We start from the raw sequence: 54,891 nt of genomic DNA, 5'->3' as shown, positions 1-54,891 counted from the left end.
GGCATGACCGTCGGCATGAGTGGCTTTACTCGCGCCGGCGAAGCCAAGGCCGTCCCCCAGGCGTTGGCCGAGCGTGCCAAGGTCACGCCACTGAAGATCAGCCTGATGACTGGCGCAAGCCTGGGTAATGACCTCGACAAGCAGCTGACCGAAGCCGGCGTGCTGTCACGACGCATGCCATTCCAGGTCGACAGCACACTGCGCAAGGCGATCAATGCCGGTGAAGTCATGTTCATCGACCAGCACCTGTCGGAAACCGTGGAGCAATTGCGCAACCAGCAACTGAAACTGCCGGACATTGCCGTGATTGAAGCCGTAGCGATCACCGAGCAAGGGCATATCGTGCCAACCACCTCGGTGGGCAACTCGGCCAGCTTCGCGATCTTCGCCAAGCATGTGATTGTCGAGATCAACATGGCGCACAACCCGAACCTCGAAGGTCTGCACGACATCTATATTCCGACCTATCGCCCGACCCGTACCCCGATTCCTTTGGTCAAAGTCGACGATCGCATTGGCAGCACCGCCATCCCGATCCCGGCGGAAAAAATCGTCGCCATCGTGGTCACCAACCAGGCTGACTCACCTTCCACTGTGCTGGCACCGGACGCCGAGACCCAGGCCATTGCCGACCACCTGATCGATTTCTTCAAACAGGAAGTGGCCGCCGGACGCATGACCAACAAGCTCGGCCCGTTGCAAGCCGGTATCGGTACCATCGCCAACTCGGTGATGTGTGGCCTGATCGACTCGCCGTTCGAAGACCTGACGATGTATTCCGAGGTGCTGCAGGACTCGACCTTCGACCTGATCGACGCAGGCAAGCTGAGCTTTGCCTCGGGCAGTTCGATCACCTTGTCGAGCCGGCGCAATGCCGACGTGTTCGGCAATCTGGAGCGCTACAAAGACAAACTGGTCCTGCGCCCGCAGGAAATCTCCAACCACCCTGAAGTCGTGCGCCGCCTGGGCATCATCGGTATCAACACGGCACTGGAGTTCGACATCTATGGCAACGTCAACTCCACTCACGTCTGCGGCACGCGGATGATGAACGGTATCGGTGGCTCGGGCGACTTCGCGCGCAACGCGCACCTGTCCGTGTTCGTGACCAAGTCGATCGCCAAGGGGGGGGCTATCTCCAGCGTGGTACCGATGGTCAGCCACGTTGACCACACCGAGCATGACGTCGACATCCTCGTGACCGAAGTGGGCCTGGCAGACTTGCGAGGCCTCGCACCTCGGGAGCGTGCCCGGATCATCATCGACAAGTGCGTGCACCCGGATTATCGCCAGGCGCTGAATGATTACTTTACCGCCGCATGCGCCATCGGCGGGCATACCCCGCACATCCTGCGTGACGCCCTGAGCTGGCACATCAACCTGGAAGAAACCGGGCATATGCTGAAGAAGTAATGGCTACAAATAGCAGCTGGCGCAAACACAGTTTCGCCAGCTTGCACTTGCCGCTTCGCAATATGAAAAAAACTGTACTGCTGTACTGGTCATTTTCCAGGGAAAACTCCCACCCCATCGAACGAAACCACTACTTTTGCACCTTAACAGTGCAGACAAGTACAGTTGCCTCAATTTTGACCAGTACACCCCTTATAAACAGTTAACTGAGCTCTCACAATACAGATGAACTGTATCTACAGACACTAGGCAAACGAGAGGATCATGGGCACCAGTTAAACCACTACCTAATCCCGCCACAAGCGGAAGGATGTCAACCATGGAACGTACACTCAGTTCCGAACTGTTCTTCGAAGACACTGCTGCAAAAACCCAGGCTTCCATGCCTCTGCGCGTTATCGCCAACCTGATGCTGTGGCAGCGCCGCATTACCAGCCGCCATCAACTGGCTCGCCTGGATTCGCGTCTGCTGGCTGATGCCGGGATTAGCGAAGCACAACGCTACGAAGAGCTGAGCAAGCCGTTCTGGCGCTAAGTTAGCGTCGCTGGCTCTGACCTCAAGGTCCACCGCCAGCAACCCGAATTGAAAAAACAAAACCCGCCGTGGGAAACCACGACGGGTTTTGTCGTTTTGGCCTGTCAAATCCGGTTTTACAGTAGGGATACCTGAATACCAGTACAGTTTGCAAAAACATACAACTGAATAGGTACAATATCATCGCAGTGTGTCTGTGATGGATGTTCGGCCGGTGTCAGCATGGAACCTCTACTGATCAGGACAGGGACCGCGCCATGAATTCTTTACAGGATGTTTCCACCGCCTCGGTTCAATCGAGGCCTTGCCTGAACCGGGCCAGAGATCTGTTAACACGACTCTTCGCCAGCCTCGAAAGAGCGAGAACTCGACGTTTACTGGCTCAACTCGATGATCGTCAGCTAGCAGATCTTGGTATCAGCCACGCCGAGCGTAGCAATGAACTGGATAAACCGTTCTGGCGCTGACTTCCCGCTTGCATGACGGGCTGTTCGAACCGACACACTCAGGCCTAATATCAGACCAGAACGTGGCGAGCGCCAAGCGCCTGGCGTCTGACTTTGCAGACACTGCGCCACTTTTCAATTGGTTTACCCAAAGGAGTTACCCCATGTTTCGTCTTCGCCTGCTCAGTGCTGCGGCCCTGTTTGCCGTGGCTGCCAACGCCAGCGCAACCAGCTTCATCGTCACCACCGACGCTGTTGTCAACGCACTCAAAGCCACATCCGATGCGACCACCGACGTCGTTTCGTCATCGTTCAAGGATGACAAGATCGTGCTCGCGGCTCGTGACGACGCTGCCAGCTTCGTCGCCAGCGAGGGCTCCATCCGTGGCGTGAAACTTGAAAGCGCCCTCGACCACATTCGCCACCAGGCGCCACAGCTGAGCGCAAGCGACGCACAACTGGCGCAAGCGATCCTGACAATCTAAGCGACTGCACAGACATGGGGCACGCCCGGCTTGCCCCAATGTTTCGGCGCTGGCTCTAGAATGGGCCTTGCGCTAGCCTTGGGACTCATTTTCAACTGTCGAGTCTCATGCGTCTTCCTTCGAGTTTCTTGATCGCGCCAGTGTTTCTTGCCCTTGGTTACTGTGGATCAGCCCACGCCTATGACGCCTTCAACCTGTCCACCCAAGGCATCGTCGCCAGCGGTTACGCCACAAGTTTGGTGACCAGCGCCCCCTTCGACCATAAACTGCTGCTCGCCGCCCAGGATGACGCAGCGGCATTCATTGCCAGTGAAGGCCAACTGAGAGGCGCACGACTGGAGTCGGCCCTGCGGTATCTGCGCCGAACCCAGGCAAAACTTCATGCCAGCGACCTTGAACTGGCACAAGCAATTCTCGTCCAATAGTTATCCCTGTTTTCTGGAGTCGTTCCATGCGTAACCCGCTGATTGCTGCCACCTTAGGCCTGCTGCTGTTGGCCGATGTGGCCCAGGCACATACTCTGGTTGCCACCAGTAACATGCTGATCCGTGCTACCCAGCGCACCCTCGATTTCACCTCCGACACCACCACGTCCATTCGCGATTCGAAAATCGTGCGCGAAGCCCAGGACGACGCCGCCAGTTTCGTTGCCAGCAATGGCGACATTCGTGGTGCTCACCTGGAATCCGCTTTCGACTTGCTGCGCACCCGCGTGCCGGAAGCCCGTGACGCCAGTGATCAGGATCTCGCCGAAGCCATCCTCGCACTGTGAGGCGTCCAGGCGCCTGGCTGCTGGCCGGGGCCCTGTTGCTGCTGGGCAACACGGCCCACGCAGGCCTTCAGTTACATCTCAAGAGCGAAGGTCTGACCCCCGCGCAACAACAAGCCAGCCAGGCGTTGCTCAATGAAGCCATGCAGGCACTGCCGCCACGCTTTATCGAGCAACTCGATCGACGCATCGACGTCGGCTGGACCGATGACATGCCGCGCAACGCCTACGGTCAGGCATCACTGGTGTCCGAGCTCGATCTGAACCGCAACCTGCTGGCCGGCCTCACCGATGGCAGCGCCGCGACCAGAAAAACCCATCGCCCCCATGGCACCGTGCGCCAGGAACTGCTGGCCACGGTGTTGCACGAGCTGACGCACATCTACGATCGCTCGCGCCTTTGGCCGGATGCCGAACGCAAACTGATTCAGCGCTGCACCCGGCGCAACAACAGCGCAGGGCTGATTGGCATTCCCGACCAATGTCGAGGCCAGTCCGACCGGCGCTTTACCCTCAGTGACGATCCGCGCCTGCTCGACCTCGCTGGCTGGCAGCAATACGTAGGCCGTCGTGGAGAACGCGAACAGCACAATCGCCAGATTGCCCGCAGCCCTGATATCTACGAGACCAGCAGTCCAAAGGAATTCGTCGCGGTCAACATGGAGTATTTCCTCCTCGACCCGAGCTACGCCTGCCGCCGCCCGGCGCTGTACCGCTACTACAAGGAGCATTTCGGCTGGGCGCCCGCCGCCAAAGACACCTGCAGCAAGACCTTCGCGTTCCTCAATGCCGGCAACGACTTCGCCAAGACACCTTTGGGCCAGGTCGATCCGGAACGGGTCTATGCCGTTGACTATCTGCTGGCCGAGGCCAACCAGAACCTGTTCAGCCGCTGGGGCCACAGCATGTTGCGCCTGGTGATCTGTGCGCCGGGCCGGCCACGCGGACCGGATTGTCGATTGGACCTGGACCAGCATCTGGTGCTGTCGTACCGCGCCTTCGTCGGCGACGTACAGCTGTCGAGCTGGGATGGCCTGGTCGGCAAATATCCGTCGCGGCTGTTTATCCTGCCGCTGTCCCAGGTCATCGACGAATACACCAAGACCGAACTGCGCAGCCTGGCCTCCGTGCCCCTGAACCTGTCGCGCAGAGAGATTGAAGACGTGGTGGAACGTGCCGCCGAGATGCACTGGAGCTACGACGGCAACTACTTCTTCCTGTCAAACAACTGCGCAGTGGAAGAGCTGAAATTACTGCGCGGCGGCACCAACAACCCGCAACTGGTGGGACTCGACAACATCATGCCCAACGGTTTGCTGGAAGTACTGAAGGGCCGCGGACTGGCGGACACCAGCGTGCTGGACGATCCGCGAGAGGCCTTGCGCCTGGGTTATCGTTTCGATTCCTTCCGCGAACGCTATCAGGCCATGTTCGAGATCCTGAAAAAGCAGTTGCCGATCAAGCAGGACACCGTCGAAGAATGGCTCGACTTGAAAGCCCAGGAGCGTCGGCAATGGTTCGAGCAGGCCGATTTGCGCACCAGTGCGGCGTTGCTACTGCTGGAGCAAGCGAGCTTCCGTCAACAGTTGCTATTGGCCCAGGATGAAGTGAAGCAGCGTTATCTGGGCGCCCGAGAACTGAAGAATGGCGGCATGGACAGGGCCAACGAAACGCTCAAGGACATTCTCGCCAACAGTGGCTTCCTCAGCCGGCCGGCGGAGCTGCTGGGCACCAACGGTTATGGCTTGCCGCAACCGAGCGAGTGGCAGCATCTGGAAGCGGAAAGCAGCCAGCGCCAGAAGCAACTCCTGGCGCTGTCCGGGGATCTGGACAAAGAAGTGAGAGCGTTGCTTGAACCGGGCCGCGCCGCCGAAATGGCCGCCAACGAGGCCAACGTGAAGCAGATCGGCCAGCACTTGCGCAAGCTGCACAAGGCGTCGGGCGGGATAGAGTTGCCCTGACCCGCTCCTACAGGGGGGGCAGGGTTCAGCCCAATGACCGATCCGTCAGTACAGAACCCCCTGCAGAACCTCATAAACAACCCCGGTTTCCGCGGCGACCAGCACAACGTCCGTGCCCGCGCGACGCCATTCGTAGCCCGGGTAATACGGCAACCGGCTCAACGCGCGGTTATCCAGGCGTTCGCCGTAATAGCCCCGGGGCAGCGGCCTGCCACGCACCACGATCACACCCGGTGGTGGCGGAGCACCGCGGACGAAATACACATGATTGTCGTGGATCGTCTGGCGAACAGGAGCGAAATCCCGTGGTGGAGGCCCACCGCGATGGTAGTCCTGCGGGCCTCGGCGCTCGTCACCATGATAATCACCATGGTTATCGTAATGGCCGTGATCATCATGCTGATCAGCGTTGGCATGCAGGGTCGCGCCGAGCAGCAGCACACTGAGGCTGGCCATCAGGCGTTTCGACATTTTCATCTGGTCTTTCCTCACAACACACAACAAAAAGGGCTTCAGAACGCAGTCCTGAAGCCCTCGGTCTTGCTGTTTAGTCTGTGCCGCGAGGCTCTAATTCCTCTGTATCAGGAACTTTACCTTCAGCTGACGCGAGCCTTACGCACACCGTCAGCCAATGCCGAGCAAAGGCTCAGCACACCATCGATCGCCTGATCCGGCGTCGAGGCATTGGCGATGTGATCGATCAGTGCCGAACCCACGACCACACCGTCCGCCAGACGCGCGATAGACGCTGCTTGCTCCGGCGTGCGAATGCCGAAACCGATGCTGATCGGCAGATCGGTATGGCGACGCAGACGAGCGACCGCCTCTTCAACGTGTTCCAGTGTCGCCGCGCCAGCACCGGTCACACCGGCAACGGACACGTAGTAAACAAACCCGGAGCTGCCGTTAAGCACGGTTGGCAGACGCACATCGTCGGTGGTCGGGGTGGTCAGACGGATGAAATCCAGGCCGGCAGCCTGTGCCGGATCGCACAACTCGCCGTTATGCTCGGGAGGCATGTCGACCACGATCAGGCCGTCGACACCGGCCTCTTTCGCTTCGGCGATAAAGCGCGGTACGCCATATTTGTGGATCGGGTTGAAGTACCCCATCAGCACCAGCGGCGTTTCGTTGTTGTCCTTGCGGAACTCGCGAACCATTTGCAGGGTTTTCGCCAGGTTCTGCTTGGCAGCCAGAGCACGGATGTTGGCGAGCTGGATCGCCGGGCCGTCGGCCATCGGGTCGGTGAAGGGCATGCCCAGTTCGATCACATCGGCGCCCGCTGCCGGCAAGCCTTTGAGGATCGCCAGGGACGTGTCATAGCCCGGGTCGCCAGCGGTCACGAAGGTCACCAGGGCGGCGCGGTTCTGTTTCTTGAGTTCGGCAAAACGCGTTTGCAGGCGGCTCATCAGTGTTTCTCCTGCGTGGATTGTTCCATGTGGTGCATCACGGTCTGCATGTCTTTGTCGCCACGGCCGGACAGGTTGACCACCATCAGGTGATCCTTTGGCAGGCTCGGTGCGCGCTTGAAGACTTCAGCCAGGGCGTGGGCGCTTTCCAGGGCAGGGATGATCCCTTCCAGGCGGCAGCACTGGTGAAACGCGGCGAGGGCTTCGTCGTCAGTCACCGAGGTGTACTGGACGCGGCCGATGTCGTGCAACCAGGCGTGTTCAGGGCCGATGCCTGGGTAATCGAGGCCGGCAGAGATCGAGTGGGCATCGATGATCTGGCCATCGTCGTCCTGCAGCAGGAAAGTGCGGTTGCCGTGCAGTACACCCGGTACGCCGCCGTTCAGGCTGGCCGCATGCTTGCCGGTCTCGATGCCGTAACCGGCGGCTTCGACGCCGATGATTTCAACGCTCTTGTCGTCGAGGAACGGGTGGAACAAGCCCATGGCGTTGGAGCCGCCACCAATGCACGCCACCAGGCTGTCCGGCAGGCGGCCTTCCTGGGCTTGCAGCTGCTCACGGGTTTCCTTGCCGATCACGGCCTGGAAGTCGCGAACCATTGCCGGGTAAGGGTGTGGACCGGCCACGGTGCCGATCAGGTAGAAGGTGCTGTCGACGTTCGTCACCCAGTCACGCAGGGCCTCGTTCATCGCATCCTTCAGGGTGCCAGTGCCGGCCACCACCGGGATAACCTCGGCGCCCAGCAGTTTCATGCGAAACACGTTGGCCTGCTGACGTTCGATGTCAGTGGTGCCCATGTAGATCACGCAATCCAGACCGAAGCGCGCAGCGACGGTGGCCGTGGCCACACCGTGCATGCCGGCGCCGGTCTCGGCAATGATGCGTTTCTTGCCCATGCGCCGCGCCAGCAGGATCTGGCCGATGCAGTTGTTGATCTTGTGCGCGCCGGTGTGGTTCAGCTCTTCACGCTTGAGGTAGATCTTCGCGCCGCCACAGAACTCGGTCAGACGCTCGGCGAAGTACAGCGGGCTCGGACGGCCGACGTAGTCGCGCTGGAAGTAGGCCAGCTCTTCCTTGAATGCAGGATCTTCCTTGGCCAACTCATATTCACGGGCCAGGTCGAGGATCAACGGCATCAGGGTTTCGGCAACGTAGCGGCCGCCGAACGCGCCAAACAGGCCGTTGGCATCAGGGCCGTTGCGCAGATTAGTCTGGGTCATTTGGCGCTCCAGTTGAATGCGTGAAGTAATGCATAAAGAGATAGTGGGCTTCACTCTACCCCTGACGCCCCGGCCTGAAAACCGATAAGATCGCCATAACCTGTCAGAAAAACTCACATATCCCATGAGCCATGACCTTCCTCCGCTGAACGCCCTTCGCGCCTTCGAAGCCACCGCTCGCCTAAACAGCGTCAGTCAGGCGGCCGAGCAGTTGCACGTCACCCATGGGGCCGTCAGCCGGCAATTGAAAGTCCTCGAAGAACACTTGGGCGTGAGCCTGTTCATCAAGGACGGTCGCGGCCTGAAACTCACAGATGCCGGGTTGCGCCTACGTGACGTCAGCAGCGAAGCGTTCGAGCGGCTGCGCAGTGTTTGCGCCGAACTCACACAAAGCACAGCCGATGCCCCGTTCGTACTCGGTTGCTCGGGAAGCCTGTTGGCACGCTGGTTTATCCCGCGACTGGGGAGACTCAATGCCGACCTGCCGGACTTGCGCCTGCACCTGTCGGCCGGAGAAGGCGATCTCGATCCGCGAAGACCGGGGCTGGATGCCTTGCTGGTCTTTGCCGAGCCTCCCTGGCCGGCGGACATGCAGGTTTTTGAACTGGCCAGCGAACGCATCGGTCCGGTCATGAGCCCTCGGTTCAGCGGCTATGAACGGCTCAGGCAAGCGCCGGAAACCGCACTGTTGAGCGAACCCTTGCTGCACACCACCTCACGCCCGCAAGCCTGGCCGAGCTGGGCGCAACCACGTGGCCTCGACGCCAGGACGTTGAAGTACGGTCAGGGATTTGAACATTTGTATTACTTGCTCGAAGCCGCCGTCGCGGGCCTGGGTGTGGCGATTGCCCCCGAACCCCTGGTGGCGGAGGACTTGAAGGCCGGCCGCCTGGTTGCGCCATGGGGCTTCAGCGAAACCCCGGCACAACTGGCGTTGTGGCTACCCAAGCGCGCCGCGGACGGGCGCGCCCGGCAACTGGCCCAGTGGCTCAAGAATGAGCTGCATCGAGCGGATTAATCACGCCTGCACAACAGATAGGCGGCCAACAGGCCCAATGCGCCCACGGTGACACCGGCTGTTGTCCAGGGGTGTTCCTGGGCGTAGTCGCGGGTGGCAATCCCGGTTTTGCGGGTTTTGACCTTGACCTCCTCATAGGCATCGGCAAGCAGATGGCGCGAGTGCTTCAAGGCATTCTCGGCGTTGCTTTTAAGGGTCTTGAGGGTTTTACGCGACTCGTCCGAGGCATCGTCCTTCAGGCTTTCCAAAGACTTGAGCAGACTCTCGATCTCGGCTTCCATGCTTTGCAATGAGGCTTTGCGTAACGAGGTGTTGGCCATGGTGACTCTCCTGCATTGGTGGTGAGTGGCGTGTGTTGGTTGGGACTTCAGGGGGGCAAGAAAGTGCAGAAAATCTGAACTTCACCGAGAGAACGACCAACACAAGAAATAGGAAAAATCACTGCTAGGCTGTAATTCACACGCCGAGGAGAACGCCATGTCTGACCATCACACCTACAAGAAAGTCGAGCTGGTCGGCTCGTCCACCAGCAGTATCGAAGATGCAATCAACAACGCGCTGGCCGAAGCCAGTAAAAGCCTCAAGTACATGGAATGGTTCGAAGTGACCGAGACCCGTGGACACATCAGGGATGGCAAGGCTGCGCACTTTCAGGTGACCTTGAAAGTCGGGTTTCGGATTGCCAGTAGCTGACTTTGGGCTAGTCTTCTGAACTTGCACGCCGGCCGAATGCCACAGGGAATGGCAATGCGCGACATGAGTGCGTCCGGCTGACGGCTGGTTACCCCCTATGATCCGACCAGGGAATGCAACCGATGAAGAAGTTTATGTTGGCGGTAGGTTTGTTGAGCCTTGCGGGGACCGCATTGGCGGGCGGCAAGTCATGCGAAGAGCTGAAAGCCGAAATTGCAGCGAAACTTGATGCCAAGGGCGTTTCCGGTTATTCGCTGGAGATTGTCGATAAAGGTGCCGCTGCCGGCGGGAAAGTTGTTGGCAAATGCGAGGCGGGCGCCAAAGTGATCGTCTATAAAAAGTAGGCAGAATTTCACCTGAAAAAAAGCCGACACCACAGTGTCGGCTTTTTTACGCCTGGCGTTTGAGTATCAGCCTCGCATGACCTGTGCCAGCAACTCGTAGGAATGCACGCGATCCGAATGTTCGTACAGGTCACAGGTGAAAATCAGCTCGTCAGCCTGGGTCTGCTCAATCAGGACCTCGAGTTTGGCGCGGATTTTCTGCGGGCTGCCGATCATGGCCAGGCCAAGGAAATCGTGCACGGCCTCTCTCTCATGGGGCAGCCACAGGCCGTCCATGGTCTTCACTGGCGGGCGCTGTACCAGACTTTGACCACGCATCAGAGCGAGAATCCGCTGGAACACTGAAGTCGCCAGGTAATCGGCCTGCTCATCGGTATCGGCTGCCACCAATGGCACACCGAGCATTACGTAGGGTTTATCCAAAACCGCTGACGGCTTGAAGTGATTGCGGTACACACGAATCGCTTCATGCATGTAGCGCGGGGCGAAATGTGAAGCGAAGGCGTAGGGCAGACCGCGCTCACCCGCCAGCTGCGCGCTGAACAAGCTCGATCCCAATAACCAGACCGGTACATTGGTTCCGGTTCCCGGCATGGCGATGATGCGTTGATCCGGGGTACGTGGCCCAAGGTAGCGCACCAGTTCTGCCACATCTTCCGGGAAATCGTCGGCGCTGCCGGAGCGCTCGCGGCGCAACGCACGTGCGGTCATCTGGTCGGAACCGGGGGCGCGACCCAGGCCCAGATCGATCCGGCCCGGATAAAGGCTTTCCAGAGTGCCGAACTGCTCGGCAATCACCAGCGGTGCATGGTTGGGCAACATCACTCCGCCCGAACCGACACGAATGGTCGACGTACCACCGGCCAGATAACCGAGCAGCACCGATGTCGCGGAACTGGCGATGCCATCCATGTTGTGATGCTCAGCCACCCAGAAGCGGTTGTAGCCGAACTTCTCGACGTGCTGCGCCAGGTCCAGCGAGTTGCGCAGCGACTGGGCCGCGCTGCCGTTCGCGCGCACCGGCACCAGATCGAGGGTCGAGAACTTGATATCGGACAGTCGTTTCATGAACCTGCTTCTCCAATTGAGGGCGCAGGTTTGTTCTTGCGAACGCAAACCTGCCGAATCCAAAAGCGTGTTCATGCAATGTGGGCATATACCCGAGTTTCAATAGTCAGGTAAAAAATCCCGCGAAAAAAGCAGATTTACCGGACGAGGTGAATATACCCGGGCGCAGTTCGAAGAACCCGGCAGCAAGGCCAAAGAGGGCAGCCTTGCGCAACCTGCCGGGATCATTCAGCAAAAGGTGCTCAAGGCTGCGATCTTTTTTGCGTCGTGACAGATTTGCCCGCTAAAACTATGGTCGAATAAATGACAGCAGCAAAAACCATGAATATGCGTGCTGCCTCAAAGGAGCTTCAACCATGAAACGTTTTGCCCTGGCGGTTATCTGTTGCGCACTGGCCACTTCGGCCCTCGCAGCGCCGAAACCTTGCGAAGAACTCAAGGCCGAGATCGAAGCCAAGATTCAGGCCAGTGGCGTCACCGCCTACACGCTTGAAATTGTCACCAACGACGAAGTGCACGACCAGAACATGGTCGTTGGCTCGTGCGAGAACGGCACCAAGAAAATCATCTACCAGAAGAACGACCGCTGACACCTCACATCAGGCAGTAGGATTCCCGATCTTCAGCGACGATCTCGCGCTTGGCGTTGTATAGCCGGGCCTCGGGTATGAAGGCAATTGAGCGGCCTTGGAGCACATAACGCTGGCCGGCTTCGAAATGATCGTAATTGATGGTCAGGTAGCAAATCCGTTCAGAGGGGCCGCTCATCGTATTCAATCCGCCACCACCAGGCATTTCAAAGTCGAAACGGACGATCAGTTCGTGGCTGCCCGGTGTAACCTCAAAGAAGCGCCCGTCGCGCAGGCGCTGCTTGTCCAGTCGTTCGGCCATCAGCAACTTGTCGTTAGGAAAGGGCGTAGAGAATTCGACCCAGGCCATATTCGGATTAGCCGCCGGGATCGGGCTCTGGCAACCGGCAACAACACTGGCGGCGAGTAACAGCATCAACCTGCGCATGATGAATGTCCCAAGGGGATTATGCATTTAGCATAACGCCGATCAGGTGTGTTGACAGCCCGCTGGCTTGCCTTGGCCAATCACTTTTCGCTGCTGATCGTAGAGTTTCGCCCAAGGCCGAAAACCAATGTTTCCCGCCTGTAGCTCATAACGCTCACCCGCGTTGAAGTCGTTGAATTTCACGTTCAACTGGCAATCGCGCCACAACGGCTCGGCGCCGGGACCGATGTTGGTGGGCTGGACCGGAAACTTATAGCGGACTGTCAACTCATGGCTACCGGGCTGGACCTGGAAATAGCGTTTATCGTCAGTGGCCTTGTTATCGACCTCCAGCGCCTGCAGCGCCGTATTTTTCTGCTTTGAGCCCAGGTCGATCCAGGCTTGCGCCGGATCAGGGCGAGGTATTCCGAAACCAGCACAGCCGGCCAGAAACAGCAGGCCACCCGTCAGTACCAACATGCGCATAGCGGAGCTCCATTCAAGCGGGATAGTCTTGTGCAAAGACTCTCCAAGGAAGAATTATTGTGTTCAGGCCGCTTCCTAGCCTTGGTTTACTTGATCGCGTTTTTCGCGTTTTGTTTCCGTGTGCGTTGTTTTTGTTGCTCAACGGTTGCGCCAGCGTCAGCTATTACAGCCAATTGGCCAGCGGCCAACTGCAGTTGCTGCGGGCCAGGGAGCCTGTTTCCAGTGTGATTGCCGACCCGGCGCGCGATGAAAAACTGCGTACTCACCTGGAGCAATCGCAGAAAGCCCGAACGTTCGCCAGCCGGCAATTGCACCTGCCGGATAACCAGAGTTACCGCTTGTATGCAGACATTGGGCGGCCCTTCGTCGTCTGGAATGTCTTCGCTACGCCGGAGTTTTCCCTCAAGCCTGTAGACCACTGTTTCCCCGTTGCCGGTTGCGTGGCCTACCGCGGTTACTACAGCCAGAGTGCCGCCCGCGGCGAAGCGGCTGTGCAACGCTTGCAGGGCATGGACGTGTCGATTGGCGGCGTCGAAGCGTATTCGACGCTTGGCTGGTTCAATGACCCGATCATCAGTTCGATGATGGGCTGGGGCGATGAGCGACTGGCCACGCTGATCTTTCACGAGTTGGCCCATCAGCGTTTCTATGTGAAAGGCGACACGGAGTTCAACGAATCCTTCGCCACTTTCGTCGAACAGGAAGGTACTCGCCAATGGCGCGCGTACCGCAACCTGTCTCCCGTCAACAATGCGCAGGCGCGTCAGCGCGACCAGTTCACCGAATTGGTGCTCAAGACCCGCACCCGGCTGGAACAGCTCTACACCACGCCGTTGCCAACCGAACAAATGCGCCAGCACAAGGCGGCCGAGTTCGAGCGCTTGCGCAGCGAATACCGGCAATTGCGCGACCGTCAGTGGGCTGGAGACAAACGCTACGACGCCTGGGTCTATGCCCCCATGAACAATGCCCGGCTATTGCCGTTTGGTTTGTACGATCAATGGGTACCGGCATTTACCACGCTGTTCCATCAGGTGGATGGCAACTGGCTGCAGTTTTATGCGGCCGTGGAGAAGCTCGGCGCCTTACCCACGGACCAGCGCAAAGCAGCGTTGAAAACCTTGGCTGAGGGCACCATTCAACCAAAGAACCAGTAGCAAACCCCGATTGAACCCAGCACCCCGGCAAGCTCCGCCAGCAATGCACAGCCAACTGCATGGCGCGCGCGCTGGATGCCCACGGCGCCGAAATACACCGCCAGGACATAGAACGTGGTCTCGGTGCTGCCCTGGACCGTTGCCGCCACCAGCGCCGGGAAGCTGTCTACGCCCGAGGTCCTCATGGTTTCAATCAACATCGCCCGGGCGGCGCTACCGGAGAAGGGCTTGACCATCGCCGTCGGCAACGCATCGACGAAGCGCGTGTCCCAACCGGCCCACGCCACCAGATGGCGAATCCCGTCCAGGCCGAAGTCCAGTGCCCCGGAGGCGCGTAGAACACCTACGGCGCAGAGCATCGCCACCAGGTAGGGCAGCAGGTTCTTGGCGACGTCGAAGCCCTCTTTGGCGCCTTCGACGAAGGCCTCGTAGACCTTCACTTTGCGTAGCGCACCGATCAGCAGAAACAGCATGATCAGGCCAAACAGCGTCAGGTTGCCGAGGATCGATGACAAGCCGGCCAGCGCGGTCGCCGAAAGGGTCGCCAGCAATGCCATGAAAGCACCGAGGGCGAGGGCGCCGGGGATCAGGTAAGCCAGCACCACGGGGTCCCAGATGCGCAAACGCTGCATGAACGCCACCGACAGGAATCCGACAATGGTCGAGCAACTGGTTGCCAGCAGGATTGGCAGGAACACCAGAGTCGGGTCAGGCGCGCCTTGCTGGGCGCGATACATGAAGATGGTCACCGGCAGCAGGGTCAGCGAGGAAGCGTTGAGCACCAGGAACAGAATCTGTGCGTTGCTGGCAACGGTAGCGCTGGGATTGAGCTCTTGCAGCGCCTTCATGGCCTTGAGGCCGATCGGCGTGGCGGCGTTGTCCAGGCCCAGGCCATTGGCGGCGAAGTTAAGGGTGATCAGGCCAATGGCCGGATGACCCGGCGGAACTTCAGGCATCAGGCGCAAGAACAGCGGCCCCAAGGCCTTGGCCAACCATTCGACGATCCCGGCTTTCTCGGCAATGCGCAGAAAACCGAGCCAGAGAGTGAGGGTACCGAACAACAGCACCATGACTTCGACCGATAGCTTGGCCATGGCAAAAATGCTTTCCACCATCGCCGCGAATATCCCGGCGTTACCTCCAATCAGCCACTGGGCCAGCGCCGACACGGCTGCCACGATGAAGAAGCCAAGCCACAGGCCATTGAGCATCAGTCAAATCCCCCAAAAGATCCGCGAATGATAGCGGGGTGACCAGAAACGACAAACCCCGAATTTCTTCGGGGTTTGTCTGTTATTGCCTGCAGCGCTCCCACAAGGGGTGTCGCATCAGTTCTTGGAAACTTCACCCACCGGCAGTTTTTCCTTGCTGCGCCAGTGCGGCAGGGAATTCCAGTAGCGCTGGCCCTTGGCGTCGTCGTACATGCCTTCCCAACGAGCGATAACCAGAACGGCCAGGGCGTTGCCGATCACGTTCAGTGCAGTACGGGCCATGTCCATGACGCGGTCGACACCGGCGATGAACGCCAGGCCTTCCAGTGGAATACCGACGCTGCCCAGGGTGGCCAGCAGTACCACGAAGGACACGCCCGGTACGCCGGCGATGCCTTTGGAGGTGACCATCAACGTCAGTACCAGCAGCAGTTGCTGGCTGATCGACAGGTCGATGCCATACAGCTGGGCAATGAAGATCGCCGCGATGCTTTGGTACAGGGTCGAACCGTCGAGGTTGAACGAGTAACCGGTCGGCACCACGAAGCTGCAAATGGCTTTCGGCGCGCCGTAGGCTTCCATCTTCTCGATCACGCGCGGCAGCACGGTTTCGGAGCTGGCGGTGGAGTAGGCCAGCACCAGCTCATCCTTGAAGATGCGCATCAGCTTGATCACCGAGAAACCGAACAGGCGAGCGATCAGGCCCAGGATCACGAAAGCGAAGAAGGCGATGGCGAAGTAAACCAGGATCACCAGTTTGGCCAGCGGTATCAGCGACGCGAAGCCGAAGTTGGCCACTGTCACCGCGATCAGTGCGAACACGCCGATCGGGGCGTAGTTCATGATCATGTGAGTGACCTTGAACATGCTTTCCGATACGCCCTGGAACATCTTCACCAGCGGCTCGCGCAGGTCCGCCTGCAGGCTCGACAAACCGAGACCGAACAATACAGAGAAGAAGATGATCGGCAGCATTTCACCGCGAACCATGGCTGCAAAGATGTTCGACGGGATCAGGTTGAGGATGGTTTCGATGAACGCGTGTTCATGCTGAACCTCGGCCGCCGTGGCCTGGTACTTGGAAATGTCCACAGTGCCCAGGGTGCTCATGTCGATGCCGGCACCCGGATGGAACAGGTTGGCCAGCAGCAGACCGACCACGATGGCGATGGTGGTGACGATCTCGAAGTAGATGATGGTCTTGAAGCCGATGCGCCCCAGCTTCTTGGCATCACCAACGCCGGCAATGCCGACGATCAGGGAGGAGATGACGATCGGGATCACGATCATCTTGATCAGACGGATAAAGATATCGCCTGCCGGTTGCAGGACATTGCTGATCCACCAGGCTTTTTCGGCACTGAAATGGTTGAGCAGCGCACCGATTGCAATCCCCAATACCAGACCGATGAGGATCTGCCAGGCGAGGCTAAGCTTTGCCTTCTTCATATCTTTACCCTTACTTGTTGTTTGACTCAGGGAGATGCACGAACTGGAACGCTTATGGCGAAAAAGTCCAGTGCATCTACCCCCCGTATAAGGTGCCCCGGAACGCGTAGTGACGGCTCTCTGGCAGGCGAAAAAAGGCGCAACTATTCCGATGCAAGGAAGCGCCGTCTAATGCCGTAAACGCCTACCCCATGCCGAATCGGCATGAGGTTTTTTTACTGAAAGCGACGTCGCAATCGGTTCGAATACGACATTTCAGCAGGCATAAGTGCCGTGAACCGGTCATCACAGAGCAGATTGAATGTTTTTTGAGCAGTGGCTGAGCGTTGATTTTTCAGCAGAATCCCGCAGGGCGAAGCGAAAAATCACAGCCAAAGAAAAGGGATTTTTCTCGATATACGGTCGCTGGTGAAACACCAGGACAAGTATTTTGCGGCGTAACAGGGACTAGAAAGCGATAACGCTGGTGAAACCGAAACGAGCGCTCTATTTCAATGTGTTGCGTGATCAAGCCCTTCGCAAGTCCGTCGAGCCATGGCGGCCCGACGAACTTGCGCAGCAGCTTTTCCTGACCCGGCCCTTGCGCAGGTACTCCCTGTACCCGTAGGTCACTCCGCCCCTGAAACAGGCAGAACATCCCGACCCCTTGGTCATGCGCCAGCCTTCCTCAGGTGACGCAGGTGGAAGGAGGCACCGTGGCCTCCTCTCGTATCAGCCTCGACCGCGACGGCCAAAGAAGAAGGAGGCAATGAACATCACCAGGAACACGACAAACAGAATCTTGGCGATACCCGTGGCGGTGCCCGCGATACCACCGAAACCCAGTACGGCGGCAACGATGGCGATGATCAGGAATGTGATTGCCCAGCTCAACATGGTGATTCTCCTTACGCTTCTGTTTAGAGGTGCTACGTTTCCCGGCGCATCGGGTGCGGCGGAAGTTTTGCCTAGAACACCCAACGCTCTTGATGACGCACCTCACCCACAGGCCCGGCCTGGTCGACATCCATCATGCGCATCGGAGGGCTATCGGCCTGGCCGCTGCTGACAACGCTGAAATGGGTTTGGGTCGGATGCTGAGCCGACAGGAACGATGCTTCCGGCTGCCGACTCAGCTCCCAGCGCAGAAACTGCTGGCCGCCGATCAGGGTGATCAACAGCGCCAGAACAGCAAACAGTCCTTGCAGGATATGCACAGGCGACAGGTGCAGGCGGGCGGCACGTTGACGGTTCATCCTGGAGCTCCTACCACTCGGGTCGGTATTCGATAGCGGGCGTTTGTCTTTGAATGCCCTGGTTAACCAGACAATTGCAGCGCGCATGCCAGCTTTGACTCCAAATAATCTCCTTTTATTTCAATACCTTATGACAACCAATGAAATCACCTCGCGCGCATCCTGCACGATGCCACGGGTGCAGTCGTGCGTATTGCACGATTCGCCTGAAGGGAAGGTGTAAATTTTTTGAATTGAGAGAAGGGCGCGGATGTCAGAAATACAGGCTGTCCACTGTCAGGAGCCGGGCATCTACTAAAGGACCCGCATAACCGGGTGGCCAACCGATACATCGGATGAAAGCTACTCTGCCATGACAGCATTGGCTCAGAATCAATCATGCAACTTGCCCGATTTTTCCGGGCCTAAATAAAGATCATTCATTAAGGAGCGCAGGAAAATGGAATCAGCCACAGAGCATCAAGGCCGCATTCTGCTGGTGGATGATGAGTCCGCTATCCTGCGTACCTTCCGTTATTGCCTTGAAGACGAAGGCTACAGCGTGGCCACCGCCACCAGCGCCGCGCAGGCAGATACCCTGTTGCAGCGCCAGGTCTTCGACCTGTGCTTCCTCGATTTGCGCCTGGGCGAAGACAACGGCCTCGATGTGCTGGCCCAGATGCGTATCCAGGCGCCCTGGATGCGGGTGGTGATCGTCACTGCGCACTCGGCCGTCGACACGGCGGTGGATGCGATTCAGGCCGGTGCCGCCGACTATCTGGTCAAACCGTGCAGCCCCGATCAATTGCGCCTGGCAACCGCCAAGCAACTGGAAGTGCGGCAACTGTCGGCGCGACTGGAAGCCCTGGAAGGTGAAGTGCGCAAGCCCAAGGATGGCCTGGACTCCCATAGCCCGGCCATGAAAGTGGTACTTGAAACCGCCCGTCAGGTTGCCACGACCGATGCCAATATCCTGCTTCTTGGTGAATCCGGTACCGGCAAGGGCGAACTGTCCCAAGCCATTCACGGCTGGAGCAAACGCGCGAAGAAATCCTGCGTCACGATCAACTGCCCGTCGCTGACCGCCGAACTCATGGAAAGTGAACTCTTCGGCCACAGTCGCGGCGCCTTCACCGGCGCCAGCGAAAGCACCCTGGGCCGAGTCAACCAGGCTGACGGTGGGACGCTGTTTCTCGACGAAATCGGCGATTTTCCCCTGACATTGCAGCCAAAGTTGCTGCGTTTCATTCAGGACAAGGAATATGAGCGCGTCGGTGATCCGGTGACCCGACGTGCCGATGTGCGCATCCTTGCGGCCACCAACCTCAATCTTGAGGACATGGTTCGCGACGGTCGCTTCCGCGAAGACCTGCTCTATCGCCTGAATGTCATTACCTTGCACCTGCCACCGCTACGCGAACGCCGTGAAGATATTCTCAACCTGGCCGATCGTTTCCTGGCGCGCTTCGTCAAGGAGTACGCCCGTCCCGCGCGGGCCTTCAGCGACGAGGCCCGGGAAGCGCTGCTGAGCTATCGCTGGCCGGGCAACATCCGCGAACTGCGCAACGTGATCGAGCGGGCGAGCATCATCTGTCCGCAGGAGCGGGTCGAGATCAGTCATCTGGGCATGGCCGAAACCCCGGTCAACAATGCACCTCGCATCGGCGCGGCATTGAGCCTGGACGAGCTGGAAAAGGCCCATATCGGCGCGGTCCTCGCTACCGCCGACACGCTGGACCAGGCGGCCAAAACCCTGGGCATCGACGCCTCGACGCTGTACCGCAAACGCAAGCAGTACAACTTGTGAGCAATAGCCGATGAAACTGGCGATGAAATTGCGAACCCGGCTTTTCCTGAGCATCTCCGCCCTGATCACCGTCGCCTTGCTCGGGCTCTCGCTCGGGCTGGTCAGCGTGATGCAGATGGCCGGCAGCCAGGAAGCGCTGATCCGCAGCAATTTCATCACCCTGGATCTTGGGCTCAAGCTGCGTCAGACCCTGGGTGACCAGTTAATCATCATGCTGAGTGAGAAACCCGACTCTGCGGCCTTCGCTGCCTCGAAACAGCATTACTTCGAACTGCTCGAACAAGGCATTGCCCAGGAACCGGCAGAAACAGGAGGCGAATACGGTTTCAGAAAAGCCAAGGCCGATTACGAGCGCTTTATCCAGGCTTATGAAGCATCCCCGGACAACTCGAATGTGCTCAGCAACCAGGACGACCTCACGGACAAGTTCAACGCACTGCGCAATGGCCTGATCGCCGAGCACAAGCGCGCTCTGGATAACATCAACGATACCGAGCGCCAGGCCCGGGAGCAGGCACTGCTGATTGCCGGGTTACTTGGCCTGGTGGGGCTGGCGGTGCTGATCATCGGTTTCGTGACCGCGCAGGCCATGGCCCGGCGTTTCGGTGAGCCCATCGAGGCCCTGGCCAAGGCGGCGGACAATATCGGACAGGGCAATTTCGATGTCACTCTGCCGATCTCTTCGGCGATGGAGCTGAACCAGCTGACCCGGCGTTTCGGGATCATGGCCCAGGCGCTGCGTGAACATCAGGCCACCAACGTCGATGAGTTGCTGGCCGGTCAGCAGCGTTTGCAGGCTGTGCTCGACAGCATCGACGACGGACTGCTGATGATCGACCGCCAGGGCCACCTGGAACACCTTAACCCCGTAGCCCAGCGTCAACTGGGCTGGGAGTCCGATCGCCTGGGCCAAGGGTTGGGCACGGCGCTGGAGCGCCCCGAACTCGATGAGCAGCTGCAACTGGTGCTGCGCGGCGGCACGCTGGAGCGGGCGCCGGAAGACTTGAGTGTCGAAGTCGACGGCGAGTCGCGACTGCTGACCTACAGCCTGACCCCGGTCAGCCATACCCAGGGCCATATTCTTGGTGCTGTGATGGTGCTGCATGACGTCACGGAACAGCGTGCCTTCGAACGGGTGCGCAGCGAATTTGTATTGCGCGCCTCCCATGAATTGCGCACACCGGTCACCGGCATGCACATGGCCTTCGGATTGTTCCGTGAGCGCGCACACTTTGCCGCGGACTCCCGGGAAGCCGACCTGCTCGATACCGTGAATGAAGAAATGCAGCGGCTGATGCAGTTGATCAATGACCTGCTGAATTTCTCCCGTTACCAGAACGGATTGCAGAAACTCACCCTGGCGCCTTGTTCCATCGAAGGGTTGCTGGAACAGGCTCAGTCACGCTTTGCCACATCGGCCAAAGAGAAGGAAATCAGTCTGTTGGTGGAAGTGCAGGGGCCTTTGCCGCGACTGCAGGTCGACCAGCCACAGCTGGACCGGGTACTCGACAACCTACTCGACAATGCCTTGCGTCATACCGGTTCCGGCGGGCGGATACGCCTGCAGGCCCGACGCCACGGCGACCGCGTCATCATCAGTGTCGAGGACAACGGCGAAGGCATTGCCTACGGTCAACAGGGGCGGATCTTCGAGCCGTTCGTGCAGGTCGGACGCAAGAAGGGCGGGGCCGGGCTCGGCCTGGCCTTGTGCAAGGAAATCGTGCAATTGCATGGTGGGCGGATGGGCGTCTATTCAAGGCCGGGGCAGGGTACCCAGTTCTACATGGCGCTGACCGTTTAGATCGCGTTCACGCTTCGTCATCCAGGCGTCGACCAGCCAGGCGTCGCCCCCGGGTAATCAATTCAATGAACTGAACCGCACTCAACGCGTGGGCGAACAGCCAGCCCTGGCCGAACTTCACGCCTTCACTGCTCAGGAACTCGGCCTGGGCCTCATGTTCGATGCCCTCGGCAATCACCTTCAGGTGCAGTGACTGGGCCATATGAATGATGTGCGGGGCCACACCGCTGCTGGCGGCGTCATGACCCAACGCATCAATGAACGCCTTGTCGATTTTCAGGCAATCCACCGGCAGGGTTTGCAAATAGGCGAGGCTGCAATAGCCGGTGCCAAAGTCATCGATCAACACCTGGTGCCCGACATCCCGCAAGGACTGCAGGTTTTCCCGGGCCACCACAACATCGACCAGCCCGCGCTCGGTGACCTCAAAGGCAATTTGCCGCGCAGCGACGCGGTGCAGGGTCAGCAGCCTCGCCATCACCTGGCCGATACGCGGAACCATCACATCACATGCCGCGAGATTGACCGAGATATACAGATGCGGATTGGCACGCAGCAACTGGCCGAGTTGCTCGAGCAGGCGTTGCAGGACAAAGTCCGTCATCTGGCGAATCTGCCCGGTATTCTCCGCCATCGGAATGAACAGGTCGGGACTGGTCAGGGTACCGTCCGGCCTGCGCCAGCGCAGCAGCGCTTCAGCCCCGACACAGTTGCGGCTATCGAGGTCGAAGATCGGTTGATACAGCACCTGCAACTCGCCACGGCGAATCGCGCCGGTCAGTTCGGCGTCCAGCGACTGCCGCTGGCGCACCAGCAGAAACACCAGGAACCCAACGCATATGCCCAGCGCCAGGCTGGCCGGCAGCAGCCACCACCAGACCGCCGGGATATGCATACCGCTACGCGGGCTGATCAACACCAATTGATACTCCGGGTTGTCGGTAGGCATGCGGTATATCAGGCGCGTCTGGGTGATCTGCAGTGCATCACGGTTTTTGGGGGGCCAGGACTCGACCGGTGGCCAGATCTGAGTAGCGCCCAACACCGGAATTGCGCGCGCACCATGGTCCAGGACAACCAGCAGACTGCTGCCCGGAGACAGGTCGACCATATCGGTCAAATGCCCGCGAGAGGTTGCGACCCGGAAATTCCCGCGTCCGAGCATCAGCGCGGCGCGGTTTTCATCGGGCTCGGTGGTGGTGTTGAGCCAATAGCTGTAAGTCGGGCCTTTGATGTCCGGCGATCGAATCAGCGACAGTCCTTCCTGGCGAGGTCGATTGGAGCAGATTCGCGAGGAGTCCATGTAGGCAGCTTCGTAGACGAAGCGATAATTGAACGTAACCTGTTGCAGGGTCGCGATCATTTCAGCATCGCAGCCGCGCAACGGTTGCGCTTCAAGGTCGTCAAGGCTTTCACGCAGTTGCCCGAAGAGCTGTTCCAGGCGGGCGAGGAAGCGCTCACCTTGAGCATTCATTTCTTCGCTTTCGTTTTGCTCGACCTGGTGTATGGCGACGAACAGGCTGCCAGCCATCAACAACGTTGCGCTCAAGACAGCCGACATCAGCCCCAGAAACCAGGGGCGATGGAACCAACCAAGGAAGGTCTCTCGAGCAGCAGTCATTGTGCAATATCCGAAGTATTACCAATGAGTTATAGCTGCTGCTTGGGAAAAAGCCCTGACCGTCGGGCGGGCGTCATTATTTTGTCTGATTCAACACCAAAAGTAGCGCTGCAGTTTGCGCATCCGGAGTGCCATCGAAGCGCGCCGGGCGGAAATGCATCTGGAATGCCGCTATCACATGCCGTGTTGCGACATCGAGCTCGCCAGTTTGTGGCGAGGCATAACCCAGGCGGGCCAATTGCGCCTGGAACCAGCTGATGCTCGGCAACTGCTCGGCGAACTGCGTTTGCTGGCGCGCCACCAACTGCTCGTTCGGCCAGATGCCCACGCCTTCGGCGGCCAGTCGCTTCCAGGGGAACAGCGGCCCCGGGTCCAGTTTGCGCAACGGTGCAATATCGCTATGGCCGATAATGTCACGAGGCCTTATGCCGTGGCGTTTGCTGATGTCCTTGAGCAATACGATCAACGACCGGACCTGATCTTCGGTGTAGGGATACCACACGCGCCCGGTCGGAGTGTCCTTGAAGCCCGGGTTGACGATTTCGATACCGATGGAGCTGGAATTCAGCCAGGTCCGGCCATTCCACTCGCTCTCCCCGGCGTGCCAGGCCCGCAGGTTTTCATCCATCAGCTTGTAGGTGGTGGCGCCCTTGTCGTCACCGATCAGGTAATGGCTGCTGACTTCACCATGGGTCAGTAGTTGCAACGAACGCTCCAGCGAGGCATTGGTGTAATGCACCACCACAAATTGCACGCGGCTGTCGTGATTGGCCGAAGGGTGGCTGGTGTCGTAACGGGGGCCGCTGGCACAGCCGGCCAACAATACCAGTGAGACGATCAGAGCAAAATATTTCATGGCAAAGGCAGTACACACAAGACAATAATGCAACAGTGTAACGTAATGCCTGGCGGGCTGACGGTATTCAAACAAAATGGAACAATTGACGATCAGCCCGGTTCCACCCGGTTGCGGCCGGCATTTTTTGCGCGATACAACGCCTGGTCGGCTCTTTTAAGCACTTGATCGCTGTGCTCACCCGACCTGAACGCCGTCATTCCGATAGATACGGTGACGGTCACCGGCTCGCCCTTGAAGTGGAACGGGCAGGCCTCAATGGAGGCACGCAAGCTTTCCAACAGCTTCAGCCCAGCCGCTGGCACCGTGGATGGCATCAACAGCACAAACTCTTCACCGCCAAACCGGGCAATGAAATCCGATCCGCGCAGGCGCTTGCGCAACACGCTGGCAATGATTTTCAGCACTTTGTCACCGGCCAGGTGCCCGTAGTTATCGTTGATGCGCTTGAAATGATCGAGGTCGAGCATGGCCAGCATCAGTGTGTTGCCATGTTGCTGCCATTGTTTGACTTCATGATCCAGGCGCTCGCTCCACGCCGCGCGGTTGGGCAGGCCGGTCAACGGGTCGACCAGTGCTTTCTGACGCTGCTCTTCAAGGTGCTCGCGATAACCTTGGGCCTCCTGCTCCATATGGGCGACCCGTTCGGCCAGGCTGTGCAGGCGTGCAGCGACCTCTTGCTCGCGCTCATCGCGCTGTTTCTGGTGCTGGTCCATGGTGCCCAGCAAGCCTTCAAGATGGTTTTCCAGGACGTGTTTGAGATCCTCCAGGTCCGCAGCTTCCTGCATGCTGCTTTGCAAGCCATCGACCTGCTCACGGATCTGCGTGTCCATCTGCCGCGCCGCCGAACGGTTGTCGGCATGCCCTGCAGTGGCGGCCTGCAAGTTGCTCTGGAACGATTCGAGGCGCTCGTTAAGTCGTTGCAGATAGGCTTCGAATTCGTGCTGGCCGCTGTCGGTAATGGCCAGCATCAACGTGGCGAAGTCGTCGAGAATAGGCAGCAATTCGTACCAGTTCAGACCGTTTTTCAGACGATCGCGCATGGATTCGGCTTGCGGGCGATGGCGTTCGGGCAATGTCAGGTCTTCAAGCAGACCCAGCAGCGTGTCTTCGATGTGGCTGGCCACCGAACTGTAGGAGGGCTCGGGGGAATCCGGGAGTGCGTAGAGAATGTCGTGCCCGGATTGCACCTGATCGGCGGTGACCACGTCCTGCGTCGGAATCGGAGGCAAGGACGCGCTATCCGGCGACGCTTGCGCAGTCAGTTCATCGGGGTTGGCTTCCGAGGCCGGTTGCTCGGCCGATTCGATTTCTGCCCCGACGGCACTGGCTGGATGAGGTTCCACAGCCGGAGGTGCGACAGCCGGGGCTGCCGGCCCGGTTGACACCGGCTCGCCTTCAACTCGCTCGGCAGCGGGTACCTCGAAGATTGCCGGCTCAATCACGACCGGGGCCGACTCGATAATTCCAGTGGAGCTCTCGGCTACAAGGGCAGCCGACGCAGGAGAAGTCGCCGTCGAGGCCACCATCTCCTCCGCTTCACGACCACCGAACAACCGCTGCAGCAAACCCGGCCGACCAGGTTCCGTCGGCGTCTCCAGCTGGCTCAAGGCCTTGCCTTGCAAGCCACTCAGCTCGCTGAGCAACAACGGTATCTCACGTGCCTGACTGACCCGCGCATCCAGTTGCCTGGCGAAACTCTTGAGTGGCCGGCTCACATCCCGTGGCAGCGGTAACGTTTGCAGTTGAGTGACCAGTGCTGCCAGGGCGGCACTGGTCTGGTTGACCCGGGTTTCCCGACGCTGCTCCGAGTCGAGCACAGCTTTTTCCAGGCGTGGAATCAGCGCGGCCAGGCCGGCATCCATGTCGTCGGTACGCACGACCTCGCGCATTTCCTTCATGCATTGGTCAACGGCGCGGTCCGTGCCTTCCGCCGCCAGCGTGCTACGCACCAGCCCACGACGCAGCAAGTCGAGCCGCGCGTCCCAGCGACGTTCGAGCTTTTCCTGGTGTTCGATGCTTTTGAGGTATTTTTCTTTCCAGCGCAGTGCTTCGTCGCTCATTCATGGGATCCGCGAGGGGCAGGACTCAACGCGGGCAATGCATCGACCGTGAGCGAACCCGGCAGACGAATCTCTACCGCGACCGGCAGGTGATCGGAAATAGGCTGTGCCAGCACCTCGACCTTTTCCAGGGTCAGGCTCGGGCTCAGCAGGATATGGTCCAGGCAGCGCTGTGGGCGCCAGCTGGGGAACGTCGCTTCCAGTTGCGGCGCGAGCAGGCCGAGATCGCGCAACGCGGAGTTTTGCAGCAGGTCATTGGCATGGGTGTTCATGTCGCCCATCAGTACCTGGTGCTTGTAGTCGCCAATCAGGTCGCGGATGTAGGCCAGTTGCAGGCTGCGCGCCCGGGCGCCCAACGCCAGGTGCATCATGACCACCACCAGCGCTTCCGGACCTTCGCCGAACCGTACCAGTATGGCTCCGCGGCCCTTTGGCCCCGGCAAGGGATGATCTTCAATGGCCCACGGGCGCAATCGGCTGAGCACGCCATTGCTGTGCTGGGCCAGGCGACCGAGATTGCGATTGAGTTGTTGATACCAATAGGGAAAGGCGCCAAGTTGCGCCAGGTGTTCAACTTGATTGACGTAGCCTGATCGCAGGCTGCCGCCATCGGCCTCTTGCAAGGCGACCAGATCGAAGTCACCCAGCAGATGGCCGATTTTCTGCAGATTGTCGGCACGCCCGGTGTGTGGCAGCAGATGCTGCCAGCCCCGGGTCAGGTAATGCCGATAGCGCTCGGTACTGATACCGACCTGGATATTGAAACTGAGCAAGCGCAGACGACTGTCTGCGGGCAAGCCCGCGGACTCCAGATGATGTTCGTTGACCCGCGGATCATGCAGGCCAACGACGCGTTCAGTACCCCATCGGCGCATGGCAGTGACTGCCCTTAGTTGGCGGCAGCCTTGTTAGCTGCTCGCTCTTTGTCGATCAGTTTGTCGGCCAGTTGCAGGGCCTGTTCCGCACCGCCGGCAGAGCCTACGTCAAAGCGGTACTTGCCGTTGACGATCATGGTTGGAACGCCGGTGATTTCATACTTCTTGGCCAGTTCACGCGCCTTGATGATCTGACCCTTGACAGCGAAAGAGTCGAACGTCGCGAGGAACTTGTCCTTGTCCACGCCTTGTGTAGCGAGGAAGTCGGCCATGTCATTCTTGTCGGTCAGTTTCTTGTGTTCTTTCTGAATCGCGTTGAACACCGCGGCGTGAACGTTGTGCTCGACACCCATGGCTTCAAGGGTCAGGAACATCTGACCGTGAGCATCCCACGGGCCACCGAACATGGCGGGAATGCGTACGAAATTCACGTCCGTCGGCAGTTTCTCGACCCACGGATTGATCACCGGTTCGAAGGCGTAGCAATGCGGGCAGCCGTACCAGAACAGCTCGACCACTTCGATCTTGCCAGGCACGGCGACCGGAACCGGATTGCTCAGCTCGACATAAGGTGCGGCGGGGGCTTCAGCGGCCTGGGCAGTCATGCCGAACAGGCTTGCAGCGGCAAAAACGGCACTGATGATCAGATTACGCATGCTTTACTCCTGGACAAATTTTATCGCCTCGCGCGACTTGTCATCAGACAGATCCTGGCGGGCTTGAGTTCTGTAGTGTAACGGCAGCGGCCACAAAAAAGGGCGGCCAAAGCCACCCTTTTTATACTTGCCGGGACGGATTAATCGAGCGTTAACGTTGCAGGTAATAAGCACCCCGTTCAACGCTCGATCCGTCGGCCTTAGTGCAGGCCTTGAATGTAGCTGGACACCGCGGCGATATCTTCGTCGCTCAGCTTTTTGGCAATGGTCTGCATCGGCTTGGTGTCGCCGTCGTTGTTGCGGCCGCCTTCTTCCTTGCGGAAATCGGTCAGTTGCTTGGCGATATACTGAGCGTGCTGGCCGCCCAGGTGCGGGAAACCGGCGGGTGCGTTGCCCGCGCCATTTGGCGAGTGGCAACCGGTGCAGGCTGGCATGCCCTTGGTCAGATCACCGCCACGGAACAGTGCTTCACCGCGAGCGACAATTTTCGGATCGGCGGCACCGACGCTGCCTTTCTGGCTGGCGAAGTAGGCGGCGATGTCCGCCAGGTCCTGATCGCTCAGGTTGGTCAGCAGGCCGGTCATTTCCAGAACGGTGCGCTTGCCCGACTTGATGTCGTGCAATTGCTTGGTCAGGTAGCGTTCACCCTGACCTGCCAGTTTTGGAAAGTTTGGCGCCATGCTGTTGCCATCCGGGCCGTGGCAGGCGCCACATACGGCGGCTTTGGCCTGACCGGCTTTTGCATCACCCGGTTGTACTGCCTCACCTGCAGCATGGGCCATGCCGGAGATGCCCACGGTCAACAGCAGACTCACGATCAATTTCTTCATCAGCTAATCCAACTACGGCTAAGGGTTAAGAGTTATGGACCGGGTTTACTCGCTCATCCAAAGGATGATGGCTTGGTAATCCTCGGCACTGCAGTCCATGCACAAACCACGCGGCGGCATCGCCTTGAAACCCTGGGTCACGTGTTGCACCAGCGTCTCCATACCTTTCGCCAACCTCGGCGTCCAAGCTTCCTGATCGCCTTTTTTCGGCGCCATGGGGAGTTGGCCGGAATGACAGGCACCACAAACACGGTTGTACACAGCTTCCGGATCCTGTGTAGCCTGAGCGCTGTAAAGCGGCATCATGACACCGGCAGCTAGCAGCCATTTCGTCATAAAACGACCTTTTCAGGGTTGAGAGCGAGCTGCGTTCTAGTGCGCAATCAAGGTCTGTCGCTCTCGTGAACTTCATCCTACGCTGGGACAAAGCGCACACAAAATCTGCGGCATTATATACTGGCGTCACTGAAACGGAAGCGACACTGCTTGCCGCGCCCATTCCTGGCGCCGCCCACATCGGAAATCCCATGCAACTCAAGAATCCCATCCTCGGTCTGTGCCAACAGTCCACCTTCATGCTCAGCGCCGCCAAAGTCGACCAATGTCCGGATGACGAGGGCTTCGAAGTCGCCTTCGCCGGGCGTTCCAACGCCGGCAAGTCGAGCGCCTTGAACACCCTGACCCATGCCAGCCTGGCGCGCACCTCGAAAACCCCGGGGCGCACGCAACTGTTGAATTTCTTCAAGCTAGACGAAGAACGCCGTCTGGTCGACCTGCCGGGCTACGGTTATGCAAAAGTACCGATCCCGCTCAAGCAACATTGGCAGCGTCACCTCGAGGCTTATCTGGGTGGACGCGAGAGTTTGAAGGGTCTGATCCTGATGATGGACATCCGCCATCCGATGACCGATTTCGACCTGCTGATGCTCGACTGGGCCGTAGCTGCCGGCATGCCGATGCACATTCTGCTGACCAAGGCGGACAAGCTGACCTATGGCGCGGCCAAGAACACGCTGCTCAAGGTTCAGGCGGAAATCCGCAAGGGCTGGGGCGATCTCGTGACGATTCAGCTGTTCTCGGCCCCCAAGCGCATGGGCCTGGAAGAAGCCTACACAGTGCTTGCAGGCTGGATGGAACTGGCGGACAAGGGTGCCGAGGTAGAAGCCCAGTAAGCCGCGAAGGCTGCCTGGGACGCCCCAGGCAGTTTTCTGCAGGCAAAAAAAACCCCGGACTTCATATGGGGAGGGAGAAGTTCCGGGGTTCAAGCTCTAGACCGCTAGGGCGGGGTCCAGATATCTGCCAACACTTAACACAACATAGGAGCATCGAAGGGCTTCACCAGCCATTCAGTAACTCTGAGTAGTGGTTTGCAGGATTAGTTCAGATTTTTTTCAAATAGCTTTGGAATAACTCTGATTATCTTCCGGACTAAACGACTGCGCCCTTCTGCCGCGGCACCATGCCGCAGCAGAACACGATAATTTTCTGATGGCGCGAGCCTCAGTGAGCCTCGTCCCAGTTATTTCCAATACCCACTTCGACCAGCAACGGGACATCCAGTTTCGCGGCCTCGCTCATGTGCACGCGAATTTCATCGCGAACCTGGTCGACCAGGTCTTCACGCACCTCAAGCACCAGTTCATCGTGCACCTGCAAAATGACTTTGGCGTCCAGGCCAGACGTGGTCAGCCAGTTATCCACAGCGACCATGGCTTTCTTGATGATGTCCGCAGCGGTGCCTTGCATTGGCGCATTGATCGCCGTGCGTTCGGCGGCGGCGCGCTCTTGCGGCTTGTTGGAGTTGATGTCCGGCAGGTACAGGCGACGGCCGAAGAACGTCTCGACATAACCTTGCTCGGCGGCCTGGGCACGCGTGCGGTCCATGTACTGGCGAACGCCGGGGTAGCGGGCGAAGTAGGTATCGATGTAGGCCTTGGCGGTCTTGGTGTCGACGCCGATGTCCTTGCCGAGCTTCTGCGCGCCCATGCCGTAGATCAGGCCGAAGTTGATCGCCTTGGCACTGCGGCGCTGGTCGGAGGTCACCTCGGTCAACTCGACCTTGAACACTTCGGCGGCGGTCGCGGTGTGCACGTCCAGGTTGTGGCGGAAGGCGTTCATCAGCCCTTCATCCCGGGACAGGTGCGCCATGATCCGCAGTTCGATCTGCGAATAGTCCGCCGCCAGCAGCTTGTAACCGGCCGGAGCCACGAAGGCCTGGCGGATGCGACGCCCTTCGGCGGTGCGCACCGGGATGTTCTGCAGGTTCGGATCGCTGGAGGACAATCGCCCGGTGGACGCCACCGCCTGGTGGTACGAGGTGTGGATCCGCCCGGTACGCGGGTTGATCTGCTCCGGCAAGCGGTCGGTGTAGGTGCTTTTCAGCTTGCTCATGGAACGGTGCTCCATCAGCACTTTTGGCAAGCGGTGATCGTCTTCGGCCAGTTTCGCCAGCACTTCTTCGGCAGTGGACGGCTGGCCCTTGGCGGTTTTTTTCAGCACCGGAAGGCCGAGCTTTTCGTAGAGAATCACGCCCAGCTGTTTCGGCGAGCCGAGGTTGAATTCCTCACCGGCGATTTCGAAGGCTTCACGCTCCAGCGCCACCATCTTGTCGCCCAGTTCGATGCTTTGCACACCCAGCAAGGCAGCGTCGACGAGTGCGCCCTGGCGCTCGATACGCGCCAGTACCGGTACCAACGGGATTTCGATGTCAGTCAGCACACTGGCCAGGCTCGGAATGGCCGAGAGTTTTTCGAACAGGGTCTGGTGCAGACGCAAGGTGATATCCGCATCTTCGGCGGCGTAAGGTCCGGCCTGCTCCAGGGCGATCTGATCAAATGTCAGCTGTTTCACGCCTTTGCCGGCGATGTCCTGGAAACTTACCGTGGTGTGGTCCAGATATTTCTGCGCCAGGCTGTCCATGTCATGGCGCGTGGCCGTGGAGTTGAGCACATAGGACTCAAGCATGGTGTCGAAAGCGATGCCACGCACGGTGATGCCGTTGCCCTGATCGCCACCGATGGCGCAGTTGGCCAAGATGTTCATGTCGAACTTGGCGTGCTGGCCGACCTTGAGCTTGTTCGGGTCTTCCAGAATCGGCTTGAGCGCGCGCAGAACAGTGTCGCGGTCCAGCTGCTGCGGCACGCCGATGTAGGAATGGGTCAGCGGGATGTAGGCCGCTTCGTTGGCCTGAACCGCGAACGACAGGCCCACCAGTTGCGCCTGCTGCGCGTCGACTCCAGTGGTTTCGGTGTCGAAGGCAAACAACTTGGCTTTGTTCAGTTTTTCCAGCCAGGCATCGAATCGCGCCTGATCGAGGATGGTTTCATATTGGGCTTCAGCGGCCACAACGGGCGCCTCGGCTTCAACCTCGGCAGTGCTGAACAGATCAGCCGCCGGCTCAGGCTCGGCAGCGTTGCTCAGTTCGATACGCTTGGCGTCCCGCTGCAGATCGTTCAGCCAGCTCTTGAACTCCAGCAGGGTGTAGAGCTCGAACAGCTTGTCCGGATCTTCCGCACCCATCTGCAAATCATCGAGACCAATGTCCAGTGGCACGTCGACCTTGATCGTTGCCAGTTGATAGGAGAGGAATGCCATCTCCTTGTGCTCTTCGAGCTTGGCCGGCAGAGTCTTGGCGCCGCGAATCGGCAGGGTCGGCACGATGTCGAGTTGCGCATAGAGCTCTGTCAAGCCGCCGTTCACACCGACCAGCAGTCCTGAAGCCGTCTTCGGACCGATACCCGGAACACCCGGAATGTTGTCGGAAGAATCGCCCATGAGCGCCAGATAATCGATGATCTGCTCCGGAGCGACGCCGAATTTCTCCTTCACGCCCTCCACGTCCATGCTGCTACCGGTCATGGTGTTGACCAAGGTAATGTGGCCGTCGACCAGCTGCGCCATGTCCTTGTCACCAGTGGAGATAATCACCGGGCGATTCGCCGCCGCGCTGCTGCGGGCCAGGGTGCCGATCACGTCATCGGCCTCGACGCCTTCGACGCACAGCAGCGGGAAGCCCAGGGCGATCACGCTCTGGTGCAGCGGCTCGATCTGCACGCGCATGTCGTCAGGCATGCTCGGGCGGTTGGCCTTGTATTCGGCGTACATGTCATCGCGAAAAGTCCCACCCTTGGCGTCGAACACCACGGCGAACGGACTGTCCGGATACTGCTTGCGCAGGCTCTTGAGCATGTTCAACACGCCCTTGACCGCGCCGGTCGGCAGGCCTTTGGACGTGGTCAGCGGCGGCAGCGCGTGAAAGGCGCGGTACAGGTAAGAAGAACCGTCCACCAGGACGAGGGGGGCTTGGCTCATGAGCAGGATCAACCTTTTCGGCGGGTCCGGCGCTAGAATAGCGGGACCGTTGACGACAAAGGGACAAGGTTATCATGCGCACACCAAATCGCCTGTTGCTGGCTGGCTTGTTTGCAATCGCCCCGTTGGCCGTCATGGCGGCGGACGATGCGCCGACACCAGAGCCGGATGTCACGATCCGCACGGAAGGGGACAAGCTCATCCAGGAATACCGCCAAAACGGCTTCCTGTATGCAATCAAGGTCACGCCCAAAGGCGGCAAGCCATATTTCCTGGTACGCGCCGACGGATCGGAAGGTAACTTCATCCGCTCGGATTACCCGGATATGCTGATTCCGGCGTGGGAAATATTTAAGTGGTAAGTCGTCCTTAACTTTAATCGGCGCTGGCTCAACAGCGGCGCCCGTACTGGCAGTTTAAACATGTCTGTGTTCACCCCCCTGGCTCGGCCCGAGCTGGAAGCTTTTCTCGCCCCTTATGGCCTCGGCCGCCTGCTTGATTTCCAGGGGATTGCCGCCGGTAGCGAAAATACCAATTTCTTTATCAGCCTGGAGCAGGGTGAATTCGTCCTGACCCTGGTCGAGCGCGGCCCGGTTCAGGAAATGCCGTTCTTCATCGAATTGCTCGACGTGCTGCACGGCGCCGACCTGCCAGTGCCTTACGCCCTGCGTACCACCGACGGCATCGCATTGCGCGAATTGGCCGGCAAGCCTGCGCTGTTGCAGCCGCGCCTGGCCGGCAAGCACATCAAGCAAGCCAACGCGCAACATTGCGCGCAGGTCGGTGAGTTGCTCGGCCATCTGCACCTGGCGACCCAGGCGAACATGATCAAGCGCAAAACCGATCGCGGCCTGGACTGGATGCTGGAAGAGGGCACACAGTTTCTGTCGCACCTCGGTGCTGAACAGAAGGACCTGCTGCAACGGGCGCTGGATGAAATCACCCGGCAGAAGGAAAAAATCCTGGCACTGCCGCGGGCGAACATTCACGCCGACCTGTTCCGTGACAATGCGATGTTCGAAGGCACGCACCTGACCGGGCTGATCGATTTCTACAACGCCTGCTCCGGGCCGATGCTCTACGACGTGGCGATTGCCTTGAACGACTGGTGCTCAGACGACGACGGCGTGATCGATGGAGCGCGAGCGCGGGCCTTGCTGGGTGCTTACGCGGCCTTGCGACCGTTCACCGCGGCCGAGGCCGAATTGTGGCCGACCATGTTGCGGGTGGCTTGCGTGCGGTTCTGGTTGTCCCGCTTGATCGCGGCGGAATCGTTCGCCGGGCAGGACGTGTTGATTCACGATCCGATGGAGTTCCAGCTGCGCCTGGCGCAGCGGCAGACCGTCAACACGCCTTTGCCTTTCGCCCTTTAAAAGCTTCGCGAGCAGGCTCGCTCCCACAGTGGTTCTACGTCGATCACAAATCCAATGTGGGAGCGAGCCTGCTCGCGAATGAGGCGACACAAATTCCGGGGTTACAACGACTCCAGACACCCCGCCAAATCATTCCCCAACTTCTCCAGCACCTGCTCATAACCTTGGGCGGTGGCCGGCGTATACCCGCCCAGCGCATCCAGTTCAGCCAGTTTCACCGGCAAACCCGCTACCAGGGTTTCCGCCAGGCGCGGACGCAGCGGTGGTTCGCTGAACACGCAAGTCTTGCCGACTTCCTGCAAGCGCGCGCGCATCGTCGCGACATGCTGTGCACCGGGCTGCACTTCAGCCGCGACGCTGAACACACCCGCGTGCTTGAGCCCGTAAGCGTCTTCGAAGTAATCGAACGCTTCGTGGAACACGAAGTAGGGTTTGCCCTGAATATCGGCCAGGCGCTTCTTCAGACGCGCATCCAGTGCATCGAGACGTTCGTCGAAGGCTTTCAGATTGCTCTGATAGCGCGCGGCATGGTCAGGATCGGCGGCACTCAGGTCAGCTGCCATTTTCGCAGCAATGACTCGTGCGTTAACCGGCGACAACCACAGGTGCGCATCCAGGCTGCCCGGGCGGTGATCGTGGTCGTGTTCGTCGGCTTCTTCGGCGTGGGAGTGACTATCTTCGGCAAAACGGCGCAGTTTCATGCCTGGCAAATCCTGCACGGCGACGCTGGGCAGCGTACGACCATTGAGCACGCGCGGCAGGAAACCTTCCATGTCCGGGCCGATCCAGTACAGCAGGTCCACCGATTGCACCTTGCGTACGTCGGATGGGCGCAATGCATAGTTATGCGGCGAGGCACCCGGCGGCAGCAAAACTTCAGGGATCGCCACGCCGTCCTGCACCGCCGCGGCGATCAATTGCAGAGGCTTGATGCTGGTAAGGACCTTGACCTCGGCCTGCGCCGAACCGATCAGCAGAAAACTTGCGATAAATGCGACAAAGATAGAAAAAAGTCGGGACACGATGACCACTCGAAGAGGCGAGAACGGGTAACATAATAACGTCTCTCACAAAACTCGTCGCCGCTCATGCTAAAAACACCGATTGCCAGCCGCCCCCACGACCACTCACATTGCGTTCACAGCGCTTTGTCCGAGGCCGATGCCCTGTGCGCACGTCAAGGCCTGCGCCTGACCGCCTTGCGCCGGCGAGTGCTGGAACTGGTGTGGCAAAGCCACAAGCCCCTGGGTGCCTACGACATTCTCGCGGTCCTCAGCGAGCAGGACGGTCGCCGCGCCGCGCCGCCGACGGTGTACCGCGCGCTGGATTTCCTGCTGGAAAACGGCCTGGTCCATCGCATTTCCTCGCTCAACGCCTTCATCGGCTGCAATCACCCGGAACATGCTCACCAGGGTCAGTTCCTGATTTGCCGTCAGTGCCACGCCGCGATCGAACTTGAACAAAAATCCATCAGTGACGCGATCATCGCCAGCGCCAGGGATGTCGGGTTTGTCGTCGAAGGCCAGACCGTCGAAGTAGTCGGTCTCTGCTCGGGTTGCCAGGGGGCTTGATGAGCAACGCGCTGATCCGTCTTGAGCAGGTTGCCGTCACGTTCGCCGGGCAACCGGTGCTGGACAACATTGAGCTGAGCGTCGAGCCGGGGCAGATCGTTACCCTGATCGGCCCCAACGGTGCCGGCAAGACCACACTGGTGCGTGCCGTGCTCGGCCTGTTGAAGCCGGACAGCGGCAGCGTCTGGCGCAAGCCGAAGCTGCGGGTCGGTTACATGCCGCAAAAACTTCATGTCGATCCGACCCTTCCGCTGTCAGTCCTGCGCTTCTTGCGCCTGGTGCCGGGCGTGGACCGTGCGATGGCCTTGGCGGCACTCAAGGAAGTCGGCGCCGAACAGGTGATCGACAGCCCGGTACAAAGCGTTTCCGGTGGCGAAATGCAACGCGTGTTGCTGGCCCGGGCCTTGTTGCGCGAACCTGAATTGCTGGTACTCGACGAACCGGTACAGGGTGTCGACGTAGCCGGCCAGGCCGAGCTGTACAGCCTGATTACCCGCCTGCGCGACCGTCACGGTTGCGGCGTGCTGATGGTCTCCCATGACTTGCATCTGGTGATGAGCACCACCGATCAGGTGGTTTGCCTCAATCGTCACGTCTGCTGCTCAGGCCACCCCGAGCAGGTCAGCGGCGATCCGGCTTTCGTCGAGCTGTTCGGAAAGAACGCACAAAGCCTGGCGATTTATCACCACCATCACGACCACGCCCACGACTTGCATGGCTCGGTGGTCAAGGCGCCCGCGTCGGGCCATAACCATGTTCACGGAGATAGCTGCAAGCATGGCTGATTTTCTGCTCTACGCCCTGCTTGCAGGCCTGGCCCTGGCCGTCGTTGCAGGCCCGCTGGGATCTTTCGTGGTCTGGCGGCGCATGGCCTATTTTGGCGATACGCTGTCCCACGCGGCCTTGCTCGGCGTGGCCCTGGGCTTCCTGCTGGATGTCAGCCCGACCGTCGCCGTCACCGTTGGCTGCTTGCTGTTGGCGGTGTTGCTGGTGACATTGCAACAACGCCAGCCTTTGGCCTCCGACACGCTTTTGGGAATTCTTGCACCCAGCACGCTCTCTCTGGGCCTGGTGGTACTAAGCTTCATGCACGAAGTGCGGATCGACCTGATGGCCTATCTGTTCGGCGACCTGTTGGCAATCAGTCCAACCGACCTGGCCTGGATTCTTGGCGGGAGCGCTGCGGTTCTGGGCTTGCTGGTTGCGTTGTGGCGCCCATTGCTGGCGATCACGGTGCATGAAGAACTGGCCAGGGTCGAGGGCCTGCCGGTGGCGGGATTGCGCCTGGCCCTGATGCTATTGATCGCCGTAGTGATTGCCGTAGCGATGAAAATCGTCGGCGTGTTGCTGATCACTTCGTTGCTGATCATCCCGGCTGCGGCGGCACAGCGTCACGCTCGCTCACCGGAACAGATGGCACTGGGCGCGAGCCTGCTGGGCATACTCGCCGTGTGTGGCGGGCTGGCGCTGTCCTGGTTCAAGGACACCCCGGCCGGCCCGTCGATTGTGGTGGCAGCTGCCGTGCTGTTTCTGCTGAGTTTTGTTCTGCCCCGTCGAGGGGTGTAGACTTGCTCGTTTTTTGCGCAAATAGAGAGTCGCAGGAATGAAGTCGTTCGCCTCCCGTTATCTGCTCCTTGTCGCATTTTCTTTGCTGCTGGGCGCCTGCCAGAGCACGCCACCGGCGGCCACCGTGGCCGCCGATGCGCGGGCCACGGCCCTCGTACAGCTGGAGCAGAACATCGCCAGCGATGAACTGGCGACCGCCGAAGACCAATTGGCAGCCTTGCAGGCCGAATCGCCCAACGATGCTTCCCTGGAGCAGTACCAGCGTCAACTGGCCGAAGCCTACCTGCGCCGCAGCCAGATCGTGCTGCAAAAGGGTGACGTGGATGCCGCCGCGACCGCCCTGAGCCGGGCCCGCGCGCTGATGCCCAAGGCTCCGGCGCTGACCGGTGGAGTCAACGGCTCGATTGCCCAGGCACGCAAGGCCGAGCTGGAAAAAGCCGAAGCCGCCCTCAAGGCTGCCGAAGCCAAGCCAAAAGCCAAGGTCATCGATCTAACGGCTGAAAGCACCACGGTCGCGCTGAATATCAACGATATGGGCAAATTGCGTCGCCAACTGGATGCCATCGCCGCCGATGTGGTGAATTTTCAGTGTGACGTGAGCATTCAGGCTCCGCGCACCAATGATTACCCTTGGCTGGCTAATTTGCTGACCAAACGGGTGAAGAAGCTCGATCCTGAGTTTGATCTGAAGCTGGAGCGGCAGATTTTGCGCAGTGTTCCGGCGCAGATGGTGCTGAGTCCGCGCAAACCCTGAAAGCATCGCGAGCAGGCTCGCTCCCACACTGGATCTGTGACCGACGCAGAACCATTGTGGGAGAGGGCTTGCTTGTGAGAACACCTTTCCTCAAAAGAGGATTTCAAGCCTGAGATCCTTTGGCCTTCGCTTCCGCGTTATTGCCAAATGACAGTACAAATGCGAAATAAATGCTAAGAACCTCTATACGGACAGGCTAAAATGCGCGCCCGGCTAACCGCTGACCCTTTTTCAACGCGCCCCACAAGGTTCGCTACGTGATCGAGTTTCAAAACGTCCATAAAACCTACCGCGTCGCCGGTAAGGAAATCCCCGCCCTGCATCCGACCAGTCTGACGATTGAGAACGGGCAGGTTTTCGGCTTGATCGGTCATTCCGGCGCAGGAAAAAGTACCCTGCTGCGTCTGATCAATCGCCTGGAAAACGCCAGTGGCGGCAAGATCATCGTCGACGGCGAAGAAGTCACGGCCCTGGACGCCAACGGCCTGCGCCGTTTCCGTCAACAGGTCGGGATGATCTTCCAGCACTTCAACCTGTTGGCCTCCAAGACCGTTGCCGACAACGTCGCGCTGCCGCTGACACTCGCTGGTGAACTGTCCCGCAGTGACATCGACCGTCGCGTTGCCGAATTGCTGGCCCGGGTCGGTTTGTCCGATCACGCCAACAAGTACCCGGCGCAATTGTCCGGCGGGCAAAAGCAGCGCGTCGGCATTGCCCGTGCCCTGGCAACCAAGCCGAAAATTTTGCTGTGCGATGAAGCCACCAGCGCCCTCGACCCGCAAACCACGGCGTCGGTCCTGCAATTGCTGGCCGAGATCAATCGCGAGTTGAAGCTGACCATCGTGCTGATCACCCATGAAATGGACGTGATCCGCCGGGTCTGCGACCAGGTCGGCGTCATGGATGCAGGCGTGATCGTCGAGCAGGGTTCGGTGGCCGAGGTGTTCCTGCACCCGAAGCACCCGACCACCAAGCGCTTCGTGCAAGAAGACGAGCACATCGACGAAAGCGAGCAGCGTGACGACTTTGCGCATGTCCCGGGTCGCATCGTACGCCTGACTTTCCAGGGCGAAGCGACCTACGCACCTTTGTTGGGCACCGTCGCCCGCGAAACGGGCGTGGACTACAGCATCCTTGCCGGTCGAATCGATCGCATCAAAGACATCCCTTACGGGCAACTGACCCTGGCCGTGACCGGTGGTGACATGGACGCAGCCTTCGCCCGCTTCACCGCAGCCGACGTCCACATGGAGGTGCTGCGCTAATGGAAGCCCTGACAAGTTTCTTCGCCAATATCGACTGGCTCGAGATCTGGCTGGCCACCGGCGACACCCTGATGATGCTCGGCGGTTCGCTGCTGTTCACCGTGCTGCTCGGCTTGCCGCTGGGTGTATTGCTGTTCCTGTGCAGCCCGCGCCAGTTGCTGGAAGCCAAAGGCGTCTACGCGATGTTGTCGCTGGTGGTGAACATTCTGCGTTCGCTGCCCTTCATCATTCTGCTGATCGTGATGATTCCGTTCACCGTGCTGATCACCGGCACGTCCCTGGGTGTAGCCGGTGCAATCCCGCCGCTGGTGGTGGGCGCCACGCCGTTCTTCGCCCGTCTGGTGGAAACCGCCCTGCGTGAAGTCGATCGCGGCATCATCGAAGCCACCCAGGCCATGGGCGCGACCACGCGACAGATCATCACCAACGCATTGTTGCCGGAGGCTCGTCCGGGCATTTTCGCGGCGATTACGGTGACAGCAATTACACTGGTGTCCTACACGGCGATGGCTGGTGTCGTGGGTGCCGGTGGTCTGGGTGACCTGGCGATCCGCTTCGGATACCAGCGCTTCCAGACCGATGTGATGGTCGTGACGGTGGTGTTGCTGCTGGTGCTGGTCCAGGTGCTGCAAACCGTTGGCGACAAACTGGTTGTGCATTTCTCCCGTAAATAAGACATGAGCCGGCCATTCGCTGGCAGGCGCCGAAAACGGCGCCGCACAAGGAGTTAGCTGAATGAAAAAACTACTCGTGGCCTTCGCGGCCGTTGCCGCGTTCTCTGCTCACGCTGAAACCCTGACCGTCGCGGCCACCCCGGTGCCACACGCCGAGATCCTCGAATTCGTGAAGCCGACCCTGGCCAAAGAAGGCGTGGACCTGAAGGTCAAAGTCTTCACCGACTACATCCAGCCGAACGTACAGGTCGCGGAAAAACGCCTGGACGCCAACTTCTTCCAGCACCAGCCGTACCTGGATGAGTTCAACAAGGCCAAGGGCACCAACCTTGTGTCGGTTGGCGGCGTGCACCTGGAACCTCTGGGCGCTTACTCCAGCAAATACAAAGCGCTGACCGAACTGCCAGGTGGCGCCAACGTGGTGATCCCGAACGACGCCACCAACGGCGGCCGTGCGCTGTTGCTGCTGGCCAAGGCCGGGCTGATCAAGCTGAAGGATTCGAACAACATCCTGTCGACCGTGAAGGACATCACCGAGAACACCAAGGACCTGAAAATCCGCGAGCTGGAAGCCGCGACCATCCCGCGCGTGCTGACCCAGGTCGACCTGGCACTGATCAACACCAACTACGCGCTGGAAGCCAAGCTCGATCCGGCCAAGGATGCACTGGTGATCGAAGGCAGCGACTCGCCGTACGTGAACATCCTGGTTGCTCGTCCGGACAACAAGGACAGCGAAGCGATGAAGAAACTGGTGGCTGCCCTGCACAGCCCGGAAGTGAAGGCCTTCATCCTCGAGAAGTACAAAGGCGCAGTGGTGCCGGCGTTCTGATCAGCTGACGTAAACGAAAAAGGGGCGCATTGAATGCGCCCCTTTTTGTGCCTGAAATACCGCCCCTTGTAGGAGCGAGCTCGCTCGCGATGGAGTGCCAGTCGACGCCCATGCAGCTGACACACCTTCGCGAGCAGGCTCGCTCCTACAAGGGTTTTGTGTCGCTTAATTGCGCTTGAGCATCACCGGCAACTGCGCCACCAGCTTCGCGTTGTTCAACGGCGCGCGGATGAAGCCGCGCTGGGTGCCGTCCGGCCCGATCACCGCGAGGTTGCCACTGTGGTCGACGGTGTAGTTCGGCTTGCTGGTGTCCGCCGGAATGAACGGAATGCTCACCGCATTGGCGACCTTTTGCAGCTCTTCGGTCGACGCCGGGGTCAGGCCGACGAACTGCGGGTCGAAGTAGCCCAGGTACTGCTTGAGCTGCTTGGGCGTATCGCGATTGGGGTCGATGCTGACCAGCACGATTTGCAGTTTATTTACTGCCTCGGGTGGCAACTGGCTCTTGATCTGTCGCAATTGGGCGAGGGTGGTCGGGCAGACGTCCGGGCAGAAGGTGTAGCCGAAAAACAGCAGGCTCCACTTGCCCTTCAGTTCATTGATCGTGACCGGTTGGCCGTCCTGATTGGTCATCGTCACTTCCGGCAGACTACGGCTCTGCGGCAGCAAAATGATGCCGGCGTCGATCAGTGCCGTCGGATCGCCCTGGTTTTTCCCGGACAGCACCTTGTTGACGGTCAGCCCCAGGATCAGTGCGATCAGGGCGACGAGAATGAAGACGGTTTTCTGGGTTCGAGTCATAGGTTCAACAGTAAGTAGTGGTCTACGAGCAGGGCGATGAACAACAGGAACAAGTAGTAGATAGAGTACTTGAACGTGTTGATCGCCGCGTGCGGCCGAGTGCCACGGTACAGCACCACGGCCCATTGCAGAAACCGCGCACCCAGCCCGAGCGCGCAGACCAGGTAGAGCGTACCGCTCATGTGGATCACGTAGGGCATCAGGCTGACAGCGAGCAGCGCGAAGGTATAAAGCAGGATATGAATCTTGGTGTAGTGCTCGCCATGGGTGACCGGCAGCATCGGGATGTCGGCCTTGGCGTATTCCTCCTTGCGATGGATCGCCAGCGCCCAGAAGTGCGGCGGGGTCCAGGCGAAGATGATCAGCACCAGCAGCAGCGGCTCGGCGCTGACGTGACCGGTGGCAGCGGTCCAGCCGAGCAATGGCGGTGCAGCACCCGCCAGACCGCCGATGACGATGTTCTGCGGGGTCGCGCGTTTGAGAAATCCGGTGTAGATCACCGCATAACCGAGCAGCGAGGCCAGGGTCAGCCACGCAGTCAGCGGGTTGGTAAACGCCAGCAGCATGGCTTGCCCGAGGGCCGCCAATACCAGCGCGAAGGTCAGTGCGGCGGCCGGCGAAACCCGGCCTTCGGCCAGAGGCCGCTTGTGGGTGCGTGCCATGATCGCGTCGATGCGCCGGTCCACCACATGATTGACCGCCGCCGCGCCCCCGGCACACAGGGCGATGCCCAGGTTGCCGAAAATCAGCACCGTCCACGGCACCCCGGCACGGGTCGCGAGGAACATTCCCACCAGTGAAGTGATGAGCATCAGCACCACCACTTTGGGTTTGGTCAGTTCCAGGTAGTCACGCCAGATCGCCTGACTGGGACGTTCGCCGATCAGAACCGCCATGGCGTCTCTCCTTTTATTGTTATGGGCCCGGCTGAGTGTTTACGCGGGCTGAAGTGCCAGCGCGCTGGCTGCTTGACCCGAACCAGACTGGTTCGGGCGTGGTAATTGACCAGCACCATGGTCAGCAACAGCGCCGCGCCGCCCGCGTTATGCGCGACGGCCACTGGCAGCGGCAGATGGAACAGCACGTTGCTGATGCCCAGGGTGATTTGTGCACCCAGCGCGATCAGCACCAGGCCTGCCAGGCGTGTCATGCCGACCACCTTCAATTGCCAGGCCAGACCGAGCAAAACCAGGGTGACCAGCAACGCGCCGATGCGATGGGTCAGGTGGATGGCCGTACGGGCGTCGCTGTCCAGCTGCCCGCCAAGATAGTTCGGACCGATGTGTTGAGTCAGGTGAAAGCCGTTGGCGAAGTCGGCCGGTGGCAACCACTGGCCGTGACACGTCGGAAAGTCGATGCAGGCCACGGCGGCGTAATTGGAACTGACCCAGCCACCGAGGGCAATTTGCCCGATCACCAGCAACAGCCCCGCCGTCGCCCAGTACTGCAAACGTCGTGGCACGGTCAGGGCCGGCAGTACGCCGGACAGGCGCAAGGTCAGCAGAAACAGTAAGCTCAAGGTCGCAAAGCCGCCAAGCAAATGCCCGGTGACCACCTGCGGCCAGAGCTTGAGCGTTACCGTCCACATGCCGAAAGCGGCCTGGCCAACCACCACCGCCAACAGAAACAACGGCAACTTCACCGGTTGCCCCGGATGGCGGCGATGCACCCACGCGCGACCGGCCAGTACCGCAATCAACATCCCCAGCGTGCCGGCGAAGTAGCGGTGGATCATCTCGTTCCAGCCCTTGTGGGCCTCGACCGGAGCATCCGGGAAATGCAATTCGGCATGAGCCAGCTGGGCTTCGCTTTTCGGCACGCTGATGAAGCCGTAGCAGCCCGGCCAGTCCGGGCAGCCGAGGCCGGCGTGGGTCAGGCGGGTGTAGGCGCCGAGCAACACCACAATAAGTGCCAGCAAGGTGGCAAACAGCGCGAGGCGAAATCCAGGCTTGGCCATGACGATGCCCTTATCCGATGTTCGACAGTTTCAGCAGGTGACGCAGATCGTTGAGCAAGTCCTTGCCCTTCACCGACGGGTCGTAGCGCAGCACCAGATTGCCGTGAGGGTCGATGATCCACAGGTGCGGCGCGTCATTGCTCTGAGCGCCTTTGATGTAGGTCGGCAAGTCCAGTGGATAGCGTTGTAACTGCGGGTACTCGCGTTGAAGTTTAGTCTCGTAATCGCTGTTCAGCGTCTGCGCGACGGCCAAGGCATGGCTGGCGCGGGACGCATCGCGACCGAGGCCGATCTGGATCTGTCGCGCCAGGTACACCAGCTGCTGGCAGTCCACCGCGCAATCCTTGGGCGCCGTCACCAGCATCTGCCAGCGATCCTCCTGGGCCGGCACGCCGATATCGGCACGGGTCTGGCCATTGCCGATCAGTTCGCCGTGATAACTGCGGCCATCGGGCACCCAGAAATTCAGCTTGTACATGCCGGTGGCGAGGATCATCGGACCGATTACCCCAAGCAGGATCAGCAGCAGCTGCAAGCGGCCCTTGCGCCGGTTAACCGACGGTTTCGCTTCAGACATGCTGGGTGGATTCATGGCCGCTCCCATGGTGTTTCTCCTTTGCGTTGTGCCAGCCGAGATAGAGATAAAGACCGAACAGAGCAATCGCCATGGCGAACCACTGCACGGCATAAGCGATGTGTTTTTCCGGCCCCGTGGCGACCACCGGCCAGTCGGCCTGATAGGTGGCGGGGCCGGTTTCGGCGCGTAGTTCGTAAGCAAAACCTTCGCGGTTCAGTGCAGTCCACAGCCTGGTTGGTTCAACGGCCGTAATCAGCTTCGGCCATGTCAACGTCGTGGGGTCGGCGTGCAATTGGAACGTCGCACCGGGGGGGACGTAGACCCACGCATCGAGGCTTACCGCTTCGGTGGGTGTCTTGAATTGAGGTGGTGTGCGGCGCTCCGGCCATGGCAGCCAGCCGCGATTGACCAGCAGCCAAAGCCCGGTGGCCTGATCGTGAAACGGTTGCAACAGCTCGACGCCGACCTTGCCGTTGCGTTGACTGTTGTCTAGCAGCAGGCTGTGTTCGGCATCGAACTGGCCGCGCAGGCGGACCCGGCGAAAGGCAGGGTCAGTGGTGTGCCGCAGTTCGCTGCTGGCCATTGGCTCGGCGGCCCGGCGCTCGGCGTAGGTTTGCAGCAGCGTGCTTTTCTCCGCGCCCCGGCTCAATTGCCAGAACCCAAGGGACACCAGTAGCGGCAGCAACAGCGCGACCACCAGCGTTGGCACGATACCCGGCCGAAAGCGCTTCATGGCATCGCCAGAAAGTCGGTCATCGCGATAGCTATACTTAAGTGCATCGCTTCTCCCCCCGGAGTCTTAACCATGCTCAAAGCAGCCATCGTCCTGATGCTGATTGCCACGATTGTCAGCCTGTTCAGCGGCCTGTTTTTTCTGGTCAAGGACGACAGCCGCTCAAACCGCCTCGTCATTGCCTTGAGTGTTCGTGTGACCCTGGCCGCCCTTACCCTTGGCTTGATTACCTGGGGCTTTTTCAGCGGCCAGTTGGTGTCCCACGTCCCTTGGTAGCTCGCTCCTGCAAGCTGCTCTAAAGCACATAGACAAAAACAAACAGCCCGATCCACACCACATCCACGAAGTGCCAGTACCAGCTCGCCGCTTCGAAGCCGAACTGGTGCTCGCTGTCGAAGTGCCCGCGCATGATCCGCATCAGCATCACGAACAGGATGATGGTGCCGATGGTCACGTGAGCGCCGTGGAACCCGGTAAGCATGAAGAACGTCGCGCCGTAGATGCCCGAGCCCAGGGTCAGGCCCAGCTCGTGGTAGGCGTGCATGTACTCTTCGGCCTGGAAGGTGAGGAACGCACAGCCCAGCAGCACGGTGAGCGCCAACCATAGCTTCAGCGCGCCGCGATGGCCCTTTTTCAAGGCATGGTGGGCGATGGTCACGGTCACGCTGGAGCTCACCAGCAAGACGGTGTTGAGCAGCGGCAGGCCCCAGGGACTGATGACTTCCTTGGGCGGCGGAAACAGCTTCGAATCGGGGTTTTCCAGCAGCGGCCAGGTGAACTGGAAATTCGGCCACAGCATGTGCGCAATGCCCTTGGCGCCTTCACCGCCGAGTGCAGGCCCGGAGATGTGACGCACGTAAAACAGCGCACCAAAAAAGGCGATGAAGAACATCACCTCCGAAAAAATGAACCAGCTCATGCCCCAGCGAAACGAGCGATCCATTTGCGGGCTGTACAAACCGCCGCGACTTTCCTTGATCACCGTGCCGAACCAGCCGAACAGCATGTAGGCCACCAGCAATCCGCCGACGAAAAAGATCAGCGGCCCGTGGGATTCCGGGCGCGCCGCTTTCAGATCGTTGAACCAGGTGGCCAGGCCATACACGGTGGTGACCATGCCGAGCGTGGCGATGATCGGCCATTTGCTCTGGGCGGGAACGTAATAGTGTTCATGAGTTGCCATTTATTGTTCTCCTTATCGGGCACGCTCAGCCGCCAGTGTTTACAGCTACCGGTGGATGTCGGGCGGTGATATCGAACAGCGTGTAAGACAGCGTCAGGTGCTTCACGTCCTTGGGCATGTCACGGTCAACGATGAAACGTACCGGCATCTCGATCCGTTGACCGGGCTGCAGCACTTGCTGGGTAAAACAAAAACATTCGGTCTTGTGGAAATACGCCGCCGCGGTGCTGGGCGCGATGCTCGGCACGGCTTGGGCACTCATCGGCTTGTCGGTGGGGTTGTGGGCGATGAAGATCATCTCGTTCACCGCCCCCGGATGGGCCACCAGCTCCTCACCCTTGGGATAGAAGTCCCAGGGCATATCGGCAGTGTTGGTCGACAGAAACTGCACACGCACCTGTCGCGAAGTGTCGACCGTCTGCTCACCCTCGTACTGCCCGGCGGTCTTGCCATTAATGCCGAAGGCCTTGCACATCACGTCGTAGATTGGCACCAGCGCAAAACCGAAGACAAACATCGCTACCACCACAAGCAATAGTCGGGTGACCAGTTTCTTCATCGAAATCGAGTCAGCCATGATTTCCAGCCTCTACACCAAACCCTGTAGGAGCGAGCTCGCTCGCGAAAAACCTGAAAACGCCGCGGGGTATCAGGCTTCCAGCGTTATCGTTGACGACCATCGCGAGCGAGCTCGCTCCTACAAGGGTTTTGGTGTTCATTTAACTTCCGGCGGCGTTGTGAAGGTGTGATACGGCGCCGGCGACGGGATGCTCCACTCCAGGCCTTCGGCCCCATCCCAAGGTTTGGCCGGTGCCTTGGGGCCGCCGCGAATGGTCTTGATCACGATGAACAGGAAGAAGATCTGCGTGGCGCCGAACATGAATGCGCCGATCGACGACACCATGTTGAAGTCGGCGAATTGCAGGTTGTAGTCCGGAATTCGCCGCGGCATGCCCGCCAGTCCCACGAAGTGCATCGGGAAGAAGGCCATGTTCATGCCGATGAACGACAGCCAGAAATGCAGCTTGCCGAGGGTTTCGTCGTACATGTGGCCGGTCCACTTCGGCATCCAGTAATAGGCCGAGGCGAAGATCCCGAAGATCGCCCCCGGCACCAGCACATAGTGGAAGTGCGCGACCACAAAGTAGGTGTCCTGGTACTGGAAGTCCGCCGGGGCGATGGCCAGCATCAACCCGGAGAAACCACCGATGGAGAACAGGATCACGAACGCCACGGCGAACAGCATCGGTGTCTCGAAGGTCAGCGAGCCTTGCCACATGGTGCTGGCCCAGTTGAACACCTTGACCCCGGTGGGCACTGCAATCAGCAGCGTGGCGTACATGAAGAACAGCTCGCCCACCAGCGGAATGCCGACCACGAACATGTGGTGCGCCCAGACGATGAACGACAGGAACGCGATACTCGCCGTGGCGTAGACCATTGAGGTGTAGCCGAACAACGGCTTGCGCGAAAAGGCTGGAATGATCGAGCTGACGGCGCCGAATGCCGGCAGGATCATGATGTACACCTCAGGGTGACCGAAGAACCAGAACACATGCTGGAACAACACCGGGTCCCCGCCACCGGCGGCACTGAAGAAGCTGGTGCCGAAGTGGATGTCCATCAGCATCATGGTCACGCACCCGGCCAGTACCGGCATCACTGCGATCAACAGGAACGCGGTGATCAGCCAGGTCCAGACAAACAGCGGCATTTTCATCAGCGTCATGCCGGGGGCGCGCAGGTTGAGGATGGTCGCGATCACGTTGATCGCCCCCATGATCGAACTGATCCCCATCAAGTGGATGGCGAAGATGAAGAAGGTCACGCTTTCCGGTGCGTAGGTCGTCGACAGCGGTGCATAGAAGGTCCAGCCGAAGTTCGGCCCGCCGCCGGCGGTGAACAGGGTCGATACCAGCAACAGGAACGCTGCCGGCAACAGCCAGAAGCTGAAGTTGTTCATCCGCGGCAGGGCCATGTCCGGCGCGCCGATCATCAGCGGGATCATCCAGTTGGCGAGGCCGACGAAAGCCGGCATTACCGCACCGAAGACCATCACCAGGCCGTGCATGGTGGTCATCTGGTTGAAAAATTCCGGCTGGACGATTTGCAGTCCGGGCTGGAACAGTTCGGCGCGAATCACCATCGCGAACGAACCGCCCAGCAAGAACATGGAGAACGCAAACCACAGGTACAACGTACCGATGTCCTTGTGGTTGGTGGTCAACACCCAACGCATCAGGCCTTTGGCGGGTCCGTGGGCGTGGTCGGTGGCGGTATGAACATGTTCATCGATTACAGCAGTCATGTCCTGTCTCCTGCAAACAGATGGGCTGGGCAGGCGGGGCTGCGTAGCCCCGACCGGTTCCGTACGTGCGCAATAGACCGGGTCATTTGCTTTCCGCCTGTTTCAGCTCCAGCACTTCTTTAGGCGTGACCATGTCGCCCTTGTTGTTGCCCCAGGCATTACGTTCATAGGTCACGACCGCCGCGATATCGACTTCCGAGAGTTGCTTGCCGAACGCCGCCATCGCAGTGCCCGGTTTGCCATGGAAGACCAGGCTCAAGTGAGCCTCTTTCGGCCCGGTGGCGATTTTCGAGCCCTTGAGCGCCGGGAACATCGGCGGCAGGCCCTGGCCTTCGGCCTGGTGACAGGCCACACAGGTGGTGTGGTAGATCTTGTCGCCGCGATCCTTGAGTTCGTCGAGCGTCCATTCCTTGCTGGTCAACTCTTTGAGCTGCGCGACCTCGACCTTGCGATCGGCCAGCCATTTTTCGTAATCGGCCTTTTCCTTGACCTCGACCACGGTCGGCATGAAGCCGTGATCCTTGCCGCACAACTCGGCGCACTGGCCACGGTAGATGCCGGGCTTGTCGATGCGGGTCCAGGCTTCATTGACGAACCCGGGAATCGCATCGCGCTTGACCGCGAAAGCCGGCACCCACCAGGAGTGGATCACGTCGGCGGAGGTCACCAGGAAACGCACCTTGGTGCCGACCGGCAGCACCAATGGCTTGTCGACTTCGAGCAAATAGTGCTCGCCCTTGGTTTCCTTGTTGTGGATTTGATCTTGGGGGGTGGTCAGGTTGCTGAAGAACTCGACATCCTGGCCCAGGTACTTGTAGTGCCACTTCCACTGGTAGCCGGTGATCTGGATATCGATTTCCGGCTCGCTGGCGTCGTACATCCTGATCAGGGTCGCGGTAGCGGGAATCGCCATGGCCACCAGGATCAGGAAGGGCACGATGGTCCAGAGGATTTCGACGGTGGTGCTTTCATGAAATTTGGCGGCCACCTGCCCGGTCGAGCGGCGGTGGAGAATCATCGACCAGAACATGGCGCCAAAAACGATGATGCCGATCACCACACAGATCCAGAAAATGGTCATGTGCAGGTCGAATACTGCGTGACTGATTTCAGTCGCTCCAGGCGCCATATTCACAGTCCAGGCCGCTTGCGCCTGACTGAAAATCGACCACAACAGGAGGCCCATCCAGACATGTGGATGTCGCATCATTGCGGGTTCCCCTTATCGTTCTTGTTATCCCGCCGGCTTTCACCTGCGGCAAGGGAGCGGCTGCATCAGACTACGAACTTGAATCGCCGGGCCTTGCTGCACATGCAGTCGGGCGTCATCAGCTAACTCCATTCCACCCCGAGTATAGACAGCACCTCCGACCTCGCAATGCGAAGGCGTAAATCATCTGAAACAGCATTAACTTGCTTTGCAGGGTACGAATGGAGAAGGATGCAGACGAGTGGTGGCCAATCGATATAACGGCTATGTCTCAAGGATGAAATAATTATGACAAATGCGTCTTAGCATTTTTCGTAAGCCAGCTAAGTTATGTCTTCCCTATTTCATTGCCTTGTTTCCTGGAGTTTTCATGAACACCGCCGCATTGCGCGAGCAGATCCAAAAAGCCCAACAACACGAAGCCGAGACCGGCCTGCTGACGCGTCAGCTGGAATGCAAACTGCCTCATCTACACCCGGCGATCCAGTTGCCGGAAGCGGACGCCAATGGTGTGCTGACGCGTTTTGTCGCCGCTTACATCAATGAAGTTCCTGATCTGCTGGACGCAGCCAATGAAGTCGCCAGGGAAGCGGGCATCGAGTCGCAGATCAAACCAGTGCTGATAATCGCCGAGCAGTACTTCCTCCAGCCGCCAGCCATCATGGCCGGTCATGTCGGGCTCGACAGCCTGCTGGATGAAGCCTATCTGGCGCACCGGTTCGTCGAAGAGGTCAACGACCTGTACATCAAGCATTTCGGCCAGCCACTGATCCCCTTGGACATGACTGTCGCCAACCTGATTGCTCACCAATTGATCGGTGAGGAGTTTGCCAACCAACTGGACGAAGTCGTACATCACGCTTTCGAACAAATGCTGACCGAAGAGAGCTTTGCGCTAGAGTCGGTGGAAGCCTACCGCGAGAAGCTCAGCAGCCCGGACACCGGCGCCGCGTGGAAGCGCTGGCCGTGCATGTCCCGCCGCTTGGGCGTAGGTCTGGAACTGGATCAGCCGGCGGCTTGATCCATCGGTAAATAAAACTCCTGTGTGGGAGCGAGCTTGCTCGCTCCCACACAGGAACGTCAGCCAGCCGCACCAATACCGATGTTGGTCCGCACCCGCCCCTCCAGCCTTCGCTTCAATCCCCGCGATTCAATCAACAGCTTCGAGCCCTTGGCCGCATTTGCCCGACTCCACTCCTCCAGCAGCTCCAGGCACGAGTGATCGATGTAGCTCAAATTGTTGAGCGGCACATGCACAGTCGTGCCTGGCGCAATGCTGCTCAGCACCTTGGTCAGCGCCGGCACTTTGAGGAAGGTTGCCGCGCCCACCAGGCGCAATTCCATTTCCCCTTCCCGGGGCAAGTCCATCAGGCTGATTTTCAAGCGAGAGGCTTTCAGCGCCAGTTTCACCAGCGTCAGGCCGAAGCCGATCAACACGCCAGTCAGCAGGTCCGTGAAAACGATGGCAAGCGCAGTTGCCGCGTAAGTGAACATCGGCGCCCGACCATACCGGGCCAAGCCACGAAAAACCTTGAGATCCACCAGTTTGAAGCCGGTGTACACCAGCACGCCCGCCAGGCTTGCCACCGGAATGCTTTGCAGCATGCTGGACAACAACAGCACGAACGCCAGCAGCCACAGGCCGTGGAAAATGGTCGAAAACCGCGTCGTTGCTCCGGCCTGAACATTCGCTGAGCTGCGCACGATAACGCCGGTCATTGGCAACGCGCCGAGCAGGCCACACAACATGTTGCCGACACCTTGTGCCGACAATTCCCGGTCAAAATCCGAGCGCTGGCCGCTGTGCATGCGGTCAACCGCCGCGGCCGAGAGCAAGGTTTCGGCGCTGGCGATGAAGGCCACGGCAAACGCGGCAATCAGCAAGGTCGGATCAGCCAGGTTGAGCAGATCCGCCGGCTTCAGCCAGTCGATGGCCTCCGTCAGGTTGGCCGGCACCTCAACCCGTTTGACCTGCAATGCCAACACCAGGCTGGCAAGCGTGGCCAGACCGACGCCGAGTAGCGCGCCTGGAATGAAGCGCAGGGATTGCGGACGGTATTTTTCCCACAGCCACATGACAGCAATCGTCGACAAACCAAGCAAGCCGGCTTGCCAGCCAAATGCGGGCAACGCCTGAGCCAGCGCTGCCGGGAAGGCTGCCAGGTTATCCAGGCCCGAAGGCTGGGGTACGGCATCCAGCATCACATGCACCTGAGACAGGACGATCAGCACGCCAATCCCGGCCAGCATGCCGTACACCACCGCAGGCGCCGTCACCCGAAACCAGCATCCCAGTTTCAAGCGCCCGGCCACCACTTGCAGAAACCCCGCCAACAACAGAATCGGCCCGAGCATGGCTATACCGTGTTGGCGGACCAGTTCAAATACCAGAACGGCCAGGCCCGCTGCCGGGCCGCTGACCTGTAGCGGCGAACCGGCCAACCAGCCGACGACCAGACCGCCAATGATGCCGGTGATCAGCCCCTTGGCCGGCGGCAGCCCCGAGGCAATCGCGATACCCATGCACAAGGGCAGGGCGACCAGGAACACAACCACCGAAGCCAACAGTTCCCGTGGCAGAACAGCTTTGAGTCGAGCAGCACGCATGGTGAGTCTCCCGAAGTTTTCTTCAGGCATGGCAAAGCCAGGCTGCCTGAACGGCAGCCTCGGCTGAACCACACAACGATTTAGGCGGATTTAGAAGCGCGCTTTGGGCGTCGCCACGGGAATTGGCAGGCTGCCATTGAGCGGCAGGAAACAGCCTTGATCGGCGTCGTACGCTTTGATTTCGCTGGTTTCGATGTTGTAGACCCAGCCGTGGATAAACAGCTGACCGTTGGCCATGCGCGAGGCCACCGACGGATGGGTGCGCAGATGCTGCAATTGGGCGATCACATTCTCTTCGGTGAGGACGTGCATGCTTTCGCTTTCGTTAGCGCAGTTGCAGTTCTCCTGCACCATGGTTTTGGCCACTTCGGCATGACGCAGCCAGGCTTTGACCGTGGGCATTTTTTCCAGGCTGTCCGGGTTGAGCACCGCACGCATGGCGCCGCAGTCCGAATGCCCGCAAATGATGATGTGATGCACCCCCAGAGCCAGTACGGCGTACTCGATGGCCGTGGAAACACCACCGTTCATTTGCCCGTAGGGCGGTACGACGTTACCGACATTGCGGGTCACGAACAGGTCGCCTGGGGAGCTCTGGGTAATCAACTCGGGGACGATGCGCGAATCGGCGCAGGCAATGAACATCGCTCGTGGCCGCTGGGCCGTGGCGAGTTTCTTGAAGAGCTCTTCCTGCTGGGGAAAGACCTCATGATGAAAATGCAAAAAGCCGTCAACGATATGCTGCAACGCTGCATCGGCGGTTTCGGCCTCGGGTTGGGCTGAAGCCGACGCAGCCAACGGCTGTTTATCCTTGTCACTCATGATTCATCCTCATTGGCGGAGTCAGGGAGTCATCCCGTGTGGTTCCGTGTGAAGCCAGTGGCTGGTTAAAAAACATCCAGGCCGAACATCTCGACCCATCAGTCACTCGGTGAACAAGGTAGCGGTAGAATCTTAATTCAAACTGAATGAACCGCTCTAGAACGTGTGTTACAGGTCACAAAAAACGTGACCAGCGTAATGCGTGAGCACGCTCTCCAGTACTCAACCATAGGCCAATTGTCCTCAAATCAACGACATTTGGCGACCCGGCGGACAAAAGGCTTCGCAGTCCAGATTGAACCCCTCCCGGTGATTGAGTCCAAGCCGTTTGATCGCTTTGGCAAAGCGCTGCGCCAGCAAGTCCGCAAACGGGCCTTCACCGCGCATCCGCGCACCAAAACGGCTGTCGTAAAGCTCACCACCACGGCTCTGGCGAATCAGGCTCAGGACATGCGCCACCCGTTGAGGGTAGTGGGCCGCCAGCCAGTCCTCGAACAGGGGCGCCACTTCCAACGGCAAGCGCAGCATCATGTATGCAGCGCTCTGTGCCCCGGCGTCGCGGGCCTCGGTTAGCAGGCTTTCGAGTTCGCTGTCGTTGATCATCGGAATCATCGGTGAACACAGCACGCCCACCGGAATGCCTGCGTCGCGCATTACCCTGATCGCCCGCAACCGGGCCTTGGGCGCTGCGGCGCGGGGCTCGAGGATGCGTTTGAGTTCATCGTCCAGGGTGGTCAGGCTGATCATTACCGCCACCAGCCTTTGGCTGGCAAGCTCGGTCAGCAGGTCCAGGTCGCGAAGAATCAGCGAGCCCTTGGTGACGATGGTCACCGGATGCCGGAAACGCAGGAGTACTTCGAGGGTTTGCCGGGTGATCCTGTATTCACGCTCGATCGGCTGATACGGGTCGGTGTTGGAGCCGAGGTTGATCGGGGCACATTGATAGCCACGCCGGGACAGCTGTTCCTCCAGCACCTGCGCGGCGTTGGTCTTGGCGATCAGCCTGGTTTCGAAATCCAGCCCTGGCGACATGTCCCAATAGGCATGGCTTGGCCTTGCGTAGCAGTAGATACAACCATGCTCGCAGCCGCGATAGGGGTTGATTGAGCGATCGAATGGCAAGTCCGGTGAGGTATTGCGGGTGATGATGGTTTTCGCCGTTTCGATGCGCACCTCGGTGCCCTGGGTGAGCGGTACTTCCTGGTACCAGCCGTCGTCTTCAGCCACCGAATGGCTGGGGGCAAAGCGATTGTGCGGGTTGGTTGCGGTGCCGCGACCACGTGGGGGCAATGGCGTATGCATGGGGAAACCCTGATAACTGTATACACATACAGTACATCGGCGCACGCGGTGGAGCCAGTGCCGTTGGGCTCCTTCTCGGTTTTCGTTTGTTGCAAGCCTGTATCAGGTAATCAAGAGACACATATTAAATCTGGTTCAAGTGCTGAAAGTGTCGTTATTATTTTTTCGCAACAACCAACTAATGGACATTAATTAAAGGACTTTAAATATGTCGTATTTCAATCTTCGTGGTATTTTCCTCCAAAAACTTGGCCCTACCATAGTCGATCCAGATGAAGTGCTTGTCTCCATGCAGTTCGCCCTGAAAGAGTCGGTCCAGGATGAAAACGGTGTTACGACAGATAAACTGGTTGACTCCAGCATTTTCATTGCATCGTCTTACGATGGTGGTCAGTCATTCAGTATTCGTAACGCCAAAGACGTGGATGGCGATGGCGACGTTGACGACAATGACAGGGAAAAGATGATTGCACTGGCCAAGGCCTATGCAAATATCATCAACGTTTAATGAATAAAAATCATTGAATTACCTGCTGCGCGTGCTGTTCATGCGCAGCAACGCTGATCGCAATGGGCTGAAAACAACTCAAGATTCTGAATATTTCTTACGATTGTTTCTGCAGATGACTCTGGATTTTTGGTGCGTAGGGAAGTATTTAATA

General features: G+C 59.4%; 59 protein-coding genes (1 of these 59 cut by a window edge). 27 read left to right on the top strand and 32 right to left on the bottom strand.

Annotated features, from left to right (window positions below):
• The 7 genes from scpC to ACEN8E_RS30020 all read left to right on the top strand — a co-directional run.
• Window positions 1–1,413 carry the 3' portion of a succinyl-CoA:acetate CoA-transferase ScpC gene (scpC, locus tag ACEN8E_RS30050; RefSeq protein ID WP_495590926.1) on the top strand. The gene continues 81 nt to the left of window position 1, outside the view, so the window shows 1,413 of its 1,494 coding nt (coding positions 82–1,494); its start codon lies beyond the left edge, outside the window; the stop codon is at window positions 1,411–1,413.
• 319 nt (window positions 1,414–1,732) lie between these two features.
• Complete coding sequence (locus tag ACEN8E_RS30045; RefSeq protein ID WP_030129620.1) at window positions 1,733–1,948, top strand: DUF1127 domain-containing protein; 216 nt, start codon at window positions 1,733–1,735, stop codon at window positions 1,946–1,948.
• A 257-nt stretch (window positions 1,949–2,205) separates the two neighbouring features.
• Window positions 2,206–2,415: a DUF1127 domain-containing protein gene (locus ACEN8E_RS30040; RefSeq protein ID WP_495590925.1), complete on the top strand. Its 210-nt coding sequence runs from the start codon at window positions 2,206–2,208 to the stop codon at window positions 2,413–2,415.
• 143 nt (window positions 2,416–2,558) lie between these two features.
• Entirely contained in the window at window positions 2,559–2,879 is a 321-nt protein-coding gene (locus ACEN8E_RS30035; RefSeq protein WP_495590924.1) for a DUF2388 domain-containing protein, read from the top strand.
• Window positions 2,880–2,986: 107 nt separating this feature from the next.
• Complete coding sequence (locus tag ACEN8E_RS30030; protein WP_495590923.1) at window positions 2,987–3,304, top strand: DUF2388 domain-containing protein; 318 nt, start codon at window positions 2,987–2,989, stop codon at window positions 3,302–3,304.
• Window positions 3,305–3,330: 26 nt separating this feature from the next.
• Window positions 3,331–3,651: a DUF2388 domain-containing protein gene (locus ACEN8E_RS30025; protein WP_008002141.1), complete on the top strand. Its 321-nt coding sequence runs from the start codon at window positions 3,331–3,333 to the stop codon at window positions 3,649–3,651.
• Window positions 3,648–5,609: a DUF7844 domain-containing protein gene (locus ACEN8E_RS30020; protein WP_495590922.1), complete on the top strand. Its 1,962-nt coding sequence runs from the start codon at window positions 3,648–3,650 to the stop codon at window positions 5,607–5,609. Before ACEN8E_RS30025 ends, ACEN8E_RS30020 begins: the two co-directional genes overlap by 4 nt.
• A 45-nt stretch (window positions 5,610–5,654) precedes the next feature.
• On the opposite strand, the gene ACEN8E_RS30015 is transcribed toward ACEN8E_RS30020, so the two are convergent.
• The 3 genes from ACEN8E_RS30015 to trpB all read right to left on the bottom strand — a co-directional run bounded on the left by ACEN8E_RS30015 (window position 5,655) and on the right by trpB (window position 8,238).
• Window positions 5,655–6,086 (bottom strand): anti-virulence regulator CigR family protein, encoded by a 432-nt coding sequence (locus ACEN8E_RS30015; protein ID WP_495590921.1) that lies wholly within the window; start codon window positions 6,084–6,086, stop codon window positions 5,655–5,657.
• 119 nt (window positions 6,087–6,205) lie between these two features.
• Window positions 6,206–7,018, bottom strand: a complete 813-nt coding sequence (gene trpA / locus ACEN8E_RS30010) for a tryptophan synthase subunit alpha (RefSeq protein WP_495590920.1) — start codon at window positions 7,016–7,018, stop codon at window positions 6,206–6,208.
• The gene (gene trpB, locus ACEN8E_RS30005; protein WP_015092932.1) at window positions 7,018–8,238 is read right to left on the bottom strand and encodes a tryptophan synthase subunit beta; all 1,221 of its coding nucleotides are present in this window, start codon (window positions 8,236–8,238) and stop codon (window positions 7,018–7,020) included. Before trpB ends, trpA begins: the two co-directional genes overlap by 1 nt.
• Window positions 8,239–8,362: 124 nt before the next feature.
• Here trpB and ACEN8E_RS30000 point away from each other — a divergent pair, with 124 nt between their 5' ends.
• Entirely contained in the window at window positions 8,363–9,256 is an 894-nt protein-coding gene (locus ACEN8E_RS30000; RefSeq protein ID WP_495590919.1) for a LysR family transcriptional regulator, read from the top strand.
• Here the strand turns inward: ACEN8E_RS30000 and ACEN8E_RS29995 are convergent.
• Window positions 9,253–9,576 carry an ElaB/YgaM/YqjD family protein gene (locus ACEN8E_RS29995; protein WP_495590918.1) on the bottom strand — a complete coding sequence of 108 codons (324 nt, stop codon included), beginning with the start codon at window positions 9,574–9,576 and terminating at the stop codon, window positions 9,253–9,255. The genes ACEN8E_RS30000 and ACEN8E_RS29995 overlap by 4 nt on opposite strands.
• Before the next feature lie 157 nt (window positions 9,577–9,733).
• Here ACEN8E_RS29995 and ACEN8E_RS29990 point away from each other — a divergent pair, with 157 nt between their 5' ends.
• Together ACEN8E_RS29990 and ACEN8E_RS29985 are read left to right on the top strand one after the other, a co-directional pair.
• Entirely contained in the window at window positions 9,734–9,949 is a 216-nt protein-coding gene (locus ACEN8E_RS29990) for a dodecin (protein ID WP_008018480.1), read from the top strand.
• A 122-nt stretch (window positions 9,950–10,071) separates the two neighbouring features.
• On the top strand, window positions 10,072–10,293 hold the full coding sequence (locus tag ACEN8E_RS29985; protein WP_495590917.1) for a DUF1161 domain-containing protein: 222 nt from the start codon (window positions 10,072–10,074) through the stop codon (window positions 10,291–10,293).
• Between the two features lie 66 nt (window positions 10,294–10,359).
• Here ACEN8E_RS29985 and ACEN8E_RS29980 read toward each other — a convergent pair whose 3' ends face one another.
• The gene (locus ACEN8E_RS29980) at window positions 10,360–11,361 is read right to left on the bottom strand and encodes an LLM class flavin-dependent oxidoreductase (RefSeq protein ID WP_495590916.1); all 1,002 of its coding nucleotides are present in this window, start codon (window positions 11,359–11,361) and stop codon (window positions 10,360–10,362) included.
• Window positions 11,362–11,717: 356 nt separating this feature from the next.
• On the opposite strand from ACEN8E_RS29980, the gene ACEN8E_RS29975 reads away from it, so the two are divergent.
• Window positions 11,718–11,951, top strand: coding sequence for a DUF1161 domain-containing protein (locus tag ACEN8E_RS29975; RefSeq protein ID WP_008018477.1), 234 nt, complete (start codon window positions 11,718–11,720; stop codon window positions 11,949–11,951).
• Between the two features lie 4 nt (window positions 11,952–11,955).
• Here the strand turns inward: ACEN8E_RS29975 and ACEN8E_RS29970 are convergent, their stop codons facing one another.
• Window positions 11,956–12,378: a PA0061/PA0062 family lipoprotein gene (locus ACEN8E_RS29970; protein ID WP_495590915.1), complete on the bottom strand. Its 423-nt coding sequence runs from the start codon at window positions 12,376–12,378 to the stop codon at window positions 11,956–11,958.
• A gap of 42 nt (window positions 12,379–12,420) precedes the next feature.
• Window positions 12,421–12,843 carry a PA0061/PA0062 family lipoprotein gene (locus ACEN8E_RS29965; protein ID WP_495590914.1) on the bottom strand — a complete coding sequence of 141 codons (423 nt, stop codon included), beginning with the start codon at window positions 12,841–12,843 and terminating at the stop codon, window positions 12,421–12,423.
• A 59-nt stretch (window positions 12,844–12,902) separates the two neighbouring features.
• Between ACEN8E_RS29965 and ACEN8E_RS29960 the strand changes: the two genes are divergently transcribed.
• Complete coding sequence (locus ACEN8E_RS29960) at window positions 12,903–14,000, top strand: aminopeptidase (RefSeq protein ID WP_495590913.1); 1,098 nt, start codon at window positions 12,903–12,905, stop codon at window positions 13,998–14,000.
• On the opposite strand, the gene ACEN8E_RS29955 is transcribed toward ACEN8E_RS29960, so the two are convergent.
• The 4 genes from ACEN8E_RS29955 to ACEN8E_RS29940 all read right to left on the bottom strand — a co-directional run bounded on the left by ACEN8E_RS29955 (window position 13,982) and on the right by ACEN8E_RS29940 (window position 17,895).
• Window positions 13,982–15,211, bottom strand: a complete 1,230-nt coding sequence (locus ACEN8E_RS29955; protein WP_495590912.1) for a nucleoside recognition domain-containing protein — start codon at window positions 15,209–15,211, stop codon at window positions 13,982–13,984. The genes ACEN8E_RS29960 and ACEN8E_RS29955 overlap by 19 nt on opposite strands.
• Before the next feature lie 117 nt (window positions 15,212–15,328).
• On the bottom strand, window positions 15,329–16,660 hold the full coding sequence (gene gltP / locus ACEN8E_RS29950; protein ID WP_495590911.1) for a glutamate/aspartate:proton symporter GltP: 1,332 nt from the start codon (window positions 16,658–16,660) through the stop codon (window positions 15,329–15,331).
• 711 nt (window positions 16,661–17,371) lie between these two features.
• Complete coding sequence (locus tag ACEN8E_RS29945; RefSeq protein WP_003170804.1) at window positions 17,372–17,536, bottom strand: DUF1328 domain-containing protein; 165 nt, start codon at window positions 17,534–17,536, stop codon at window positions 17,372–17,374.
• Window positions 17,537–17,607: 71 nt separating this feature from the next.
• Entirely contained in the window at window positions 17,608–17,895 is a 288-nt protein-coding gene (locus tag ACEN8E_RS29940; protein ID WP_495590910.1) for a hypothetical protein, read from the bottom strand.
• Window positions 17,896–18,334: 439 nt separating this feature from the next.
• Between ACEN8E_RS29940 and algB the strand changes: the two genes are divergently transcribed.
• Together algB and ACEN8E_RS29930 are read left to right on the top strand one after the other, a co-directional pair.
• Window positions 18,335–19,681: a sigma-54-dependent response regulator transcription factor AlgB gene (gene algB, locus ACEN8E_RS29935; protein WP_495590909.1), complete on the top strand. Its 1,347-nt coding sequence runs from the start codon at window positions 18,335–18,337 to the stop codon at window positions 19,679–19,681.
• Window positions 19,682–19,691: 10 nt separating this feature from the next.
• The gene (locus tag ACEN8E_RS29930) at window positions 19,692–21,482 is read left to right on the top strand and encodes a KinB sensor domain-containing domain (protein ID WP_495590908.1); all 1,791 of its coding nucleotides are present in this window, start codon (window positions 19,692–19,694) and stop codon (window positions 21,480–21,482) included.
• A 7-nt stretch (window positions 21,483–21,489) separates the two neighbouring features.
• Here the strand turns inward: ACEN8E_RS29930 and ACEN8E_RS29925 are convergent, their stop codons facing one another.
• The 7 genes from ACEN8E_RS29925 to ACEN8E_RS29895 all read right to left on the bottom strand — a co-directional run bounded on the left by ACEN8E_RS29925 (window position 21,490) and on the right by ACEN8E_RS29895 (window position 28,719).
• On the bottom strand, window positions 21,490–23,103 hold the full coding sequence (locus ACEN8E_RS29925; RefSeq protein WP_495590907.1) for an EAL domain-containing protein: 1,614 nt from the start codon (window positions 23,101–23,103) through the stop codon (window positions 21,490–21,492).
• Between the two features lie 76 nt (window positions 23,104–23,179).
• Window positions 23,180–23,959, bottom strand: coding sequence for an N-acetylmuramoyl-L-alanine amidase (locus ACEN8E_RS29920; protein WP_495590906.1), 780 nt, complete (start codon window positions 23,957–23,959; stop codon window positions 23,180–23,182).
• Window positions 23,960–24,051: 92 nt separating this feature from the next.
• Entirely contained in the window at window positions 24,052–26,022 is a 1,971-nt protein-coding gene (locus ACEN8E_RS29915) for a GGDEF domain-containing protein (RefSeq protein WP_495590905.1), read from the bottom strand.
• Window positions 26,019–26,897, bottom strand: coding sequence for an endonuclease/exonuclease/phosphatase family protein (locus tag ACEN8E_RS29910; RefSeq protein WP_495590904.1), 879 nt, complete (start codon window positions 26,895–26,897; stop codon window positions 26,019–26,021). Before ACEN8E_RS29910 ends, ACEN8E_RS29915 begins: the two co-directional genes overlap by 4 nt.
• Window positions 26,898–26,911: 14 nt before the next feature.
• Complete coding sequence (locus ACEN8E_RS29905) at window positions 26,912–27,553, bottom strand: thiol:disulfide interchange protein DsbA/DsbL (protein WP_495590903.1); 642 nt, start codon at window positions 27,551–27,553, stop codon at window positions 26,912–26,914.
• 200 nt (window positions 27,554–27,753) lie between these two features.
• A complete protein-coding gene (locus ACEN8E_RS29900) occupies window positions 27,754–28,383 on the bottom strand; it encodes a c-type cytochrome (RefSeq protein ID WP_495590902.1) in 630 nt (209 codons plus the stop codon).
• A gap of 45 nt (window positions 28,384–28,428) precedes the next feature.
• Entirely contained in the window at window positions 28,429–28,719 is a 291-nt protein-coding gene (locus tag ACEN8E_RS29895) for a c-type cytochrome (RefSeq protein WP_008018455.1), read from the bottom strand.
• Between the two features lie 191 nt (window positions 28,720–28,910).
• On the opposite strand from ACEN8E_RS29895, the gene yihA reads away from it, so the two are divergent.
• A complete protein-coding gene (yihA, locus tag ACEN8E_RS29890) occupies window positions 28,911–29,555 on the top strand; it encodes a ribosome biogenesis GTP-binding protein YihA/YsxC (protein WP_495590901.1) in 645 nt (214 codons plus the stop codon).
• Between the two features lie 328 nt (window positions 29,556–29,883).
• Here the strand turns inward: yihA and polA are convergent, their stop codons facing one another.
• Window positions 29,884–32,694: a DNA polymerase I gene (polA, locus tag ACEN8E_RS29885; protein ID WP_495590900.1), complete on the bottom strand. Its 2,811-nt coding sequence runs from the start codon at window positions 32,692–32,694 to the stop codon at window positions 29,884–29,886.
• Window positions 32,695–32,768: 74 nt separating this feature from the next.
• On the opposite strand from polA, the gene ACEN8E_RS29880 reads away from it, so the two are divergent.
• Window positions 32,769–33,056 carry a DUF2782 domain-containing protein gene (locus ACEN8E_RS29880; protein WP_007989414.1) on the top strand — a complete coding sequence of 96 codons (288 nt, stop codon included), beginning with the start codon at window positions 32,769–32,771 and terminating at the stop codon, window positions 33,054–33,056.
• Between the two features lie 60 nt (window positions 33,057–33,116).
• Entirely contained in the window at window positions 33,117–34,067 is a 951-nt protein-coding gene (locus ACEN8E_RS29875) for a homoserine kinase (protein WP_495590899.1), read from the top strand.
• 101 nt (window positions 34,068–34,168) lie between these two features.
• Here ACEN8E_RS29875 and znuA read toward each other — a convergent pair whose 3' ends face one another.
• Window positions 34,169–35,089, bottom strand: a complete 921-nt coding sequence (znuA, locus tag ACEN8E_RS29870) for a zinc ABC transporter substrate-binding protein ZnuA (RefSeq protein ID WP_495590898.1) — start codon at window positions 35,087–35,089, stop codon at window positions 34,169–34,171.
• A gap of 66 nt (window positions 35,090–35,155) precedes the next feature.
• Here znuA and zur point away from each other — a divergent pair, with 66 nt between their 5' ends.
• The 7 genes from zur to ACEN8E_RS29835 all read left to right on the top strand — a co-directional run bounded on the left by zur (window position 35,156) and on the right by ACEN8E_RS29835 (window position 40,729).
• Window positions 35,156–35,638, top strand: coding sequence for a zinc uptake transcriptional repressor Zur (zur, locus tag ACEN8E_RS29865; RefSeq protein ID WP_495590897.1), 483 nt, complete (start codon window positions 35,156–35,158; stop codon window positions 35,636–35,638).
• Window positions 35,638–36,423: a zinc ABC transporter ATP-binding protein ZnuC gene (gene znuC, locus ACEN8E_RS29860; RefSeq protein WP_008064713.1), complete on the top strand. Its 786-nt coding sequence runs from the start codon at window positions 35,638–35,640 to the stop codon at window positions 36,421–36,423. The genes zur and znuC overlap by 1 nt, the downstream gene beginning before the upstream one ends.
• Window positions 36,416–37,204: a zinc ABC transporter permease subunit ZnuB gene (gene znuB / locus ACEN8E_RS29855; RefSeq protein ID WP_008018446.1), complete on the top strand. Its 789-nt coding sequence runs from the start codon at window positions 36,416–36,418 to the stop codon at window positions 37,202–37,204. Before znuC ends, znuB begins: the two co-directional genes overlap by 8 nt.
• 37 nt (window positions 37,205–37,241) lie before the next feature.
• Window positions 37,242–37,958: a PA5502 family lipoprotein gene (locus tag ACEN8E_RS29850; protein ID WP_495590896.1), complete on the top strand. Its 717-nt coding sequence runs from the start codon at window positions 37,242–37,244 to the stop codon at window positions 37,956–37,958.
• Window positions 37,959–38,215: 257 nt separating this feature from the next.
• A complete protein-coding gene (locus ACEN8E_RS29845; RefSeq protein ID WP_495590895.1) occupies window positions 38,216–39,223 on the top strand; it encodes a methionine ABC transporter ATP-binding protein in 1,008 nt (335 codons plus the stop codon).
• On the top strand, window positions 39,223–39,897 hold the full coding sequence (locus ACEN8E_RS29840; RefSeq protein ID WP_495590894.1) for a methionine ABC transporter permease: 675 nt from the start codon (window positions 39,223–39,225) through the stop codon (window positions 39,895–39,897). The genes ACEN8E_RS29845 and ACEN8E_RS29840 overlap by 1 nt, the downstream gene beginning before the upstream one ends.
• A 61-nt stretch (window positions 39,898–39,958) precedes the next feature.
• Window positions 39,959–40,729 carry a MetQ/NlpA family ABC transporter substrate-binding protein gene (locus tag ACEN8E_RS29835; protein WP_495590893.1) on the top strand — a complete coding sequence of 257 codons (771 nt, stop codon included), beginning with the start codon at window positions 39,959–39,961 and terminating at the stop codon, window positions 40,727–40,729.
• Window positions 40,730–40,894: 165 nt separating this feature from the next.
• Here the strand turns inward: ACEN8E_RS29835 and ACEN8E_RS29830 are convergent, their stop codons facing one another.
• From ACEN8E_RS29830 to ACEN8E_RS29810, 5 genes are read right to left on the bottom strand one after another with little or no spacing between them, the layout of a single operon-like run.
• Window positions 40,895–41,530, bottom strand: coding sequence for an SCO family protein (locus tag ACEN8E_RS29830; RefSeq protein WP_495590892.1), 636 nt, complete (start codon window positions 41,528–41,530; stop codon window positions 40,895–40,897).
• Entirely contained in the window at window positions 41,527–42,426 is a 900-nt protein-coding gene (gene cyoE / locus ACEN8E_RS29825) for a heme o synthase (protein ID WP_495590891.1), read from the bottom strand. Before cyoE ends, ACEN8E_RS29830 begins: the two co-directional genes overlap by 4 nt.
• Window positions 42,414–43,487 carry a COX15/CtaA family protein gene (locus ACEN8E_RS29820; RefSeq protein ID WP_495590890.1) on the bottom strand — a complete coding sequence of 358 codons (1,074 nt, stop codon included), beginning with the start codon at window positions 43,485–43,487 and terminating at the stop codon, window positions 42,414–42,416. Before ACEN8E_RS29820 ends, cyoE begins: the two co-directional genes overlap by 13 nt.
• Window positions 43,488–43,497: 10 nt before the next feature.
• Window positions 43,498–44,091 (bottom strand): PA_0111/PP_0108 family redox-active disulfide protein, encoded by a 594-nt coding sequence (locus ACEN8E_RS29815; protein ID WP_495590889.1) that lies wholly within the window; start codon window positions 44,089–44,091, stop codon window positions 43,498–43,500.
• Complete coding sequence (locus ACEN8E_RS29810) at window positions 44,057–44,797, bottom strand: SURF1 family protein (RefSeq protein WP_495590888.1); 741 nt, start codon at window positions 44,795–44,797, stop codon at window positions 44,057–44,059. The genes ACEN8E_RS29815 and ACEN8E_RS29810 overlap by 35 nt, the downstream gene beginning before the upstream one ends.
• A gap of 72 nt (window positions 44,798–44,869) precedes the next feature.
• Between ACEN8E_RS29810 and ACEN8E_RS29805 the strand changes: the two genes are divergently transcribed.
• Window positions 44,870–45,073 (top strand): twin transmembrane helix small protein, encoded by a 204-nt coding sequence (locus tag ACEN8E_RS29805; protein ID WP_413703784.1) that lies wholly within the window; start codon window positions 44,870–44,872, stop codon window positions 45,071–45,073.
• 19 nt (window positions 45,074–45,092) lie between these two features.
• Here ACEN8E_RS29805 and ACEN8E_RS29800 read toward each other — a convergent pair whose 3' ends face one another.
• The 4 genes from ACEN8E_RS29800 to coxB all read right to left on the bottom strand — a co-directional run bounded on the left by ACEN8E_RS29800 (window position 45,093) and on the right by coxB (window position 49,498).
• On the bottom strand, window positions 45,093–45,980 hold the full coding sequence (locus ACEN8E_RS29800) for a cytochrome c oxidase subunit 3 (protein ID WP_429367810.1): 888 nt from the start codon (window positions 45,978–45,980) through the stop codon (window positions 45,093–45,095).
• A 25-nt stretch (window positions 45,981–46,005) separates the two neighbouring features.
• Window positions 46,006–46,557 (bottom strand): cytochrome c oxidase assembly protein, encoded by a 552-nt coding sequence (locus ACEN8E_RS29795; protein WP_429367808.1) that lies wholly within the window; start codon window positions 46,555–46,557, stop codon window positions 46,006–46,008.
• Window positions 46,558–46,695: 138 nt separating this feature from the next.
• Window positions 46,696–48,288 carry a cytochrome c oxidase subunit I gene (gene ctaD, locus ACEN8E_RS29790; RefSeq protein ID WP_495590887.1) on the bottom strand — a complete coding sequence of 531 codons (1,593 nt, stop codon included), beginning with the start codon at window positions 48,286–48,288 and terminating at the stop codon, window positions 46,696–46,698.
• A gap of 82 nt (window positions 48,289–48,370) precedes the next feature.
• Window positions 48,371–49,498: a cytochrome c oxidase subunit II gene (gene coxB, locus ACEN8E_RS29785; RefSeq protein WP_429367806.1), complete on the bottom strand. Its 1,128-nt coding sequence runs from the start codon at window positions 49,496–49,498 to the stop codon at window positions 48,371–48,373.
• A 370-nt stretch (window positions 49,499–49,868) separates the two neighbouring features.
• Here coxB and ACEN8E_RS29780 point away from each other — a divergent pair, with 370 nt between their 5' ends.
• Window positions 49,869–50,519 (top strand): hypothetical protein, encoded by a 651-nt coding sequence (locus ACEN8E_RS29780; protein ID WP_495590886.1) that lies wholly within the window; start codon window positions 49,869–49,871, stop codon window positions 50,517–50,519.
• 59 nt (window positions 50,520–50,578) lie between these two features.
• On the opposite strand, the gene ACEN8E_RS29775 is transcribed toward ACEN8E_RS29780, so the two are convergent.
• The 3 genes from ACEN8E_RS29775 to ACEN8E_RS29765 form a co-directional block, all read right to left on the bottom strand.
• Window positions 50,579–52,105, bottom strand: a complete 1,527-nt coding sequence (locus tag ACEN8E_RS29775; protein WP_495590885.1) for a SulP family inorganic anion transporter — start codon at window positions 52,103–52,105, stop codon at window positions 50,579–50,581.
• Window positions 52,106–52,195: 90 nt separating this feature from the next.
• The gene (locus ACEN8E_RS29770; RefSeq protein ID WP_057397367.1) at window positions 52,196–52,927 is read right to left on the bottom strand and encodes a carbonic anhydrase; all 732 of its coding nucleotides are present in this window, start codon (window positions 52,925–52,927) and stop codon (window positions 52,196–52,198) included.
• A 243-nt stretch (window positions 52,928–53,170) separates the two neighbouring features.
• Window positions 53,171–54,229 (bottom strand): PA0069 family radical SAM protein, encoded by a 1,059-nt coding sequence (locus ACEN8E_RS29765; protein WP_495590884.1) that lies wholly within the window; start codon window positions 54,227–54,229, stop codon window positions 53,171–53,173.
• Window positions 54,230–54,437: 208 nt separating this feature from the next.
• Here ACEN8E_RS29765 and ACEN8E_RS29760 point away from each other — a divergent pair, with 208 nt between their 5' ends.
• Window positions 54,438–54,737, top strand: coding sequence for a hypothetical protein (locus ACEN8E_RS29760; RefSeq protein ID WP_495590883.1), 300 nt, complete (start codon window positions 54,438–54,440; stop codon window positions 54,735–54,737).
• The last annotated feature ends 154 nt before the right edge of the window (window positions 54,738–54,891 follow it).

This window comes from Pseudomonas sp. Pseusp9, from assembly GCF_059491265.1.
Note: the sequence above shows the minus strand (reverse complement) of the source record. Positions and strands in the feature narration are given on the sequence as shown.

Bases quoted from the DNA above. Each gene is read 5' to 3' on its own strand.
- ACEN8E_RS30045 (WP_030129620.1), top strand. From the start codon at position 1,733: ATGGAACGTACACTCAGTTCCGAACTGTTCTTCGAAGACACTGCTGCA.
- ACEN8E_RS30040 (WP_495590925.1), top strand. From the start codon at position 2,206: ATGAATTCTTTACAGGATGTTTCCACCGCCTCGGTTCAATCGAGGCCT.
- ACEN8E_RS30035 (WP_495590924.1), top strand. From the start codon at position 2,559: ATGTTTCGTCTTCGCCTGCTCAGTGCTGCGGCCCTGTTTGCCGTGGCT.
- ACEN8E_RS30030 (WP_495590923.1), top strand. From the start codon at position 2,987: ATGCGTCTTCCTTCGAGTTTCTTGATCGCGCCAGTGTTTCTTGCCCTT.
- ACEN8E_RS30025 (WP_008002141.1), top strand. From the start codon at position 3,331: ATGCGTAACCCGCTGATTGCTGCCACCTTAGGCCTGCTGCTGTTGGCC.
- ACEN8E_RS30015 (WP_495590921.1), bottom strand. From the start codon at position 6,086: ATGAAAATGTCGAAACGCCTGATGGCCAGCCTCAGTGTGCTGCTGCTC.
- trpA (WP_495590920.1), bottom strand. From the start codon at position 7,018: ATGAGCCGCCTGCAAACGCGTTTTGCCGAACTCAAGAAACAGAACCGC.
- trpB (WP_015092932.1), bottom strand. From the start codon at position 8,238: ATGACCCAGACTAATCTGCGCAACGGCCCTGATGCCAACGGCCTGTTT.
- ACEN8E_RS30000 (WP_495590919.1), top strand. From the start codon at position 8,363: ATGAGCCATGACCTTCCTCCGCTGAACGCCCTTCGCGCCTTCGAAGCC.
- ACEN8E_RS29995 (WP_495590918.1), bottom strand. From the start codon at position 9,576: ATGGCCAACACCTCGTTACGCAAAGCCTCATTGCAAAGCATGGAAGCC.
- ACEN8E_RS29990 (WP_008018480.1), top strand. From the start codon at position 9,734: ATGTCTGACCATCACACCTACAAGAAAGTCGAGCTGGTCGGCTCGTCC.
- ACEN8E_RS29985 (WP_495590917.1), top strand. From the start codon at position 10,072: ATGAAGAAGTTTATGTTGGCGGTAGGTTTGTTGAGCCTTGCGGGGACC.
- ACEN8E_RS29980 (WP_495590916.1), bottom strand. From the start codon at position 11,361: ATGAAACGACTGTCCGATATCAAGTTCTCGACCCTCGATCTGGTGCCG.
- ACEN8E_RS29975 (WP_008018477.1), top strand. From the start codon at position 11,718: ATGAAACGTTTTGCCCTGGCGGTTATCTGTTGCGCACTGGCCACTTCG.
- ACEN8E_RS29970 (WP_495590915.1), bottom strand. From the start codon at position 12,378: ATGCGCAGGTTGATGCTGTTACTCGCCGCCAGTGTTGTTGCCGGTTGC.
- ACEN8E_RS29965 (WP_495590914.1), bottom strand. From the start codon at position 12,843: ATGCGCATGTTGGTACTGACGGGTGGCCTGCTGTTTCTGGCCGGCTGT.
- ACEN8E_RS29955 (WP_495590912.1), bottom strand. From the start codon at position 15,211: ATGCTCAATGGCCTGTGGCTTGGCTTCTTCATCGTGGCAGCCGTGTCG.
- gltP (WP_495590911.1), bottom strand. From the start codon at position 16,660: ATGAAGAAGGCAAAGCTTAGCCTCGCCTGGCAGATCCTCATCGGTCTG.
- ACEN8E_RS29945 (WP_003170804.1), bottom strand. From the start codon at position 17,536: ATGTTGAGCTGGGCAATCACATTCCTGATCATCGCCATCGTTGCCGCC.
- ACEN8E_RS29940 (WP_495590910.1), bottom strand. From the start codon at position 17,895: ATGAACCGTCAACGTGCCGCCCGCCTGCACCTGTCGCCTGTGCATATC.
- algB (WP_495590909.1), top strand. From the start codon at position 18,335: ATGGAATCAGCCACAGAGCATCAAGGCCGCATTCTGCTGGTGGATGAT.
- ACEN8E_RS29930 (WP_495590908.1), top strand. From the start codon at position 19,692: ATGAAACTGGCGATGAAATTGCGAACCCGGCTTTTCCTGAGCATCTCC.
- ACEN8E_RS29925 (WP_495590907.1), bottom strand. From the start codon at position 23,103: ATGACTGCTGCTCGAGAGACCTTCCTTGGTTGGTTCCATCGCCCCTGG.
- ACEN8E_RS29920 (WP_495590906.1), bottom strand. From the start codon at position 23,959: ATGAAATATTTTGCTCTGATCGTCTCACTGGTATTGTTGGCCGGCTGT.
- ACEN8E_RS29915 (WP_495590905.1), bottom strand. From the start codon at position 26,022: ATGAGCGACGAAGCACTGCGCTGGAAAGAAAAATACCTCAAAAGCATC.
- ACEN8E_RS29910 (WP_495590904.1), bottom strand. From the start codon at position 26,897: ATGCGCCGATGGGGTACTGAACGCGTCGTTGGCCTGCATGATCCGCGG.
- ACEN8E_RS29905 (WP_495590903.1), bottom strand. From the start codon at position 27,553: ATGCGTAATCTGATCATCAGTGCCGTTTTTGCCGCTGCAAGCCTGTTC.
- ACEN8E_RS29900 (WP_495590902.1), bottom strand. From the start codon at position 28,383: ATGAAGAAATTGATCGTGAGTCTGCTGTTGACCGTGGGCATCTCCGGC.
- ACEN8E_RS29895 (WP_008018455.1), bottom strand. From the start codon at position 28,719: ATGACGAAATGGCTGCTAGCTGCCGGTGTCATGATGCCGCTTTACAGC.
- yihA (WP_495590901.1), top strand. From the start codon at position 28,911: ATGCAACTCAAGAATCCCATCCTCGGTCTGTGCCAACAGTCCACCTTC.
- polA (WP_495590900.1), bottom strand. From the start codon at position 32,694: ATGAGCCAAGCCCCCCTCGTCCTGGTGGACGGTTCTTCTTACCTGTAC.
- ACEN8E_RS29880 (WP_007989414.1), top strand. From the start codon at position 32,769: ATGCGCACACCAAATCGCCTGTTGCTGGCTGGCTTGTTTGCAATCGCC.
- ACEN8E_RS29875 (WP_495590899.1), top strand. From the start codon at position 33,117: ATGTCTGTGTTCACCCCCCTGGCTCGGCCCGAGCTGGAAGCTTTTCTC.
- zur (WP_495590897.1), top strand. From the start codon at position 35,156: ATGCTAAAAACACCGATTGCCAGCCGCCCCCACGACCACTCACATTGC.
- znuC (WP_008064713.1), top strand. From the start codon at position 35,638: ATGAGCAACGCGCTGATCCGTCTTGAGCAGGTTGCCGTCACGTTCGCC.
- znuB (WP_008018446.1), top strand. From the start codon at position 36,416: ATGGCTGATTTTCTGCTCTACGCCCTGCTTGCAGGCCTGGCCCTGGCC.
- ACEN8E_RS29850 (WP_495590896.1), top strand. From the start codon at position 37,242: ATGAAGTCGTTCGCCTCCCGTTATCTGCTCCTTGTCGCATTTTCTTTG.
- ACEN8E_RS29840 (WP_495590894.1), top strand. From the start codon at position 39,223: ATGGAAGCCCTGACAAGTTTCTTCGCCAATATCGACTGGCTCGAGATC.
- ACEN8E_RS29835 (WP_495590893.1), top strand. From the start codon at position 39,959: ATGAAAAAACTACTCGTGGCCTTCGCGGCCGTTGCCGCGTTCTCTGCT.
- ACEN8E_RS29830 (WP_495590892.1), bottom strand. From the start codon at position 41,530: ATGACTCGAACCCAGAAAACCGTCTTCATTCTCGTCGCCCTGATCGCA.
- cyoE (WP_495590891.1), bottom strand. From the start codon at position 42,426: ATGGCGGTTCTGATCGGCGAACGTCCCAGTCAGGCGATCTGGCGTGAC.
- ACEN8E_RS29820 (WP_495590890.1), bottom strand. From the start codon at position 43,487: ATGGCCAAGCCTGGATTTCGCCTCGCGCTGTTTGCCACCTTGCTGGCA.
- ACEN8E_RS29815 (WP_495590889.1), bottom strand. From the start codon at position 44,091: ATGGGAGCGGCCATGAATCCACCCAGCATGTCTGAAGCGAAACCGTCG.
- ACEN8E_RS29810 (WP_495590888.1), bottom strand. From the start codon at position 44,797: ATGAAGCGCTTTCGGCCGGGTATCGTGCCAACGCTGGTGGTCGCGCTG.
- ACEN8E_RS29805 (WP_413703784.1), top strand. From the start codon at position 44,870: ATGCTCAAAGCAGCCATCGTCCTGATGCTGATTGCCACGATTGTCAGC.
- ACEN8E_RS29800 (WP_429367810.1), bottom strand. From the start codon at position 45,980: ATGGCAACTCATGAACACTATTACGTTCCCGCCCAGAGCAAATGGCCG.
- ACEN8E_RS29795 (WP_429367808.1), bottom strand. From the start codon at position 46,557: ATGGCTGACTCGATTTCGATGAAGAAACTGGTCACCCGACTATTGCTT.
- ctaD (WP_495590887.1), bottom strand. From the start codon at position 48,288: ATGACTGCTGTAATCGATGAACATGTTCATACCGCCACCGACCACGCC.
- coxB (WP_429367806.1), bottom strand. From the start codon at position 49,498: ATGATGCGACATCCACATGTCTGGATGGGCCTCCTGTTGTGGTCGATT.
- ACEN8E_RS29780 (WP_495590886.1), top strand. From the start codon at position 49,869: ATGAACACCGCCGCATTGCGCGAGCAGATCCAAAAAGCCCAACAACAC.
- ACEN8E_RS29775 (WP_495590885.1), bottom strand. From the start codon at position 52,105: ATGCGTGCTGCTCGACTCAAAGCTGTTCTGCCACGGGAACTGTTGGCT.
- ACEN8E_RS29770 (WP_057397367.1), bottom strand. From the start codon at position 52,927: ATGAGTGACAAGGATAAACAGCCGTTGGCTGCGTCGGCTTCAGCCCAA.
- ACEN8E_RS29765 (WP_495590884.1), bottom strand. From the start codon at position 54,229: ATGCATACGCCATTGCCCCCACGTGGTCGCGGCACCGCAACCAACCCG.
- ACEN8E_RS29760 (WP_495590883.1), top strand. From the start codon at position 54,438: ATGTCGTATTTCAATCTTCGTGGTATTTTCCTCCAAAAACTTGGCCCT.